Annotated in this window: 31 protein-coding genes and 1 riboswitch (1 of these 32 running past the window's edge); of the genes, 12 read left to right on the top strand and 19 right to left on the bottom strand. The window is 71.3% G+C overall.

Annotated features, from left to right (window positions below):
* Positions 1-296, bottom strand: partial view of a cobalamin-binding protein gene (locus ACFV2S_RS05540; protein WP_385554495.1) — the 5' portion only. Its footprint begins 619 nt before the window's first position; only the first 296 of its 915 coding nucleotides appear in the window; its start codon is at positions 294-296; its stop codon lies beyond the left edge, outside the window.
* Between the two features lie 100 nt (positions 297-396).
* Positions 397-577: riboswitch (cobalamin riboswitch) on the top strand.
* 230 nt (positions 578-807) lie between these two features.
* Here ACFV2S_RS05540 and ACFV2S_RS05545 point away from each other — a divergent pair.
* The 8 genes from ACFV2S_RS05545 (at position 808) to ACFV2S_RS05580 (ending at position 7,984) form a co-directional block, all read left to right on the top strand.
* Positions 808-2,307 (top strand): CoA-acylating methylmalonate-semialdehyde dehydrogenase, encoded by a 1,500-nt coding sequence (locus tag ACFV2S_RS05545; protein ID WP_385554497.1) that lies wholly within the window; start codon positions 808-810, stop codon positions 2,305-2,307.
* A complete protein-coding gene (locus tag ACFV2S_RS05550) occupies positions 2,304-3,455 on the top strand; it encodes an acyl-CoA dehydrogenase family protein (RefSeq protein WP_385554499.1) in 1,152 nt (383 codons plus the stop codon). The genes ACFV2S_RS05545 and ACFV2S_RS05550 overlap by 4 nt, the downstream gene beginning before the upstream one ends.
* The gene (locus tag ACFV2S_RS05555) at positions 3,452-4,519 is read left to right on the top strand and encodes an enoyl-CoA hydratase/isomerase family protein (protein ID WP_385554501.1); all 1,068 of its coding nucleotides are present in this window, start codon (positions 3,452-3,454) and stop codon (positions 4,517-4,519) included. The genes ACFV2S_RS05550 and ACFV2S_RS05555 overlap by 4 nt, the downstream gene beginning before the upstream one ends.
* Complete coding sequence (gene mmsB / locus ACFV2S_RS05560; protein ID WP_385554503.1) at positions 4,516-5,436, top strand: 3-hydroxyisobutyrate dehydrogenase; 921 nt, start codon at positions 4,516-4,518, stop codon at positions 5,434-5,436. Before ACFV2S_RS05555 ends, mmsB begins: the two co-directional genes overlap by 4 nt.
* Positions 5,433-6,218 (top strand): enoyl-CoA hydratase, encoded by a 786-nt coding sequence (locus ACFV2S_RS05565; RefSeq protein ID WP_385554504.1) that lies wholly within the window; start codon positions 5,433-5,435, stop codon positions 6,216-6,218. Before mmsB ends, ACFV2S_RS05565 begins: the two co-directional genes overlap by 4 nt.
* Before the next feature lie 307 nt (positions 6,219-6,525).
* Positions 6,526-6,651, top strand: coding sequence for a hypothetical protein (locus ACFV2S_RS05570; protein ID WP_385554506.1), 126 nt, complete (start codon positions 6,526-6,528; stop codon positions 6,649-6,651).
* 14 nt (positions 6,652-6,665) lie between these two features.
* Entirely contained in the window at positions 6,666-7,367 is a 702-nt protein-coding gene (locus ACFV2S_RS05575) for a helix-turn-helix domain-containing protein (RefSeq protein WP_385554856.1), read from the top strand.
* A 62-nt stretch (positions 7,368-7,429) separates the two neighbouring features.
* The gene (locus ACFV2S_RS05580; RefSeq protein WP_385554508.1) at positions 7,430-7,984 is read left to right on the top strand and encodes a dihydrofolate reductase family protein; all 555 of its coding nucleotides are present in this window, start codon (positions 7,430-7,432) and stop codon (positions 7,982-7,984) included.
* Between the two features lie 461 nt (positions 7,985-8,445).
* Here the strand turns inward: ACFV2S_RS05580 and ACFV2S_RS05585 are convergent, their stop codons facing one another.
* Both ACFV2S_RS05585 and ACFV2S_RS05590 read right to left on the bottom strand, forming a co-directional pair.
* Positions 8,446-9,135, bottom strand: a complete 690-nt coding sequence (locus ACFV2S_RS05585; protein ID WP_385554510.1) for a hypothetical protein — start codon at positions 9,133-9,135, stop codon at positions 8,446-8,448.
* Entirely contained in the window at positions 9,132-10,349 is a 1,218-nt protein-coding gene (locus ACFV2S_RS05590; RefSeq protein ID WP_385554512.1) for a 2-isopropylmalate synthase, read from the bottom strand. Before ACFV2S_RS05590 ends, ACFV2S_RS05585 begins: the two co-directional genes overlap by 4 nt.
* 765 nt (positions 10,350-11,114) lie before the next feature.
* Here ACFV2S_RS05590 and ACFV2S_RS05595 point away from each other — a divergent pair.
* On the top strand, positions 11,115-11,585 hold the full coding sequence (locus tag ACFV2S_RS05595; protein WP_385554514.1) for a hypothetical protein: 471 nt from the start codon (positions 11,115-11,117) through the stop codon (positions 11,583-11,585).
* Here ACFV2S_RS05595 and ACFV2S_RS05600 read toward each other — a convergent pair.
* Positions 11,572-12,762 (bottom strand): FG-GAP-like repeat-containing protein, encoded by a 1,191-nt coding sequence (locus tag ACFV2S_RS05600; RefSeq protein ID WP_385554516.1) that lies wholly within the window; start codon positions 12,760-12,762, stop codon positions 11,572-11,574. The two genes, ACFV2S_RS05595 and ACFV2S_RS05600, sit on opposite strands and share 14 nt — an antisense overlap.
* 792 nt (positions 12,763-13,554) lie before the next feature.
* Here ACFV2S_RS05600 and ACFV2S_RS05605 point away from each other — a divergent pair.
* Complete coding sequence (locus ACFV2S_RS05605; RefSeq protein WP_385554518.1) at positions 13,555-14,244, top strand: DUF6000 family protein; 690 nt, start codon at positions 13,555-13,557, stop codon at positions 14,242-14,244.
* Between the two features lie 192 nt (positions 14,245-14,436).
* Positions 14,437-15,126 (top strand): DUF4328 domain-containing protein, encoded by a 690-nt coding sequence (locus ACFV2S_RS05610; protein ID WP_385554520.1) that lies wholly within the window; start codon positions 14,437-14,439, stop codon positions 15,124-15,126.
* A 627-nt stretch (positions 15,127-15,753) separates the two neighbouring features.
* Here the strand turns inward: ACFV2S_RS05610 and ACFV2S_RS05615 are convergent.
* From ACFV2S_RS05615 to ACFV2S_RS05625, 3 genes are all read right to left on the bottom strand, one after another.
* On the bottom strand, positions 15,754-16,524 hold the full coding sequence (locus tag ACFV2S_RS05615) for a transposase (RefSeq protein WP_385554522.1): 771 nt from the start codon (positions 16,522-16,524) through the stop codon (positions 15,754-15,756).
* A gap of 42 nt (positions 16,525-16,566) precedes the next feature.
* Positions 16,567-17,001, bottom strand: coding sequence for a hypothetical protein (locus ACFV2S_RS05620; RefSeq protein WP_385554524.1), 435 nt, complete (start codon positions 16,999-17,001; stop codon positions 16,567-16,569).
* A 104-nt stretch (positions 17,002-17,105) separates the two neighbouring features.
* The gene (locus tag ACFV2S_RS05625) at positions 17,106-17,531 is read right to left on the bottom strand and encodes a class I SAM-dependent methyltransferase (RefSeq protein ID WP_385554526.1); all 426 of its coding nucleotides are present in this window, start codon (positions 17,529-17,531) and stop codon (positions 17,106-17,108) included.
* A 737-nt stretch (positions 17,532-18,268) separates the two neighbouring features.
* Between ACFV2S_RS05625 and ACFV2S_RS05630 the strand changes: the two genes are divergently transcribed.
* On the top strand, positions 18,269-22,645 hold the full coding sequence (locus tag ACFV2S_RS05630; protein ID WP_385554858.1) for a hypothetical protein: 4,377 nt from the start codon (positions 18,269-18,271) through the stop codon (positions 22,643-22,645).
* A gap of 517 nt (positions 22,646-23,162) precedes the next feature.
* Here ACFV2S_RS05630 and ACFV2S_RS05635 read toward each other — a convergent pair.
* The 12 genes from ACFV2S_RS05635 to ACFV2S_RS05690 all read right to left on the bottom strand — a co-directional run bounded on the left by ACFV2S_RS05635 (position 23,163) and on the right by ACFV2S_RS05690 (position 48,905).
* The gene (locus ACFV2S_RS05635) at positions 23,163-24,251 is read right to left on the bottom strand and encodes an endonuclease/exonuclease/phosphatase family protein (protein ID WP_385554528.1); all 1,089 of its coding nucleotides are present in this window, start codon (positions 24,249-24,251) and stop codon (positions 23,163-23,165) included.
* Positions 24,248-25,201, bottom strand: coding sequence for a D-alanyl-D-alanine carboxypeptidase family protein (locus tag ACFV2S_RS05640; RefSeq protein ID WP_385554530.1), 954 nt, complete (start codon positions 25,199-25,201; stop codon positions 24,248-24,250). The genes ACFV2S_RS05635 and ACFV2S_RS05640 overlap by 4 nt, the downstream gene beginning before the upstream one ends.
* Before the next feature lie 327 nt (positions 25,202-25,528).
* Positions 25,529-26,788, bottom strand: coding sequence for a sensor histidine kinase (locus tag ACFV2S_RS05645; RefSeq protein ID WP_385554532.1), 1,260 nt, complete (start codon positions 26,786-26,788; stop codon positions 25,529-25,531).
* A complete protein-coding gene (gene cseB / locus ACFV2S_RS05650; RefSeq protein WP_385554534.1) occupies positions 26,785-27,501 on the bottom strand; it encodes a two-component system response regulator CseB in 717 nt (238 codons plus the stop codon). The genes ACFV2S_RS05645 and cseB overlap by 4 nt, the downstream gene beginning before the upstream one ends.
* Positions 27,502-27,980: 479 nt before the next feature.
* Positions 27,981-28,529 carry a hypothetical protein gene (locus tag ACFV2S_RS05655; RefSeq protein ID WP_385554535.1) on the bottom strand — a complete coding sequence of 183 codons (549 nt, stop codon included), beginning with the start codon at positions 28,527-28,529 and terminating at the stop codon, positions 27,981-27,983.
* Between the two features lie 60 nt (positions 28,530-28,589).
* Positions 28,590-29,705, bottom strand: a complete 1,116-nt coding sequence (locus tag ACFV2S_RS05660) for a MinD/ParA family protein (protein ID WP_385554537.1) — start codon at positions 29,703-29,705, stop codon at positions 28,590-28,592.
* Between the two features lie 81 nt (positions 29,706-29,786).
* Entirely contained in the window at positions 29,787-30,404 is a 618-nt protein-coding gene (locus tag ACFV2S_RS05665) for a sigma-70 family RNA polymerase sigma factor (RefSeq protein ID WP_385554539.1), read from the bottom strand.
* 304 nt (positions 30,405-30,708) lie between these two features.
* Positions 30,709-31,998, bottom strand: coding sequence for a S8 family serine peptidase (locus ACFV2S_RS05670; RefSeq protein ID WP_385554541.1), 1,290 nt, complete (start codon positions 31,996-31,998; stop codon positions 30,709-30,711).
* A complete protein-coding gene (locus tag ACFV2S_RS05675; protein ID WP_385554543.1) occupies positions 31,995-35,414 on the bottom strand; it encodes a right-handed parallel beta-helix repeat-containing protein in 3,420 nt (1,139 codons plus the stop codon). The genes ACFV2S_RS05670 and ACFV2S_RS05675 overlap by 4 nt, the downstream gene beginning before the upstream one ends.
* A 16-nt stretch (positions 35,415-35,430) precedes the next feature.
* A complete protein-coding gene (locus ACFV2S_RS05680; protein WP_385554545.1) occupies positions 35,431-36,945 on the bottom strand; it encodes a hypothetical protein in 1,515 nt (504 codons plus the stop codon).
* 78 nt (positions 36,946-37,023) lie between these two features.
* Positions 37,024-37,458 carry a hypothetical protein gene (locus ACFV2S_RS05685; protein WP_385554547.1) on the bottom strand — a complete coding sequence of 145 codons (435 nt, stop codon included), beginning with the start codon at positions 37,456-37,458 and terminating at the stop codon, positions 37,024-37,026.
* A gap of 116 nt (positions 37,459-37,574) precedes the next feature.
* Complete coding sequence (locus ACFV2S_RS05690; RefSeq protein WP_385554549.1) at positions 37,575-48,905, bottom strand: hypothetical protein; 11,331 nt, start codon at positions 48,903-48,905, stop codon at positions 37,575-37,577.
* Between the last annotated feature and the right edge of the window lie 221 nt (positions 48,906-49,126).

A 49,126-nucleotide genomic window follows, 5' to 3' on the forward strand; every position in this document is an offset into this window, starting at 1 on the left:
ACCGCGCAGACGTCGCACAGGTCCTGGGTGAGCACGACATCGGGCGCGAGAGCGGAAAGCGCCTCGGCGTCCAGGGTGTAGAGCGAGGAGCCGCCGTGCGCGGCCCCGCCGACCGCGGCCGAGATCTCCCGGCTGCTCAGTGCGTCCGACGAGAACTCGGCGGACGTGACCACCGGGACGCCGGCCACATCCCGCGGCGGCCAGTCGCACTCGTGGGTCCGTCCCACCAGGTCCGCGGCCAGCCCGAGCTGGGCCACGATGTCGGTCGCCGCAGGCAGCAAGGAGACGATGCGCATGACCCGAGCCTAGGCGGTGCACCGGGCTCCGGCCGGCGCCTGTCCGGATGGCGTCGCCGCGCCGTGGGTGGGGGTGGACTTACTAGGACGTCCAACTATATGTTCGTGACGAGCCCGCGGTGCAGGGAAGCCGGTGTGATTCCGGCGCGGTCCCGCCACTGTGACCGGGGAGTGTGCTCTTCCAGCAGGTCAGGCCACTGACGGAAACCATCCGTCGGGAAGGCCGGAGAGCATGCGCTGATCCGGGAGTCAGGATACCGGCCGTGGGGTGTTCCGTGTTGTCCACGAGGATGGAGCAGACACGCATGGCACCGGTACGTGACCACGACCCTGGTGATCCGGCGGAGTACCCGAACCCCGAGGCCCTGTCCCCGCGTTCGTGACTCGACGAAGGCGTCCTCGCCTTCCCCTGTCCCGCGGCAGGACCCGCGTGCGCGCACCCCGATCGGTGCCGTCCTCGCGGTCCTCGCCGCGCCCTCCTCGGATCCGTACCTGACGAGAGCAGGCTTCGATGGTCCGCGAACTCACCCATTTCATCGGCGGCAAGCACACCGCCGGCACGTCCGGCTCCTTCGCCGACGTGTACGACCCCAACACCGGTGCCGTCCAGGCCAGGGTCCCCCTGGCCGGGCGCGCCGACACGGAGGCGGCGATCGCCGCCTCCGAGGAGGCCCAGCGGGAATGGGGCCGGTGGAACCCGCAGCGACGCGCACGCGTCCTGCTGCGCTTCCTCCAACTCGTCGAGGCGGAAAGGGACTCCCTGGCACGGCTGCTTTCCTCCGAGCACGGCAAGACCGTCGCCGACGCGCACGGGGACCTCCAACGCGGCCTGGAGGTCGTCGAGTTCGCCGCGGGCATCCCGCACCTCCTCAAGGGCGAGTTCACCGACAACGCCGGCACCGGCATCGACGTGCACTCGCTCCGCAGCCCGCTGGGTGTCGTCGCCGGGATCACCCCCTTCAACTTCCCCGCGATGATTCCGCTGTGGAAGGCCGCACCGGCCCTGGCCTGTGGAAACGCCTTCATCCTCAAGCCCTCCGAGCGCGACCCCTCCGTACCCCTGCGGCTCGCCGAGCTGTTCCTGGAGGCCGGACTGCCGCCCGGTGTGCTGAACGTGGTCAACGGAGGCAAAGAGGCCGTCGACACCCTCCTCGAAAACCCTCGCGTCCAGGCCCTCGGCTTCGTCGGCTCCACCCCGATCGCCGCGCACCTCTACGCCACCGCCGCCGCGCACGGAAAGCGCGCCCAGTGCTTCGGCGGGGCCAAGAACCACATGATCGTGATGCCGGACGCGGACCTCGACCAGGCTGCTGAAGCGCTGATCGGCGCCGGGTACGGCTCGGCCGGCGAGCGGTGCATGGCGATCTCCGTCGCCGTCCCTGTCGGCGAGGAGACCGCCGACGCGCTGGTGGCGAGGCTGAAGGAGCGCATCGTCTCCCTGCGCATCGGCACCTCCGACGACCCGGACGCCGACTTCGGGCCCCTCGTCAGCAAGGACGCCCTGGACCGGGTCGACCGGTACGTCGGCATCGGCGTCGACGAAGGTGCGGAACTCGTCGTCGACGGAAGGGGTTTCACCCTCCCCGGCCACGAGAACGGCTTCTTCGCGGGAGCCTCCCTCTTCGACCGCGTCACGCCGTCCATGCGGATCTACCAGGAGGAGATCTTCGGCCCGGTGCTGTGCGTGGCACGGGCCGCCGACTACGAGTCCGCGCTCCGGCTCCCGAGCGAGCACCCGTACGGCAACGGCGTGGCCATCTTCACCCGCGACGGCGACACCGCCCGCGACTTCACCCGGCGTGTCAACACCGGCATGGTCGGCGTGAACGTCCCCATCCCGGTCCCGGTGGCGTACCACACCTTCGGCGGCTGGAAGCGGTCCGGATTCGGCGACCTGAACCAGCACGGCCCCGACGCCATCCGCTTCTACACCCGCACCAAGACCGTGACCTCCCGCTGGCCCTCCGGGGTCAAGGAAGGCGCGAGCTTCACCATGCCGACGATGGGATGAGCGCCGTGACCACCCTCACCGAGGACCAACTGGCCCTCGCCGAAGTCACCCTCGACTTCGCCCAGGAACAGCTCGCCCCGTACGCGGTGACCTGGGACCAGGACAAGCAGTTCCCCGTCGACGTCATCCGCCGCGCCGCCGCGCTCGGGCTCGGCGGCGTGTACGTACGGGAGGAGTGCGGCGGCTCCGGCCTGAGCCGGGCCGACGGCGTCCTCGTCTTCGAGACCCTGGCGACCGGCTGCCCCTCGATCGCCGGCTATCTCTCCATCCACAACATGGTCGCCTGGATGATCGACCGGTACGGAGACCCCGCCCAGCGTGCCCGCTGGCTGCCCGGCCTCTGTGCCGCCGAGACCCTGGGCAGCTACTGCCTCACCGAACCCGGCGCGGGATCGGACGCCGCCGCCCTGCGCACCCGGGCCGAGCGGGACGGCGACCACTACGTCCTGAGCGGAGTGAAGCAGTTCATCTCCGGCGCCGGTGCCTCCGACCTGTACGTCGTCCTGGCCCGCACCGGAGGGGCCGGCCCCGGCGGGATCTCCGCCTTCGTCGTGGAGCGCGGCGACCCGGGCGTCTCGTTCGGCGCGAACGAGCGCAAGATGGGCTGGAACGCGCAGCCCACCCGGCAGGTCGTCCTCGACGCGGTGAGGATCCCCGCCGACCGGCGCCTCGGCACCGAGGGCGAAGGCTTCCGCATCGCCATGCACGGGCTCAACGGCGGCCGCCTCGGCATCGCCGCCTGCTCCCTCGGCGGCGCCCAGAGCGCACTCGACCGCAGCCTCACGCATCTCGCCGACCGCGAGGCCTTCGGCGCCCGGCTGCTCGACGCCCAGGCTCTGCAGTTCCGGCTCGCCGACATGGCCACCGAACTGACGGCCGCCCGCGCGCTGGTACGGCAGGCCGCCGAGGCCCTCGACCGCGGCGACCCCCAGGCGGTCCAACTCTGCGCCATGGCGAAGCGGTTCGCCACCGACACGGGCTTCTCGGTCGCCGACCGGGCGCTCCAGCTGCACGGCGGCTACGGCTACCTCAGCGAGTACGGCATCGAGAAGATCGTCCGCGACCTGCGGGTCCACCGGATCCTGGAAGGGACCAACGAGATCATGAACGTCATCGTCGCCCGCGGCCTCACGGAGAGCCTCCGATGACCGAGGACGTACTCGTCACCACAGAGGGCCGGACGGGCCGCCTGATCCTCAACCGCCCGCAGGCGTTGAACGCGCTCACCCATCCCATGGTGCGGCGCATCGAGGAGGCGCTCCTCGCCTGGCGGGACGATCCCGCCGTCCAAGCGGTGGTGATCTCCGGCGCGGGGGAGCGGGGACTGTGCGCGGGCGGCGACATCCGGGCCATCTACGCGGACGCGCGGGCGGGAGGCACGGCCTCGGCGGACTTCTGGCGGGACGAGTACCGGCTCAACGCCCTCATCGCCCGCTACCCCAAGCCGTACGTCGCCCTCATGGACGGCATCGTCATGGGCGGCGGCGTCGGCGTCTCCGCCCACGGCACCGTACGGATCGTCACCGAACGCTCCCGCATCGCCATGCCGGAGACCGGCATCGGCTTCGTACCCGACGTCGGCGGCACCTACCTCCTGGCCCTGGCGCCCGGCGAGCTGGGCACCCACCTCGCCCTGACCGGGGCCCTCGTCGGAGCCGCCGACGCCCTGCTGTGCGGGCTCGCCGACCACTTCGTACCGTCCGAACGACTCGACCGCCTGCTGGAGGACCTCCAGCGGACCTCCGTGCACGACGCCCTGGCCGGGCACGTCGGCCAGGCACCACCCGGTGAACTGGCGGGTCGCCGGGAGTGGATCGACCACTGCTACGCCGCCGACACGGTCGAGGAGATCGTCGACCGCCTCGCCGGAAGCGGTGTGCCGGCCGCCAAGGAGGCCGCCGCCACCCTGATCACCAGGTCGCCGACCGCCCTCAAGGTCACCCTGACCTCGTTGCGCCGCGCCCGGGAGCTCGGACCCCTGGAAAAGGTCCTCGAACAGGAGTACCGCGTCTCGTGCGCGGCGCTGACCTCGCACGACCTGGTCGAGGGGATCCGGGCCCAGGTCATCGACAAGGACCGCGACCCCCGCTGGTCCCCGGCCCGGCTGACGGGCGTCACCGACGAGGACGTGGCCCGCTACTTCACCCCGCTCGGAGTCGACCGCGAGCTGCGGCTCACAGCCCCCGACCCGCTTCAGGAGGTGCCCTGGTGACCACCGTCATCGCCTTCATCGGCCTCGGCCACATGGGCGGCCCCATGGCCGCCCACCTCGCCGCCGCCGGCCACCGCGTGCTCGGGTTCGACCTCGTCCCCGCGGCCCTGGCGACCGCTGCCGCGGCCGGAGTGGAGACCGCCGACTCCGCGGGGGCGGCGGCTGCGGGAGCGGACGTCGTGATCACGATGCTGCCGGCGGGCCGCCACGTCCTCTCCCTCTACCGGGACGAGGGCCTCCTCGCGGCCGCCCGACCTGGAACCCTGTTCATCGACTGCTCCACCATCGACGTCGCCGACGCGCGCGCCGCCCACGACGCGGCCGTGGCCGCCGGGCACCGAGCCCTGGACGCCCCCGTGTCGGGCGGTGTCGTCGGAGCTGAGGCCGCCACCCTCACCTTCATGGCGGGCGGAGGAGAGGCGGAGTTCACCGAGGCAGAACCGCTGCTCGCGACCATGGGGAAGCGGGCCGTGCACTGCGGCGGCGCGGGCGCCGGGCAGGCCGCCAAGATCTGCAACAACATGATCCTCGGCATCTCGATGATCGCCGTCAGCGAGGCCTTCGTCCTCGGCGAGAGCCTCGGCCTCTCCCACCAGGCGCTCTACGACGTCGCCTCCACCGCCTCCGGCCAGTGCTGGGCACTCACCACCAACTGCCCCGTCCCCGGTCCCGTACCGGCCAGCCCGGCCAACCGCGACTACCGGCCCGGTTTCGCGGCCCCGCTGATGGCCAAGGACCTGGGACTCGCCGCCAACGCCCTGCGCGCGGGTGGCATCGATGCGGGGCTCGGCCTGCGGGCCGCCGAGATGTACGCCGCGTTCGCCGAGGGGGCGGGAGCGGCACAGGACTTCTCCGGGATCGTCCACGCCCTGCGCGACACCGCCGCCGAAGCACCGAAAGGAACGACCACCGCATGACCGCGACCGACTACGAGACGATCACCGTGGAGCGTACGGGCGGCCGAACGGCCCTGCTCACCCTCAACAGGCCCAAGGCGCTCAACGCCCTGAACCTCCGGGTCATGGAAGAGGTCGTGGCCGCCACCGAGGCCCTCGACCGGGACCCGGACATCGGCTGCGTCGTCATCACCGGCTCCGAGAAGGCCTTCGCGGCCGGCGCGGACATCAAGGAGATGCAACCCCAGGGGTACACGGACATGTACATCACCGACTGGTTCACCGCCTGGGACCGGCTCGGCGACCTCCGCACTCCCACCGTCGCGGCGGTCTCCGGCTACGCCCTGGGCGGCGGCTGCGAACTCGCGATGCTCTGCGACATCCTGCTGGCCTCCGACACGGCGGTCTTCGGGCAGCCGGAGATCAAGCTGGGCGTGATCCCCGGCATCGGCGGCTCCCAGCGCCTCACCCGCGCCGTCGGCAAGGCCAAGGCGATGGAGCTGTGTCTCACGGGCCGGACGATGGACGCCGCCGAGGCCGAACGGGCGGGACTGGTCTCCCGTATCGTCCCGGCCGACGACCTCCTCCCCGAGGCCCTGGCCGTCGCCGAGACCGTGGCGGGGATGTCGAAGCCGGTCGCGATGATGGCCAAGGAGGCCGTGAACCGCGCCTTCGAGACCACCCTCGCGGAAGGAGTCCGCTTCGAACGACGCCTGTTCCACGCGGTGTTCGCCACGGCGGACCAGAAGGAAGGCATGTCGGCCTTCGTGGAGAAGCGGGCCCCGGCCTTCACCCACCGCTGACCGAGATCCGCCTCTCGGCCGTCCCTCGGCCCACGGCAGAGGGACGGCCTCCTCCCGTCACCGACCGCGGGGCACGGGACGGAGATCCACGGCCGTGGCTTCGGCAAGTCAGGAGGCGGACGCGAGTACGGCTCCAGCCGCCGCCGTCAGAGAAGGAGCCGGGGGGCACGTTCACCACACCCATGACGGCGCACCGATCCCTGCGAGGCAATCCGGCGACGATACCCATGCCCTCGCCGTTAGGCCGTCGTACGCCCGACTGGGCCCGGAGCGGATTCACGCCGAGCCCTCCGTAAGAGAGCGTGCCGTGGCGAGCCGCGCCCGGGGCGCCGGGACCAATGCCCAGCTGCTGGACGCGGTCACCGCCGGCCCGGACCGTCTCTGCCACGTCTCGGACGGCGTGGCAGACTGGCGGCTCACGCAGCAGCGGTGAGCGGGGGGATCCGGTTGGGGCTGGAGATCGAGAGTCGCCCTTCGGAGCTGCCGTACATCGAGCGGGTCTGGCGCAGCCGAAGCGACGACGTGGGGCGGATGACGTCGATCGCGAACGCGCACTGGGAGCTCGTCTTCTGGGAGCACGACGGCCGGGCGCAAGCTGCGGTACTAGGCCCGGAGCCCGAGGCCGGCCCGGCACTCGTCCCGAAGGATGCCACGTTCTTCGGGATCAGCTTCGCCGTCGGTACCTCGATGCCCCACGTACCGATCAGTCGGCTGGTCGGAAGCGGCGCGGAGATTCCCGACGTGACGCGGCGGTCCGTGTGGCTGAAGGGCTCGGCGTGGCACGTGCCCGATTACGACAATGCGGAGGCGTTCGTACGGCGCCTGGTGCGCGAGGGCATCGTGGACCGCGACCCGATCGTGCCCGCGGTCCTCGACGGGGCGGTTCCCGACGTCTCCGCACGCACCCTCCAGCGGCGTTTCGCCGCCGCGACGGGCCTCACCCAGGGCGCCGTACGGCAGATCCACCGTGCCCGCCAGGCGGCGGTACTCATCCAGGAAGGCGTTCCGGCACAGGACGTCGTACACCGGCTGGGGTACTTCGACCAGCCGCACCTGGCACGGTCCCTCACCCGGTACATCGGCCGCACCGCCACACGGCTGAGCGCCCCGGACACGTCCGAGCCGCTGTCGCTTCTGTACAAGCCCTAGCCCTCGGCGCCCGCATAGCCTTCCTGACGCAGCGACAAACCCGTACGCATCATGGAGGAATCATGCGCAAGGTCGTTTCCGGTCTGTTCGTCTCGCTCGACGGTGTCGCCCAGTCGCCGAACGAGTGGCAGTTCGCCTTCGACGAGGAGATGGGCGCCGCGCTGGCCGAGACGCTGGAGACGGCCGACGCGATCCTGCTGGGCCGTGTGACGTTCACCGAGTGGGCCGGGTACTGGCCGACGGTGACCAGCGGGGAGGACGCTGCCTTCGCCAAGTGGATCAACGACTCGCCCAAGTACGTGGTCTCCTCCACGCTGGACAGCGTCGACGACTGGGCGAACAGCACACTCGTCCGTGGCGAGCTGGCGACCGCGATCGAGGAGCTCAAGGCGGGCGAGGGGAAGAACATCACCGTCGCGGGAAGCCCGACGCTGGTGCGCTCGCTGCTGGAGCTGGACCTCCTGGACGAACTCGTCCTGCTGATCCACCCGGTGGTGGCCGGAGAAGGGCGCAAGAAGCTGTTCGCCGACGATGGCGCCCTGAAGAAGCTGAAGCTGGTGAGTGCCCGGCCCACGAGCAGCGGAGTGATCATCGCGACCTACCGACCGGAGCGCTGAGAGGTCCTCCGCGGGGCCTTTGCGGTGTGCAGGCCGCTGGTCTTGAGTGCTTGGCCCGAGGCCATCGGACTGCTCCGTGCCACCGTGCCACCGTGCCGCGCGACGGCCGGCGACCGGCTGCGCGAGGCCCTCGACGCGGTGTTCGGGCCCGGGCGTCCGGAGGTCCCGGTCCGGGGCATCACGGTCCGGGGCGAGCAACCCCCACCGAACGGGTCGGACGGATTCGCGCGGGTCGAGCGGCATGTGCACCCTGGGGGAATCCGGGACTGCTCCGCAGCGGTGAGCGGGAACGACCGCCGTCATACGCGAGACGGCGCAGAGAACCGGTCCATCCTGCGCGACGGCCGGCTCCGCCACACCACGAGCGGGAGGCGCCTGCCCGGCCGGATCGGTGAGTGTGGCTCATTGAAGGAGGGTGGGCCGGTAGGGGTCCGCAGGAGCGGGGACCGGCTTCCGTCGCGTCAGGTGTGACGGGTGCGCAGGTGGCGCAGGTAGGCGTCGGCATCGCCGTGGGCGTGGTCCTGGGCTCCGTGGCGATGGAGACGCAGTTGTCCGTCGGACGTCATGCGGACTGTGGTGGTGGCCCGTCGTACCTGCGTGCTGGTCTGTGGGGCTGAGTGTTCGGCGTCCGTCAGGTGAAGGACGGGCACCGTGGGCGGGAACATGGCGAGCGCCGCGCCGGTGTCGGCGGCTGGTGGGTGGCCGGTGCGGTTCGCGCTGCTGACGTACAGCACCGGGTGGTCGTCCAGCAGGGGGCGCAGCGGTTGCCAGCGAGCGCCGAACAGCAGGATCCATCCGTCCTTCACGGCCGGCTCCAGCCAGGAGGGGAGCGGGACGTGGGGTAGCACCGGCAGGAGGACGGTGAGGTGGTCTTCTGCCAGCAGGCGCACCGCCGTCGTGCGGCGGTCCGGGGGCAGGTCCCACAGGCCGCTCAGGGTGCCGAGGGTGTCCTCGTGGTGGGCCCACAGGGCGACAGACTGGTCAGTGGGCCGGCCTTTGGCCTGGTTGACGGCGATCGCGGTCGTCGCGGTGACGACGTGGGTGAGGGGTGCGGGATTGGGGAGCACCACCGCACTGCCGTCGCGCAGGGCGCGCCGGGCTTGAGCCAGGGACGCCGGCGTGTGGGGAGCGGCTCCGTCGGCGGCTGTCATGCGGTGCTCCCGGTGAGGCCTTCGAGGTAGACGGCGAACGTGGCGTCGTCGGTGACCGCTTCGCCCGTGCGGTATGCGCGGGTCTTCGCCCAGTGCATGGCGGCGCGGGTCTGGTCCGCGTCGAGGCTGTGGCCGAGGCGGGCGGCGACGGCGGTGACGACGCGCGTGCTGGCGAGCTGGGTGAGGACCACGTGCGGTTCGATCCCCAGTACCTCGCGCGGGTCGTACGGCTGGAACAACTCCGGATGGACGAAGGGCGTGCCGGTGGAGATGGTGCCGACGCCCGTACCGACGATCGGAGTGGTGACGCCGAGGGGCACGCCTGTCTCCCGCGCCACCATGCGTGCGATGTGGGGGAGTCGGGCGAGGTCGGGGGCCGTCCACCATGGTTCCGAGTCCGCTCCGAGCCATTCCCCGCCGTGGCGGGCCAGGAGGAAGAGAAGCTGTTCGGTGGCGACCATGCCGGCCCGCTCCGCGATGCCGAGCCAGGATCCGGAGACCACTCGCACCCCTGCTGCCAGTGCTTGGAGGGTGTTGGCCAGGCCGAGCCCGAGGTCGTTGTGCAGATGGGAGGCGAGGACCACGTTTGGGCCGCATCCCGCCCGGACGTGGGTGAACATGTCTCGGCAGTTGTCCGGCAGTTGGGCGCCCACGGTGTCGGCCAGGACGACCAGCCCGGCACCGGCGTCGGTGACGGCCTGGGCGTGGTGGGCCATCAGCGAGGTGTCGGCGCGGGAGGCGTCCGCCAGGCAGATGTCCACCGCGACAGAATCGTCCTGGTCCCGGGCCCGTTTGACCAGGTCGGTAGCGGCTTGGAGGGCCTGGGCAGCGGGTTGGTGGACCATCACCCGCGCCATGGCGTCCGACGCCGGCACCACGACCATCACCCGCGCGTGCCGACTGCCGCGCACCGAGGCGACGGCCTGCTCCACGTCGCGGTCCACGCCCCGGCACACCGCGGCCACGCTCACCGCGCCCTCGGCCTCCACCGCGACCTGGCGTACGGCTTCGAACTCCTCGGCGCACACCGCGGGGAAGCCCGCGGCGAACACGACGTGCCGTGGGCCGTCGGCTCCGAAGATCCGGCCCGTCGCGTGGGCCAGCCGCACTCGAAAATCGGCCCCCATGAGCGTCTTGGCCTGTGCGCCGTCCCGGGCGGACTCCTCCCAGAGCACGACCCGTCCGGCCTGGGCCGACTCCCGTACGACATCCACTCCGTACTCACACCCTCTCAGGACACCTCACCGTCCGACGGGGAAACGTTCTCCTGCCCTCGGGCCCGCGCCTGTCCCCCTCTGCCGGAATCACCCGATCGAGTGATGGTCCTGCCCGTTCACCGGTAGGGCCTGCCCTTTCGGCGCGTCACTCGCGGTCCACGGAGAGCGTCGGTTGTGCGAGCAGTTCCGGAAGGGCGGGAAGAGGTCTGGCGGGTGGGTCGGGCGGAGTTCGGCGGTGGCCCGCTCGACCTCGGCGCCGAGTCGTGCCTGGAAGCGCAGGAGCCGGCCGTCCGCGTCGATCGCCACTCTCTTCCGGTACGGGGGACGGGGCGGTGAGCCGGGGGTGAGGGGCGATCTCGGTGCGTCCGTGGATGGAGGATGTCTTGCCCGATGGTGTGGATCCGCATCCCGATGCGCCGGCCTTCCTCCACCCGCTCGAACTCCGCGAAGGAGGCATCCAGCTCGGCGAGCAGGTCGACCCCTGGAACGGAAGTCAGGTAGTTGCGGCGAAAGGAGCAGACCTGGCCCTCGGCCCCACCCTTCTCAGGGGCCCCGCGAAGTCCAGGCTCACAGTAGAAAGGGGTGAAGCCGCAAGGTCCCGGGCCCGGAGTGCGGTGCCTCTCTCGCAACTCCGGAGACACCCGCTGAGGAGTGTGAGCCGCTCAGAGGACCACCCTGAGAAGACGAGGCCCTGGACGGCGCCACGGACTGGCGAGGGAAGCGGGCCTCGGGGAGGGCGGAGAGGGGTGAAAGGATGTGCCGATGGGGATGAGCGATCGCGGCGACGAGGCCGTCCAGTACGTGCGGTTTGAATCTCTGCACCGGAATGCCCGGGGTCACTTCACCGGTGTTTTCGGGCTCGTCAACAATCTGGCGAGGGAGGGAAGGCTCTCGGACGATCAGGAGTCGTTCCGCCGTCGCAACAACAGCTGGTACAACGGCGCCTACACCGATCCTTCGACGGTTGACCCCCATGTCTATGACGACGGGATCAACCCTGGTGCGGCGGCATGGTTCGAGTCCGCAACGCAGGGTGAGGTCACGGCCAGCAACGGCGTTACCGCCGAGGAGGCCGCGGTCCTGTGCGCTGGATCGCGCTGCATCGAGTTGGCTGGGCCTGGGCAGGCCGTTCCTGCGGTCTGCCCAGGCACCTGTGTGATGCAGGCCGGGCGCCTCCCGAGCGGGGCGCACGGGGGTGGCCAAGCCGTTCGAGGACGGATCAGAAAGCGGTAGCGTCTTCCAGCGCCCACCAGGATCCGTTGTCATGGTCGACCTTACGCAGACCGCCCGTGGCGAGTCCTTGGTACTGGTAGAGCGAGAAGCCGTCGGACGCTTCCAGGTCGGGCCGTCCGTCGCCGGAGGTGTCGCCGACGCCGAGGATGTAGTCCATGGCGTTCCAGCCGCCGGTGCCGATGAGCTTGCGGGCACCGAGGGTCCGGGTCGAGGTGCCGGGGTAGAGCCACAGCTTCCCTGTGGCCTTCTCCCGGGCCACCAGATCGGCCCGGCCGTCGCCGGTCAGGTCACCGGCGCCGACGAGGGCGTTCATGGTGTTCCAGCCGCCGCCGATGATCTTGCGCGCACCCAGGGCCCCGCCGCTGGTGCCGGGGTAGAGCCAGAGCTTGCCGGTGGACTTCTCCACGCCGAGGAGGTCGGAGCGGCCGTCGCCCGACAGGTCGCCGAACGCGGCGAGCAGCCCCATGGTGTTCCAGCCGCCGGAGCCGAAGAGCTTGCGCGCGCCGACACCCCCGTTGCCGGTGCCCGGGTAGAGCCAGAGCTTGCCGGTGGACTTCTCGCGGGCGATGACGTCCTCGCGGCCGTCGCGACTGAAGTCACCGTGCCGCACGAGGGCGTTCATGGCGTTCCAGCCGCCGGAACCGATGAGGCGACCAGTGCCGTTGCCGGGCATGAACCACAGACGCCCGGCCTCGTCACGGAGCAGTGCGTCCGCGCGCCGGTCGCCGTTCATGTCCCCGAACCCGGCGGCCTTCGGCGACGTCGCCGCCTCCCAGTAGGGATACGCCTTCGTCTCACACTCGCGCACCGTGGGGACGAGCTTGATCGAGCTGATGTCAGCGGGGCCGCCGGTGGTCGGATAGTCCTGGGCAGGGGTGTCCCACGAGTACCCGTTGACGTGTCCGTAGTTCGACTGGTCGTACATGCAGGCGTTCAAACCGGTGCGGTTGATGCGCATCCGGATCTTGTTGTCCCAGCTCCCCATCGTGGCGACGCTCGTCCTCGTCTTGAACATCGAGCCCGTGCCGCCGTCGTTCGCCCAGCCACAGAAGTAGCCGCGGGGACAGTCACTGATCGCCGCCTGCGCGGGCGCCGCTCCCGCCCCGAACAGTCCCAGCGATGTGAGCCCCAGCGTCGTGACCACCGCGGCCGCGCGCTGAAGCAGAGTGTTGCGCATAGATTCCCTCCCATACGCGGCACGGAGAAGAGTCTCGACGTGCCGCGCCAGGAAGATATCCCAGAGCATCAGGACGCGAGGCGGTAGGTCCTCACCGGCCACCCGACCGCGTGTCTGCCACCGTGCGCTGATCAGCGCCGGCCCGGGGTCCGGAGCGAGGCGGTTCCCCCGGTGGCCGAGGGAGGCGCTGGCTTCACGCGATGGCGGAGACCCGGAAGCGGGCGAAAGCGGGGGGCGTCGGCCTACGCGGCGGCCGTCGCGGCGCCATCGCGGAGTCCATGGGTTTGATGTGCTTCGATGTACAGCGGAACAGGCTCAGGCCGTGGGAAGGCCGGAGCAGCGGCGGTAGCCGACGGGGCCTTCTGGCTGACCAAGGGTTCCCTGCTGTCCGCCCAGTCGGGCTGGTCGGTCCCGTGCTGGCGAGGCCACCACAGCTTCCGCACCGCGAGCCGAACCCCGCTTCGCGCCCCTCGGTTCGTAGCGGGCAAGCGGCTGGCGCTTTGGGCGTGCCGCCGTCGTTGAACAGCGGCTGAGCCCGCTTCGCCCGCGGCACCGCGTCCAGGTGTTCACTCTGACCAGCGGCTCCTGCACTCCGAGGGTCCTGTCTGCCGGGGAAGTACTTGCCCTCGGGTTGGCTCCTGTCTGTCCGTGGCTGGCAAGTCAAGGACAAGCTGCACCCACTGAAGGTCCCTCCCCCTCACGACATGCCGCACAGCGGGCGTCGGACGGGCCTGGCCCTTTGAACCGGTCCTCCACGATTTGCCGCGCGGTCGGTTCCGGCAGACTGCCCCCATGAACGAACGCCGACAGACAACGGGGCTCGAAGCCCACGCGGCGGGCGGGACAGGCCGCATGACCCTGTGCGACCCGCGCGACATCGGTATGGGCCACGTCGTGAGGCGGTATGTGAAGGCGACGTACTGGGGCAGGCCGCGTTACCTGGAGATCGGCTCCGCCCTTTACGCACGGCCGGAAGGGCCGGGCCGGCGCCGCTTCGTCCGCCGGATCCTCCGGGACGCGCTGGCGATCAGCGACGCCGAGCTGGATGCGCTGCTCGGCTACGAATGGCGGTCACGGCTCACGGCGGCCTGGCTGATCGGAGTGGACCGCCGGGCCTCGTACCGCGAACGGATCGGCGCCCTGCTCCTGGACAGCGAGGTCTGCTTCGCAGGTACGGGGTACTGCTTCGCCCTTGCACGCTTCGGAAGCCACGCGGACGCCGAGATCCTCGTCGACTATCTGGACCGCTACCTGGCCCGGCTCGACCTCGACTACGACCAGGCGGCGGCCCTCGGGGCACTGCTCCGGCTGGACGCGGAACTCGGAACGGCGTACGCCGACCGGATCGTCGCCCCCGACGGCCCCTGGGACACCTGGGTGGGGGAGCGGCGCAGCTCCGACGCCTCCTCGTTCGCGCCGGAGCATCTGCGTGCGTGGACCGACCTCACATGCGACTTCGCGAACGGCTGGACCCGCAGCTGAGTCCGTACCGGCGCCTTTCCACGAGCTACGCGATGTGGATGCCACGCTGTTGCGCGGCTGTCGGGGCGTCCCACGGCTGCTCCCGGTGCGGGGATTGGCCGTGGACGGACAGGTCGTCCGTGGCATAGCTTCCCTCTGCACGCAGGTCCGCGGGCATATTCCCGTTCCTTGCCCGTAGGGGGTCACACCGCCATGTCTTCTTCTCCTCTGGGCGCTCTGCGCCCACGGCCGGCCTTGCCCGACCGGATGCCCGGCCCCGGGCGGGCGTTGCTTGTCGCGGTGTGTGTGCTGCTCGTGGGTGTTGCCGTATGTGATCTGTTCGCCGTGTACGCCGGGTTCCGGACGCACATCGCGGTACGGAAGGACGGTGGCTTTCTGTTCGCACGACAAGATGGGCTGGAAGCGGCGGACGCCTTGTTCAGGAAGGTGGACCGGTTCTACCTTCTGGCGTTGATGGCCTGCGCCGCCGTGTTCGTCACCTGGTTCCATCGAGTGCGGCGCGCCACCGGAGCTCTGGCGCCGGATGGCTTCAGGTGGGGGAGTGGCTGGGCGATCGGAGCCTGGTTCGTGCCCGTGGCATTCCTGTGGATGCCGTACCGCATCGCCGTCGAGATGTGGGCCGCCTGCCTGCGGGGGCCCGGCCGTGGTGCGGGATCCGGTCCCTCCTTCTGGCCCGTGAACCTTTGGTGGGGGACCTTCGCCGGTTCGCTCTTGCTCCGCTGGTATGCGGGGCTGAGCCATCAGCGGGCCGACGGTCTTGCCGCGGTGCTGGACGCCGTGACTCTGGGAATGGTGGGGGACGCGCTGAACGTCGTCGCGGCTGGCGCGGCAGGGTACTTCGTCGTCCGGCTGACGCGCATGCAGGTCGCAGCCGGCCGTTGACGAAGCGGCCCTCGTCCCAGCGCAGGCTGCCCGACCTGAACTGCACGGTCGGCTGCGGGAGGCCGAGACCCACCTCGAACACCTCGCGATCACCCGGAAGACCGTCACCGCCCGCGCCGACCGGATACCTTCCCAGTCCGCCTCACCCGACCTGCCCGAGCACCCGGACCACCCCCGTATCCTTGCCCCACGCTCAGCTGTGCCGAGGCTCATGAGTTGTCACCGTCGGCACCAGATAGCCTGCGAAACGACATCCAGGAAGCCTTCCTGAAGCTGGCCTGCTGTGTCATCACCTATCGGCGCGCGCTGAATGTCGAGCGCGTCGGCCCTCTACCTTGATCATCGGCCGGAACCTCACCCGATCAGGGGGTCGGTGTCGCCGCCCACTTCTCTCGGCTCGCCGTTGTCATTCCAGAGAGCGTCGAGCCCAGAACAGGACGTGGCCTTTGTCGCCTTCGGGCACGAACTCCTCGTGGACCACTTCAAAACCGGCCTGCACGAGCCATGCTCGGTTCGTTTCGGCGTCGGCGTGACTCCACCACATCGCGGCCCCACCGCCTAAGGCTTGTCCCGTAAATGATCTTCGAGTCGGTGCGGATGTGGCCGGCCGCTGTTCGGACTGCTCGGTCAACCAGCGAGGGCGAGGTTGTGCAGCCGGGCAATGCCGCTCATGGCGTGGTGTACGCCGTCGCCCTTGAGGCGGCAGTCGCGGAGGATCTTCCAGGTCTTCATGCGGGCGAAGGCGTGCTCGACGCGGGCACGGACCTTGCGGTGCGAGGTGTTGTGTTCTTCTTTCCAAGCGGGCAGTTCACTCTGCCCGGGGTCGCGGCGGTGCGGGATGATCAGTCCGGTGCCTCGGTAGCCGCCGTCAGCGATCACCGTTGTGTTCCCGACGGCATCCTTCGCGCCGGACAGCGCCCATGCCTTGCAGTCGTTGCGGTTGCCAGGCAAGGGCTGGCCGACCACGACGACGAGCCGGGTGTCGGCGTCGATGACGACCTGGTGGTTGGTGGAGTACCTGTAGTTCTTGGACTGCTCGGCCACCGTGTGGTCGCGGGTGGGGACCAGGGTTCCATCCACGATGAGCACGGTGCCCTTGCGGAAACGCTTGCGGGGCCGGTGTGCGAGCAGGGGGCCAAGGTGGTTGATGATGCGATCGGCCGCGGACTTGGATACGCCGAAAAGCGGGGCGAGCTGGCGCAGTGTCAAGTTGGTACGCCAGTACGCGGCGACCAGCAGCACCCGGTCCTCCAGTGGCAGGCTCCACGGCCGGCCCCTGCGGACCGTGTCCGCGCCTTCACGCCGCAGCATCGTCACCAACTTGCCGAAGCAGCGCGTGCTCAGCCCGGCGAAGGGGGCTATCCAGGACGGCTGCGACGCCGTGATCACACCAGTCACGGCGAGATCCTCACACGGCTCCCGCCGGTACTGGCGGGCTGATCACTTGCTGGACAGACGCAGATCCCCGGACCAGGTCTCGCACCGGACACGGCCGGAGTCGAAGGTGATCTCAAGCGCGAGCCGGCCGGTGTCCGGGGCCGTTTCTTCGCGTACCGCCCGGACCGTCTCGCCGAGATGGTCCACGAACGGGGTCTCGCCGTGAACCGGCGCCACCTCGACGCGGCCGGACTCCGCCATCTCGTATCCCTGAAAGGGGACCGATGTCTCCACGATCAGGCACCAGTCCGACCCGGTCGTCACGTGGGTGGCGGCCTCCTCGCTGTCGATCAGCCACACATCCAGCGGGCCGGACCGGGGCTCCGCACCGTACCGGTGCCACGATGCAAGCACTCGCTCAAGACGCCGCCCGACCAGGTAATCAGGACGCACACCGGCCCCGTGCAACGGGCACTCGTTCAACCGCTTCGACTCCACCCAGCGACCGTACCGTCAGGCAAAGCCCCAGCTCACGCGCTTATACGGGACAAGCCTTAGCCAGTTCTCATCGGTCCCGGTCCAAGCACGATGTCCTGTGGTGCTCAGGAACCAACCTCCGGGCCGCAGCCAGGACGCGATCCGCTCCAGCAGGGCGGCTGTTCCTCCACCGGAACATGGATCAGGGCATACAGACAGACGACGGCGTCGAAGCTCCCTTGGGACAGCTCCAATGCCGTGGCATCAGCCCGGACGAAGTCGGCGCCCGGCACAAGCTCCCGGGCTCTGCGGATCTGGACCTCACTGATGTCGACGCCCGTCACGCGGTGACCCGCCGCCACCAGCGACCGGGCTACGGGAACACCGTTGCCGCACCCGATGTCCAGGACAATGCCTGCCTCAGGGAGCCGGCCGAGCAACTCCTCGATCCACGCGCCGTACTTCGTCTCGCTGCCAAACGCCCGCTCATAGCGCTCCGAGAGCACGTCATACCCGCGCCGGACCAATTCCTTCGGATCTCCCACGTCCACCCGCGCACGCTATGGCCCTCTTGTCAGGAGCGCGACCGCTTTTCGCTCAGGTCCGTGGCCGACCCTCCACCCAGAGGAGGCTGCTTCCGCCTTTGTGTCAGCTTCTCCAAGCACCGGCGCATCATGCAGCGCATTCTGACCAGGCCTCAGCAGAAGCTCGGGGCGGAGACCGCCTGCTCGACCGTGTGGGACTGCGTTCACCCGGATCGCGGCCTCCTGCGGGCGGGCGCGGCCCGAGGGGGCCTTCCGCGTTGATCGTACGGAGCTGTCGATCGGCATGGATCAGAAGAACGGTGGCCTGGCCTTCGGCTCGAACGGTGTCGGCCTGTCCTGTGTGGCCAGCCCGGGGGGAGCGATCTACCGGACGCGGACAGCATTGCCGGACGCACCCGCGCCTGCGGTAGTTTCTCGAACTGCCGGAGCAGTCCCTGACGCGATTCGTCACGGATGGCGAGCCGAGATGCGCAGAGATGGTGGTCCAGCTGTTCATTGCGTTAGCCGCTGTTAGTCGAACGCAACCAGAACGCAAGCGGATCCCGATAGGTTGCGGCTCCCGTGATCATGGCACCACCGGAGCGCCGAGTGTTCAGTCAAGGCAGGCAGAAAGGGTGGAGCCGGATCGGGGGCCAGACAATTCAAAAACCTAGGGTGACATTCGAATGATCCGTCAAAGACCTCCCGCCGTCTCATTTCTGACCCTGTGGCGACTCCTGTCACTGGGTCTCGTCACAGCCTTGATGGGCGGCTTCCTGGTGGGCCTGGCCCAGCCCGCGCACGCGGTTGTTCCCGGAGAGCAGCGGGTGATGTCCTGGAACATGGCCCATACGCCGAAGGCCTGGCAGAACGCCTACAACTACGCCCTCAGGTACGACATCGTTGCGTTGCAGGAAATGCCGATGTCCGCGATCTCGGCCGCAAACGTGGTGAACGACGGAGAAATTCTGGTCCCCGGCACCAGCTACCGGATCGAAAGGAAGATACTGACTTCCCGACTGGGCTACCGTTCGGACATCTACCTCACCTATGTCGAGGACAGCCTCCGGCCGCAGATGTACCGTCTCGGGTTCATGACGCACCGTCGGCCGGAAAGCGTGGAAATCGTCGAGACGCAATTTGGTAATACGCGCCCGGGGCTCGTCATCGTCGACGGCACCGGTGCCGATGCCATTACCTTCGGCTCCATTCACGCGATCTCCCCCGGCGGGGCCAACGGAAGCGAGTTCGTCAACGCGGTGGCAGGGCGGGCGGGAACCCTGAGTGCGGGGCGATGGGCGGTCCTGGGTGACTACAACCGCGAGCCGGGAACCATGGCCGATCTCCCCGCGAACAGCGTGACGCACTCCACGGCCCCCGGTGTCCGCACCTTCCGGACCGGCGGGCGGTACGACTACATGGTCGCCTCACAGCTGTTCAGCGACTGGAACATCGTCGGTCGGTCCGACACCACGCACGATAGCGACCACTATCCGGTGTTCTTCGGCGGCCTCCAGGCCGGAGCCGATCCGGGAGTTCCGTACTGGCTGACGGGTGGGACCTCGGAGAACTCCGCCTCCTGGACGATCGGCGTCGACCAGGCCCGGCTGGAGGACGACAGCATCGGAGAGGACGCCCCGTTCGTCCTGCAGAACATCCGTGCGAGGAACGGGAGCCAGGTCCTGTCACCGTTCGGAGCGGTCGACATCGGCGGGAAGAAGTACTCACTGCTCCTGCTCGAGAGATCCCTGAAGTGTCTCACCATCGCTCCCGACGGCAGCGGAAAGATCGTTCACAAGAATTGCCAGACGGGCCAGAAGGAGAGCCAGCTCTGGCGTTTCGACAGTGATTCCGGTCAGTTGGTCAACCCCCAGGGGTTCACGATCGCCCCGGAGAATCAGAAGGTCGGTTCGGGGCTTCGCGCCGTGTCTCAGGGTGCGACTCCCACGTGGAAGTGGAAGACGAGGTTGTTCAAGGGCTGCCAGCCGTCCTCGGCCGGCAACGTGACGGTGGCCTCGGCGCTGAACGCTTCCGTCCTGTCCGACGGGCAGACGCCCTTCCCCGGCCCGGAGCCCGATCCCTGTACGGCGACACCCACGGTGGTGTCGATGGGCGACAGTTACATCTCGGGCGAGGCCGGCCGGTGGGCCGGTAACGCGGACGCCTCTGCCGACGGCTCGGTATGGGGTACGGACCGCTCCGCCGTGGGCTGCAATGCCGGCGAGACCAGCTGCACCCACGACCTCACGCGGGTGTACGGCGACACTTCCTACGCCGCCAAGCCCGACGCGGCGTGCGACCGGTCGGACTCCGCCGAGATCAACGGTGTGACCGTGCCCGGCGCGGCAACCGTCGACCGGGTCAACCTGGCCTGTTCCGGGGCGACCACGGCCAGCGTCCTGACCAACACATTCAAGGGAGAGCGCCCGCAGATCGAGCAGCTGCGCGACCTCACCGCCACCCGTGACGTCTCCACCGTGGTGCTGTCGATCGGAGGCAACGACCTCCAGTTCTCCGAGATCGTGAAGGAGTGCGTCAAGGCCTACCTCGCCCCGGCCGTGAACAACAACGGCTGCCGGGCCGTCAAGCAGGCCGATTTCGACGCGGCGTTGGGCGTGGTCGAGGAGGACGTGGTCAAGAGCCTGACCGGGATCCGCGATGTCCTGCGCGACTCCGGGCAGTCCGACGACAGCTACCGGATCGTGCTCCAGTCCTACCCGAACCCGCTGCCCAAGAGCTCTGAGTACCGCTACCCGGAGAACTCCTCCAACCCGTTCGAAAAGTACGGGCGCTACACCAAGGGCGGCTGCCCGTTCCTCGACAAGGACAGCGACTGGGCCCGCGACCACGTGATGGCGAACATCACCGCGATGCTGAGCCGGGCCGCCACACGGGCGAACGTCTCGTTCCTGGACGTCCAGGAGGCCTTCGCCGGACACGAGCTGTGCTCCACCTCCACCCAGCAGGCCACCTCTGCCAACAACTCGACCGCGCCCCTGGACGCCGCACAGGCCGAATGGATCCGCTGGGTCCCGTACCTGATCGACACGGACATCCCGTGGACGGCCCAAGGCCACCAGCAGGAGGCGATTCACCCCAACTACTTCGGCCAGCAGGCCCTCTCCGCCTGCCTCACCAAGATCCTCGCCGACCCCGACACCGGACCGGTCACCTCACGCTGCACCGGCAGTGCCGGCTCCGTCCCCGGCGGCCTGGACGACACCAGCCAGGTCCTGGCCAAGGGCAACCGCCGCACCGGTCTGGGCGGTGACCTGCCGGACTGGAGCAAAGCCGGCTACCGGGGCGGACAACGGCTGCCGGGCCCCGCGGAGCGCTCCAACGACCCGCGCTGCAGAATCACTCCCCAGGCCCTGGCCGACCACTACAACGTGAAGGCCGACGACGGCCAGGACGACACCTCCGGCATCCAGAAGGCCATCGACGACATACGCACCACCTGCACCCCCAACGCCTCGCCCACGAAGCTCTCCTCGATCGAACTGCCCAAGGGCACCCTGGAGGTCAGCAAGCAACTGGCCGTCGACGCCTCCTACCTCGTCATCCGAGGCCAGGGCACGAAAGCCGACAGCGGCACCAAGATCACGTTCCGGCCGGACAGCGCGACCAGGTACGACACCCTCTACCAGGGCAGCCGCTGGGACCAGGACACGATGCGCTACGTATGCCAGGGCACGATCGGCTCCATCACTGGCACCGGCGGCTGGATCTGGCCCGGACGCGGCCTGTTCCGCGTGCAGACCCGAGAGGTGTCGGCCAAGCACCAGCGCATGTGCGGCAACCTCTCCGCGATCCCGGAGAACCGCCGGGACCTGTTCGAAGGATCCATCAACCAGCACTGGGAATCGGGCGTCACCCTCGCCGAGAACTCCTCCACCCCCGGATACGCCGCAAGGGAGGGCGACAGCACCATCCAGCTCAACGGCGCTGCCGACATGTCCGTCTTCAAGCCGGGCGGCTACCTGTGGGTCGGGGCGGCCAACAGCATGAAGTTCTACCAGAGCCAGCAGATCGACACCGCCGGTCAACTGGGCAGCCTGGAGGACCTGCACATGCGCCAGCAGGTCTTCACCATCTCCTCCGTCGACGGCACCCGACGCACCGTCACCATCGACAAGCCGCTGGAGTTCGACGTCCCCGTGAACTCCGTCTCCGACGGCTCCGCGCCCATCACCTCGGGGGGTCCCGCCTACCCCAGCAAGGTCACCCCGCTCAAGATGATCACGGACGTCGGGTTCGAGGACTTCACCTTCACCCAGCAGATGGACAGCCTGACCGCCCAGTGCGTCGACCTGACCGCCAACTGCGCCACCCACAACTACGGCAACCTCGCCCCCGACGCCGCCATGCACGGCATCGTCTTCAAATGGGCCGCCAACAGCTGGGTCCGCGGAATCAAGGGCGCGATGACCGGCTCCCACCCCGTCGTCACCGAAGTCGCCAAGAACCTCCAGATCGAGAACAACTACTTCGACGGTTCCTGGAACAAGGGCAAGGGCGGCAACGGATACCTGCGCGGCTCCCGCGTCTGGGACTCCCTCTACGCCTTCAACACCACGCGAAACCTGCGCCACTTCACCTTCCAGTGGTCCTCCTCCGGGAACGTCGCCTTCGCCAACGACTTCGACTCCGACCTCAACCTGCACGGCGGCTGGGAACGCCGCAACCTCTTCGACAACAACACCGTCCACGTCCCCTACAACCACTCCTCCGGCAGCTGCAGCGCCAACTGCGGCGGTGAGGGAGGCGTCGGCGACAAGGGCACCTGGTGGCCGATCTACTGGAGCGCCGGCAACAAGGCCGTCAAGTGGTCCGGCTCCAGCGGCCCCCAGAACGTCTTCTTCAACAACAACCTGACCAAACAGACCACCAAGAACGGCCCCTACGCGCTCTACCAGCCCTACTCCACCCGCGGCCGTGCCTACCAGTTCGGCTCCGCCGAGGACTCCCCGCGCTCCTTCAAACACCTCGACTACGGGACCGGCAGCTTGCCGCCCATCGACACCAACCCCATCCAGGACTGGGCCGGCTACGAGAACAACAGCTTCACCTCAGGACTGGGCGTCAACAACAACTACCAGGACAGCGGGGACTCCCTCTTCCTGAAGTCCTTCCGACGCTGACCGTCGTCGACCCGCAACCGAAGGCCGTGCCGCCGTCCGATCAGGCGGCACGGCCTTCGGCCACCGATGAAGTGCTGGTCAGGCCTGGGACCCGCGCGGGAGGAACTGGGAGGTCCGGCGTAGACGCGTCACCTCCACCTGTGGTGCGAGCGTGAGGCGCCTGACGGGCGGAAGCCCAGGCCAGGCGCCTCGCGCTCGTGCCCTCTGGAAGAACCCGGGCTTCTTCGGTGAGTAGCTCACCAGCAGGTTCTTCGTGTGCTGGTGGTACACGCCTCGTAAAGCCGCTGACTGTTGGAAACGGCCACGATTCGGCCAAGCTGCAGGCGGCTGGTCCGCGTATGGCCCGGATCTTGGTCGGCACGGGGGACCTCTGACCGATGGTGCGAGGCGGCGGCGAGTTGGCACACAGCGAGGGGCGGGCCGACAGGTCGCCACGGCGCATGCCGGGATCCAACGCGCCACGAGGTGGTCGGCCGAGTGAGCCGGGACCCGGATTCGGCCGAGCACTGTTGGATCATCAGGGAGCGAGGTCCGGGGAGAGGTGGATCCGGGCCGCTACCGGAAGGTGGTCGCTGGCCGTCGCGGGGAGGGTCCATGCCGATGCGGCCCGGACGCCCCCGAGAAGGATCTGGTCGATCCGGACGACCGGCAGGCGCGCCGGCCAGGTGAAGCCGAAGCCTGCGCCCGCCTCGGCCTGTGCGGAGACGAGACGGTCGGTGAGGGGCCGCAGTGCGCGGTCGTCCGTGGAGCCGTTGAGGTCGCCCAGGACGACGACGCGCCGGACGGGCTCGTCCCGTACCTCCGCCACCAGCAGGCCCATCGCCTCGTCGCGCGCCCCGGCGGTGAATCCGGCCGGGCCCACGCGGACGGACGGCAGGTGGGCGACGTAGATGGCCAGTGGCCCGCCGGGCGCGTCCACCGTGGCCCGCATCGCCCGCGTCCACGGCATGATCGGCACGGCCCGCGCGTCGCTCAGCGGATGGACGCTCCACAGGCCCACTGTGCCCTGGTAGAAGTGGTAAGGATAGGCCTCCGCCAGGGCCTGCTCGTAGGCGGGCGCCGTGGCCGGGCTCAGCTCCTCCAGCGCCAGTACGTCCGCCCCTGCGGCGAGCAGGCTCCGTACAGTGCCTTCGGGGTCGGGGTTGGCCTGGTTGACGTTGTGGCTGACCAGCGTGAGGTCCCCACCGGGGGACGTCTTATCGGTGAGGGCTCCGCCGAAGGCCGCCAGCCAGGCCACCGCCGGCACCACCACGGCCACCGCCGCTGCCACCGGCGCCCGCCGCAGCAGGGCTGCGGCCACCAGCACGGGCACGGCCAATGCGCTCCAGGGCAGCAGGGTCTCGGCCAGGCTGCTCAGCCGTCCGGGCAGTCCGGGGAGAATCCCGTGGCCCGCGACGCTCACCGCGAGGAGTACGGAGCACCCCGTGATCGCCGCCCCGCGGCGCCGCCACCACCGGCGGCGCGACACGGTGTCCGCCGCGCCGTCCGAGGCTCCTGGAGTGTGGTCCGGGCCGACCGCCGTGCCGTCCCCCGCGGGGGAAGGAAGGGGCCGTGCCGCCGTGCCGTCCGGCGCCGCAGTGGGGTCCGGGCGTGTCGTCGCCGTCATCGTCCCCCGCCCTCCGTTCCGGCGGCGGCCAGCCGGTCGCGGACGGCGGTGAGCAGGCCACGGCTGGCGTCGACGGCGGCCCGGAGCCCCTCGGCGGGCGTCGTGTTCGCCCGCTGGTGCAGGACGGCGCCCACCAGCAGCCGGGGCGCACCGCCGACACGCACCTCGCAGGCCCACAGGAGGTTCCCGCCCGCCGGGGTGCTGGAGCCGGTCTTCACACCGAGGACGCCCGGAGTGTCCAGGAGGGGATTGGTGTTGGTGATCGTCCCGAGGCCGGGGACGGTGGTCTCGCGGGTGGCCACGATCGCCCGGAAGACCGGGTCCTCCATCGCGGCCCGCGTCAGCCGCACCTGGTCGGCCGCGGTGCTCGTGGTCGTCGGCTCGATGCCGCTCGCCCCCGTGTAGACCGTATCTTTCATGCCGAGGCGTCCGGCGGCGCGCCGCATCTTCGCCACGAAGGCCGCCTGGCTGCCGGAGTCCCAGCGGGCCAGCAGGCGGGCGACGTTGTTGCCGGAGGGGATGAGGAGCAGTTCCAGGAGCCGGCGCTGGGAGTAGCGTTCGCCAGGCCGTACGGGGACGGTCGACTCGCCGCCGACCCCCGCCTCGTGCGCGGCCGTCCGATCCACAGTGATCAGGGGGCCCTCCTCGTCAGGCCGCAGCGGGTGCTCCTCGAGGATGACGTAGGCGGTCATCACCTTCGTCAGGCTCGCGATCGGTACGGGCCGTCGCTCGCCCCGCTCGCCCAGCGAACCGGTCCCTTCGAGCTCGACGGCGCTCTGGCCGTCCCGCGGCCACGGGAGCGGGCCGATGTCGGAAACCGGGAGTCGCTCGTCTCCCGTCGTCGGAGGCGCGCCGGAGGGCGAGGCGACGGCGATGCCCAGGGCCGTCAGCAGGGCCAGGGACAGGGCACCGCCGACGAGGCGGTGACGGGGGGTGCGGGGCAGGGACACGGGCCGCCTCCAGGGGCTGCGGTACGGGATCGGTACGGCAGCAAGACTCCGGGGACGAGGTCTCCGCCCCACGGTGGGGAGAGCGCGGCCCGCGCTCGGGAACCCATCGGTCGTGTATCAACGGGGCGGCGGCGAGCGGACGCGCGCTGGCCGGCGAGTTCGACGCATCGGCGGGGCGGGGTCCGGCAGGGCGATGCGGAGGGAGTGCCCGAGGGGCGGGAACGTGCCGACGGGCGACCGTCCCGGGACGGCGAGGGCCGTGCGCCGGCGGGCAGGCCGTTCCGGTGCAGCCGGGCCACCCGCCGGCGGGCCGTCCCGGGGACGGGGTCACACCTCGGACGGTGTCCCGTCCTGGGGCAGGCTCAGGGTCGCGACCGCCCCTCCGTCCCGGGCGTTGGCGAAGTCCAGGGTCGCCCCGATCACCCTCGCCTGGCCGGACGCGATCGTCAGGCCCAGGCCGTGCCCGTGCCCCCGCTCGGCCGAGCCCGTCCGGAACCGCTGGGGGCCGTGGGACAGCAGGTCGGCCGGGAAGCCGGGGCCGTGGTCCCGGACGGTCACCGTCCTGCCGGCGACGGCGACTTCCACCCGGCCCGCGCCGTGCCGGTGGGCGTTGACGACGAGGTTGGAGACGATCCGGTCCAGGCGCCGGGGGTCCGACTCGACCACGGCCGCATCCCGTTCGGTCACCCGCGCCGCGAGGCCCGTCCGCGCCACCGAGTCCCGGACGAGGGCGGCCAGGTCGACCGGTCCCCGCTGGGACGTCTCGGCGCCCGCGTCGAGCCGGGAGACCTCGAGGAGGTCCTCCACCAGGTCGCGCAGCACCCGCACCCGGCTCTGGACCATGTCCGTCACCTCGCCCTCGGGCAGCAGTTCCGCCGACGTGACCAGGCCCATCAGCGGGGTGCGCAGCTCGTGTGCGACGTCGGCGGTGAAGCGCTGCTCGGTGTCGATCCGCTGCTGGAGGCTGTCGGCCATCGAGTCGACCACGGCCGAGATCTCGGCGACCTCGTCGCCCCCGCGGACCGTCCCCGTCCGGGCGTCGAGGTCGCCCGCCGTGATGCGCCGGGCCGTGCGGGCCACCCGGCGCAGCCGCCGGGCGGGGAGCTCCGTCGCCAGGGCCGTGGCGGGGACGACGACGCCCAGCGTGAGCAGCGAGTACTTCCACATGTGACGGTCCAGGGCCTGCCGGGTCAGCAGGTCGGCGGTCATGTCGACCTCGACCGCGTACAGCTTGCCGCCCTCGCGACGGGCCGCCCAGAAGACGGGGGCCGGGGGCCCGTTCTCGTACAGCGTGGCCTCGCCGCCGTGCTCGACCTGCCACAGCAGGGCTTCGGGCAGCTCCCCGGGGGACACCCGGGGCCCTTCCTCACCTGCGGCCGAGGCATCCTCCAAGGCCGTCGTCAGCGCCATGTGGGCCCTGCCCGCGCCCTCGTGCATGGAGCGCCGCAGCACCGAGTCGTGCACCAGCACGCCGACCGTCAGCGCCATCGAGGCACAGGCGAGCGCCACCAGGAGGACGATCTTCCAACGCAGCGAGCGGGAGTGGGGTATCAGACCCTTGACACCTCCCCGGGGGCCGCGGCTCACCGCTTCCACTTGTAGCCGAAGCCCCGGACAGTCTCGACGCGCTCGGCGCCGATCTTCTTGCGCAGTCGCTGCACGCACAGGTCGACGACCCGGGTGTCGCCGTCCCAGCCGTAGTCCCACACTTCGCGCAGCAGGGTCTGACGGTCCAGCACGATCCCGGGGTGCGCGGCGAACTCGAGCAACAGCCGCAGCTCGGTCGGGGCGAGCGCGATCCGCTCGCCGCCCCTGCGGACCTCCAGGGCCGCGGGGTCGAGGGAGAGGTCGCCGAAGAGCAGCGGGCCGGTCGGCCCCGCGGTGCCGGCAGGTTCGGGCACCGGGGAAACGAAGGCGGCCCGGCGCAGCAGCGAACGGATGCGCGCCACCAGGACGGCGGTGTCGACGGGCTTCACCACGTAGTCGTCGGCCCCGGCCTCCAGGCCGGACACGACGTCGAGGGCGTCGCCGCGCGCCGACATCATCAGGATCGGGTCCGTGGCCGTCTCCCGGATGCGCCGGCACAGCCCGATGCCGTCCAGGCCCGGCAGCATCACGTCGAGCAGCACCAGGTCGTGCCGCCCCTCCCGGAAGAGTTCGAGCCCGGTCAGCCCGTCGGCCGCGACGAGCACGCGGTAGCCGTAGCGCTCCAGGGCCATCGCGACGGACCGCCGGATCACCTCGTCGTCCTCGACGAGCAGGACGGTCACGGGCGCGGGCGTCGACACGGAATCAGACATGGACATCTCTCGGGCACGGGGCAGGGCAGGCCCTCCATCATGCCTCACCCTCCAGCGCCCCCGGCGCCGCCGGAGGGCTGTCGGCACGCCTCCGACCTGGGCTGATACGCGCCTGATACACCACCGCGCGGTGGCCGACACACATCCGAGCGGGTACGGACACGGAGGCGGCGCGCCTGACACCGGTGGCGCGGCAGCCGCTCCGGCACGCACCGTCGCCGGACAGGCGACGCTGGTTGCTCTGACGGCGTCGCCGGGGTGAAGCCGATGACGGCCATCAGGTTGCCCGAGGGGCCGTACCCGGCTCCGGTGGGAGGTGGCGATGGCCGACGCCTCCCACAGGGTGAGGGGTCGCGTTTCGCTGGGGTTGGGGTGTGGGTGAGTGGGCCCAGCCTGCGCGGCCGGGGACGCGGACGGCGATGCCGACCCGGTGCCGGAGCTGTGAGGGCTTCCAGGCGGCTGCCCGGGCGGCCCGGGGTCTACCAGGGGCTGCTGCTGCTCGTCGACGTCGCGCCCCCGGAAGCGCCCCCGGACGTCGTGGGTGTGGTGCCGAAGACGGAACCGCCCGAGACGGACCCCCGGGGTACGGAGACGGGGTCGGCCGACGTCCGGCGGAACGGGGTGCTCGCCGTCGACTGAGTCACGGACCGGGCCGGCGCCTCCCTGCCCGCCTCGCGCGGGCACTCGTCCTCCTCGCCGATCCGCTCCAGACGCAGCACCAGGTTGCGCTCCTGCCGGGCGCGCCCCGGCCAGTCCACGTCCTTGCTGGTGATCGTCTGCGTACGGACGCCGTCCACCGTCTCCCAGCGGGTCCTGACCGCGCGGACGTTGGGCCGCCACCGGCCCTCGTACCGGTGCTCCACCTCCAGGTGCCAGCTCGGCGCGTCCACGTGCCGGACCGTTCCCACCTCGCCGGGGATCTCGATCCGTTCTCCGCGCGCGCCGGACACGGTGACCACCGCGCGCTGCGGCCAGTCGGCGTCCAGGCCGATGACGGTGATCCGGCAGGGGCCCTCGTACCAGGCCATGGGTGCTCTCCAGTGTTCTCGGGGACGGGCGTGAAGAAGATGACGGGGCAGGGGGCGGTGTCAGTCGTGGGGGAAGTTCCGGACGACGAGCGTCGCGAGATCGTGGTACGCGTCCCGGGTCCGGCCCCGCAGCGTCTCCGGGTCGACCTCGCCGCCCCGGGCCAGACGGGGGTCGTACGGGACGGTCACCACGGCCCGGCAGCGCTGCCGGAGACGGGCGACGGCCTCGTCCACCAGGGCCGGCCGCCCCGAGGAGGACCGCACGCCGGAGATGACGGTCACCGCCTCCCGTGCCTTCTCCTCGTGGCCGAGGGCGGCCAGTCGGTCGAACACCAGACCGGCGCCGCTCATACCGTCCTCGCCCGGTGTGGCCGCGACGACCAGCTGGTCCGACAGGTCCAGGACGGCGCACAGGACGTCGTGCGGCATGCCGGTCCCGGAATCGGTGATGACCAGCGGGTACTGACCGGCGAGCGCTTCCACGACCTGCCGGTACTCCTGTGCGCCCAAGGCCCGCGGATCCGCCGGGTCAGGGTCGTGCGCCACGACCTCCAGACCGCTGGGCGTCTGCGAGGTGAAGGCCCGGACGTCCATGTAGGTGCGCAGCCGGGGCAGCGCCGCCACCAGGTCGAGCACGGTGGCGCCTGACTGCCGCCGGACGCGGCGGCCCAGGGCTCCCGAGTCCGGGCTCGCGTCCACGGCGACCACCCGGTCGGCCCGCTCCCGGGCCAGGACCGCGCCGAGGGCCAAGGTGGTGGTCGTCTTCCCGGCCCCGCCGTTCAGACCGATCACCGCGATCCGATGGCTGCGCAGCAGCGGGGCCCGGAGGGCCTCGGCGGCATGGCCCGCCCCTCCGCGCCGCCCGATCCGGAAGAGGGAGCGGGACGCCCGCCGCATCGGCCGCGTCTCCGCCGCGGGCTCGACCGGGACCACCGGGGCCGGTGCGGCCGGGGCCACGGGCTCGATCGGGACCGCCGGGGCCGCGGGCTCGATCGGGACCGCCGGGGCCGGGGCCACGGGCTGCTCCGGAGCCTTTGCCGCCGGTTCGGGCTCCGCCCCCGGGTCCGGCTCCGACGGGGCTTCCGGTGGGGCTTCCGGCGGGGCTTCGTTCCGCCTCGCGCGCCAGTGCCCGGGGCTGTAGTCGGGCGCGTCCGTCCAGTGTTCGGGCGCGTCCATGTCGTTTCTGGCTACGACGCTGACCACCTCGGTCCCCTCTCGTCGGTCGCCCGGAGGAACGGCCCGGCGGGCACGACCGGTTCAGACGGCGCGGAGCGGGCGGCCCGTCGGGGCGAGGCCGCGCCGCTCAAGGATGGGACGCAGTGCCCGCACCGCGTAGAAGTTGCGGGACTTGACGGTGCCCGGTGGGATGCCGAGCACGGCGGCCGCGCCCGCGGTGGACCGGTCGTTGAGGTGCAGCTCCACCAGCACCTCCTTCTGGTGCTCGGGCAGTTCGGCGAGCGCGTCGCCGACGGCGTGCGCGGTCACGATCTCCTCGTACGGGTCGTCGGGGCCCGCACGGTCCTCCGGCGTCTCGTCGCCCAGCTCCTTCACCCGGGCGGACTGCGCCCGGAAGTGGTCGATGGCGATCCGGCGGGCGACGGTGAACAGCCAGGGGCGACCGTGCTCCGGACCCCGGACGAGCGCCTGGGGGTTCTGCCAGGCGCGCAGGAAGGTCTCCTGGAGCATGTCCTCGGCCTTGCCCCGGTCCCCGCTGGTGAAACGGAGCAGGGCGCGCAACAGGGCGGAAGCGTGCAGCCGGTGGAGCTCCGCCAGAGTGTCGCGGTCCATGGTGGGGCGCCCCCGCGCCCCCGCGTGCGGCTCCGGTCCCGCTCCCGCGCGGACCGCGCCGTCGGCCCCGTCTTCGTGCGTTGTCACCCCGGTCGTTCCTCCCCGCCGCGCGTCGGCGACTCGGGGGTGGCGGACGGCGGCACCGATCTGCCGACGGCTCCGGGCACGTCGGACTGGTGGGAACGACCTTGGCAATTTCGACTAACGCATGGCTAATGTTCGGGCGTGATCGAGGGCTGTCCGGTAACGCCTCCCTAATCTTCTGATCGGTGTGGAGCGCAGGCGGCATCGGGGTGGGCACCGGCCTGCCCCGTGGGCGCCACGGACCACGCCCGTGCGTCCGAGCGGAATCCCTGGCGTCGCGCGCACGGCCTGATCGACAAGACACGCCCTAGGAAGGCGGCAACGGCTCCGGCCCGCCTCCCCTCACGCCCTCCGGGGCGCGGTAGCCGCCCGGCCGCCACCTGCGCCGGCGGCCCCGTCGCAGTACGGCGGACGCCCCCGCCACACCCGCCAGCACCACCAGAGAACCGGCCGCCACCCATCCGGCGGACCCGGCGGCGGAACGTCCCGGCGCGGTCGGCATCACCACTCCCGGAGCAGCCGCCCGGACCGCCGCGCCGCCGCCCTCCTCGGGGAGTACGGCCGTCACGGCGGCGATCGGGTCGACCGAGCCGTACCCGCGCGTCCGGTCCGGCATCGGCTCGCCCGGTCCCGTCGTGGTGGCGCGGAGCCGGTGGACCAGGGCCTCGGCGCTCAACTCCGGTCGGCGGTCCAGGACGAGGGCCGCCGTTCCGGCCACCAGCGCCGCCGCGTAGCTCGGTCCGGAGGCCGTGAAACTGCCCCGGCCGCCCGGCCCGGGGCCCATCACGGCCTCGCCGGGTGCCGTTAGGTCGACCCGGCCCTCGGGGGCCTGCCCGGACGCCTTCCCGCCGGGGCCGGTCGCCGCCACCGCCACCACCTGCGGATGGGCCGCGGGGTACGCCGGTTCCTTCGCCCCGTCCGGGGCGGCCGGGGCGATCACGACCGCGCCTTCGGCGACCGCGTACCGTACGGCGCTCCCCAGCGCCGGGCTGTCCGTGCCCGCCACCGCGACCACGGCGATCACCCGGGCGCCGCCGTCGACGGCCGTCCGGATGCCCCGGGCGAGGAGTTCGGGAGTGGTGTTCCCCCGCCGGTCGGTGACCGGCACGTCGAGGATCCGAGCCTCGGGCGCGATCCCCGCGAACCCGGCGCCCGGGGTGCGGGCCGCCGCGATCAGACCGGCCGTGAAGGTGCCGTGACCGACGCAGTCCGGGGCCGGGCCGCCGCCGGGGAAGAGGCGCGGGGTCCGCCTCAGCCGGTCGCCCAGCAGCCCGGCCGTGTCGTCCACCCCCGAGCCCACCACGGCCACCGTCACCCCGGCCCCTTCGGACAGCGGCCAGACCGTGTCCGGGCGCAGCAGAGCCTGGGGCCAGGGGAGTCCGGTGACCTTCCGGCCCGATGCCTCGCGGCAGGTGTCGCCGGAGAGCCGCTGGGTGACGGCGGGCAGCGAGGCGGGATCGGGGCCCGCCGGGCCGGCCACCGAATCGGCGCCGTTCCCGCCGTCCGGGCCCGGCGCGGCCCCCGCGCTCCCCGGCAGCAGGACCAGGGCCCCGCACAGCAGAGCCGTCGAGAGGGCCGCCGCCCCGCTCCGCCTCACGCGACACCGTCCGGCACCCGGTCCCAGGGCACGTCCTGAGGCAGCAGCATGCTCAGCTCGGCCACGTCGTCGACATCGAGCCGGCTGAGCCGGCCCGCCTGCCGGGTGATCATGGTCTCCAGGACCTGGCGCGCGAAGCGGCCGTTGCCGAAGTTCCGGTCGCGCGGCACCGCCGCGAACAACTCGCCCAGGCCCGCCAGCGTCTCCGGCGGGCACACGTACCCCGCCTTGTCGGACAACGCCTCCACGATCCGCACCAGTTCCTCGTCGGTGTAGTGCTCGAAGACGACCGAGCGGGAGAAGCGGGACGCCAGGCCCGGGTTGGAGTCGAGGAAGCCCCGCATCTCGTCGGCGTACCCGGCGACGATGACCACGACCTCGTCGCGGTGGTCCTCCATCAGCTTCATGAGGGTGTCGACGGCCTCCTGACCGAAGTCGCTGCCCGTGCCGCCGCGTGGCGTCAGGGTGTACGCCTCGTCGATGAACAGCACGCCGCCGCGTGCCCGGTCGAAGGCGTCCTTCGTCAACTGCGCGGTGTGGCCCACGAACCGACCCACCAGGTCCGCCCGCGCCGTCTCCACCAGCTGGCCGCCCGGCAGCACGCCCAGCTCGGCGAGCAGCTGCCCGTACAGCCGGGCCACCGTCGTCTTGCCGGTGCCGGGCGGGCCCGAGAAGACCACGTGATGACTGATCGTGGCCGTCGGGAGCCCGGCCTCCTTGCGCCGGTTGACCTGCTTGATCAGGTTGACCAGATCCTCGACCTGCTCCTTGGCGGCGGGCAGGCCGATCATCGCCCGCAGCTCGTCGAGGAGTTCCGTCCTGCGCTCCGCCGGTGCGCCGGACGCCGCGACCGCCCTGGCGGCCTCCGCCCCCACGTCCTCCGGCTTGAGCAGCGCCAGATCGGTGTTGTCGATCTCGGGCAGCGCGGCCAGCCGGGACGCCTGCCGGTCCACCATCTCCTCGAACACCTTCCGTGCCGCCCGGCCGTTGCCGAAGTCGGCGCCCTTCGCCATGGTCTCGAAGTGCGACGTCAGCGCCTCGCGGGTGCCGTCGGCGAGCTGGTAGCCGTGCGAGGCGGCGGACAGCGCCACGATCGTGCTCAGCTCGTCGTCCGCGTAGTTCTCGAACTCCACCGTGCGGCTGAACCGGGACGCCAGGCCCGGGTTGGAATCGAGGAAGCCCCGCATCTCGTCCGTGTACCCGGCGACGATGACCACGACCTCGTCGCGGTGGTCCTCCATCAGCTTCACCAGCGTGTCGATGGCCTCCCGTCCGAAGTCAGGGCCGCTGCCGCCGGTCCCTTGCGACAGCGTGTACGCCTCGTCGATGAACAGCACGCCCCCCAGCGCCTGCTGGAAGACCTCCGTCGTCTTGATCGCCGTCCCGCCGATGATCGACGCCACCAGGTCCGCGCGCGCCACCTCCACCAGATGGCCCGAGGGCAGGACGTCCAACTCGGCGAGGATCGAACCGTAGAGCCGGGCCACCGTCGTCTTGCCGGTGCCGGGCGGACCCGCGAAGATCAGGTGGCGGCTCATCGGCAGCGCGGGCATCCCCGCCAACTCCCTGCGCCGGGCCAGCTTGTTGAGGTTGACCAGGGTGGCCACCTGTCCCTTCACCCCGTCCAGGCCCACCAGCGCGTCCAGTGCCTCCAGTGGCCCGTCCGGCCGGCGCGAAGCGGCGGGTGCCGCCGCCACCGCGTCCTCGCGGGCGGAACCGTCGGGAGCGCCCTCGTGGACCTCCGCCCCGCGAGGCCCGTCCGCCGTCGGCCCCGGCCCGCCCGCCTCGGCCGGCGACTCCCCGTACGAGTCCGGCAGCTCGTTCTCCGTGCTGGTCAGGTTCTCCACCGCGAGCCGCGCCGACGGCTTGAGCTGACGCAACCCCGAGCCGCCGTTGCCGGAGACCGTGCAGTCGTGCACGCGTACTGCCTCCGTGGAGTCCACGCGGATGCCGTCGCCGGTGTTGTCCACCGCCTCGCAGCGGTTCAGCGCGGCCCGGCCGCCCACCGCGACCCGGAATCCGTGCCGCCGGCAGGACCGCACCCGGGTCCGGGCCGCGGTCAGCTCCCCGCCGTCCTCGACCAGCACCCCTTCCTGCGGCGCGTCGGCGACCTCACAGTCCCGCAGCGTCGCCACCCCGCCTCCGCCGACCGACACGCCGGCCGCACCGGTCTCCCGGACCGTGGTGGTGCCGACATACGCGTCGCCGCCGTCGGTGATCCGCACCCCCGCCTGCCCGGTGGCCGAGATCTCCGAACCCTCCAGGCGGCCCCGGCCGCCCCGGGCCACCTCCACCCCCGCCCCGGCCACGTCCGACACCTGCAGACGCCGCAGCATCGGGTTCGCGCCCTCCAGCACGCGCACCCCCGCCGCCGCGCCGCCGCGCACCGTGAGCCGGTCGAAGTCCGGGGCGCTGTCGCCGGTCAGCTGGACTCCGGCCTCCTTCGCGTCCCGCACCGAGCACCGCTTGAACGAGGGGCCCGAGGACTCCTCCACCCAGATGCCGGTGCCCTCGGCCGCGGTGACCTCGCACTCCTCGAACGTGCCGCGCGAACGCCCTGTCACATGGACGCCGTTGCCCTTGGTCCGGGAGACCCGACAGCGGCTCAGCACCGGATCGGTGCCCTCGGCGAGCGCTATTCCGTGCACCTTGGTGGCGGACACCGAGCAGTCCTCCAGGACCGCCCGTTCCGTGGAACTGATGTACACGCCGAGCAGGCAGTCCCGCACCGAGGTCCGCACCACCCGGGTGGAGCTGTTCTGCTCCAGGGCGATGGCCGGCTTGTCGGTGGCCGAGATCTCGCAGTCCTCGATCAGCCCCCGGCCCTCGCCGTTCGCGCACACCCCGTTGCCCCGGGCATCGCGCAGCACGCAGTTGCGGAAGGTCGGATTGGCCCGCTCTCCGATGACCACCGCCGAGGTCCCCAGGTGCTCCACCACACAGCCGTCGATCACGCTGGTGCCCGTGGAGGTCTCCACGATCCCCGCCCCGCCCGGGTTGGTCACCCGGCAGCCCCGCATCGCCAGCGAACCCTGCTGCCGGGTCAGCAGGGCCGTCCAGGCGTTCCCCACCACCTCGCAGTCCTGGAGCGCCGCCTGTCCGCGCGGCACGTCCACGACGGGCAGCTCGTCGTCCAGGCCCTGGAGCAACAGCCCCGTCAGCTGCACCGCCTCGGCCACCACCTGCACCACCGTTCCCCGGGGCGGCACGATCCGCACGGTCCCGTTCGGGTCCTCGGCGGTGATCGTCACCATCTTGGTGATGACCAGGTTCTCCTCGTACCGGCCCGGGCGCACCGAGATCACCGCGCCGCTGCGCGCGGCCTCCAGAGCGGCTCCGATCGTGCGGTACGGGCCGCCGGCGGACGGGCGGTCGTGCTGCGCCTCGGCGCTCACGGTCAGCACATGGCGCGACATGCGTGGATGGTCCCTTTCAGGCGGAGGTGCACTGGACACGGGCGGCGTCGCCCGCGTGGTGGGCATAGGTCTGCTGCGAACCGGACCAGTCCAGGCCCCGGTCGTGCAGCTTCACCGTCAGCACGCCGCCGGTGATGCGGACGTCGCCCGCGCTCACCCACTGGCCCCGCCGGGACGGCTGGTCGACGTTGAAGGACCGCAGGATCGGATCGTTGCCCGTGGCTCCCGCGTGCACCGTGTAGTAGGCCGGTCTGCCGCCGACCGCCTTGATGTCGCTGTTGTTCGGGATGTGCACCGAGACCTGGCAGGTACCGGAGGTGACGGCGCCGGTTCGGAAGGTCCAGCGCAGCGCGTTCCCGGCGTCCGAGCCCGTTTTCCCGGACATCGGCAGCGAGAGGAAGCTGCCGTTGCAGCCGTCGCCCGAGTGGCCGCCGGAGCTGTACTTCTGCCAGCCCTTCTTGCCGTCCGTGTACCAGCCGCTGTACGTGAAACTCGCACCGCCGCCGACGCAGTTCGGCCCCGCCAGGGCCGAGTACCGCTCCTTCGCCGGAGGGGGCGGGGGCACCTGGGTGGCCGGCTTCTGCGGAGCGGCTGTGGTCTCCCGGGGCGCGGCGGGGACCGTGGTGGGCGCGGGACCGCCTCCGGCGGCGGAGGTCGGATCCGGGCTCTGTCCGGCACGGGGCGCCCGGGAGGAGGGGGGCGCCTGACCCGCGCCCACTCCGGCACCGATCCCGGCGACACTCGTGGCCAGGGGGCCTTTCCCCGCGACCGGGGACGTCTGCCCCGGGGCGTTCGTCGTCCCCGGTGCGGGGGTGCCGGGCAGCGCGGAGCCCTTCTCCGGTGCGTCGGCCCGCGGCACGAAACCTCCGGAGCCGCCGTCGGCCTGGCTGTACCCGGAGGGGCGCGGCGGCACGGATCCCGGGCCCGAACCGCTGCCCCCGCCGACCTGGGAGAGCAGCAACGGCACGCCCATCAGGACCACCCCCGAGGTGGCCGCCGCCGCGATCATCGGCTTCGACAGGCGCCGGGCGGGTCGAGGCTCGGCCCGCGCCGCCGCCAGGGCAGCTCCGGCGGCCCGCGCGGCGAGGCCGTCCGCGTCGGAGGCGGCCTGCGTGCCCTCCCCGGAAGCGCCCTCGGCGCCGGTCGTTCCCGTGTCGGCCTCGGCATCGCTCCCGGTCTCGCCGTCCCCGGAAGCGCCCTCGGCGCCGGTCGTTCCCGTGCCGGCCTCGGCATCGCTCCCGGGCTCGCCTGCGACGGGGACGGCCGGGGCGGCGCCGGAAGAAGCGGTCGGGGGCGTGGCCGGGGTCTCCGGCTCGGCGACGGCGTCCGGGACCGGTTCCGGTGCCACGGCTCCCGCGACCGGCCCGCTTCCGGCCGCTCCGTCCGGCTCCCCGCCGAGTTCTGCTCCCGGCTTCCGCCCGGGCTCGCCCTCCGGCTCCTCGCCCGTCGGCTGCCAGGCGACCGCGGGCAGGCTGATGGATGCCGCGCCCTGCCCGGCGGCTCTTCCGGTCCGTACCTCGTTGTCGTCCACCGTCATTCCCCTCGGTCGTCGCGAACCCTCCGCGCACGTACGAACGGACCGGCGCCGCTCCGTGGTTCACCACTCCGGTCAGCCCAGCGGATGGACCTCGGTCCCTTCCGGCGCCGGGGTCAGGACGAAGGCGGCGGCGCGCTCGACGACGTCCTGCCCGAGGGCGCCGGGCGCCGTGTAGCCGGGGTCGCCCAGGTGCGCCAGCAGCTCCGGGTCGGGGGCGAGCGCGTAGTGGGCCAGGTAGTACGTGACGGTGTCCGTCCACACCCACTGCCCGTCCGTACGGAAGGTGAGCGGCACCTCCGCGACCCGGGAGGGGTCGAGCACGTCGTCCATCAGGACCGGCGTCGCGAGCACGGGCGTCCCGGCCGCCAGCCGCTCCAGCAGCAGGGCGTGCAGCTCGGGGTTCTCGACCACCGGGTGGTCCGTGGCGAAGCCCGGCCCCGTCACCGGGTCCGCGTGGTCGAAGACGGAGGCGAGCCGGAACTCCGGCCGGGGCGCGAGGTCGGTCATGGCGGGTTCCTGTCCTGGGGTTCTGGGCGGGCCGGGGCGGCCCGGCGTTCCGTGAGCTCCCGGGGGAACGTACGGAACACCGGGACCGGTTCAGATCCACCAGCCTGTCGGCGCGGTCACGTCCACGAGGACAGGACGAAGGAACCGGGGGTGGGAGACGTGGTCGTCTCTGTCGTCGCCTCCGCCTCCGCCTCCGCCTCCGCCTCCGCCTCCGCCTCCGCCTCCGTCTCCGGAGTCGGCTTCGGGCCGACCAGCGGCCGTGCCGCCCCGCCCAGGAGAGTGTCCGCCTGCTCCGGTCTGTGGCCGAACGGTACGACGGGGGAGGAGTCCCCGTCCGGGGAGCCGTCGTCGACGAGATAGCCCTCCGGCGCCGGAGTCGTCACCGGCACGTCGCCGGGGGACAGCAGGCCGTCCGGCGGCATGTGGGCGCCGAGAAGGGCGGTCTCGACCGTGCCGTCCCCGTCCGCCGGCAGGGACAGCCTGACCCAGTGGTCGGGGGTGAGCCGAGGCTTTCCGTCCGGTCCCCAGACGACCTTCTGGGCCACGACCGTGTGTCCGGTGGCCGCCGGGTCCGTGCCGGTCAGCGAGGGGACGAACCACAGCGCGGACCGGGGGGCGTACGCCGTGAGCGGCAGGCCGGGCCGCTGCTTTCGCAGCTCCCGCAGCGTGTCGGCGGCGTACGAGCGCTCCACGTCCCCGCCCAGCCCGCAGGCGGCGAACCGTAGTGGCTTCGCGGTGTCCCACACCCCCTCGTCGGCCAGCCGGGACAGTACGACGGCCAGTTCGCCGGGCGTGACCCGCTGCCCGCGCCAGACGGGCGCCCCGTCGTTCCCCGTGATGTGACTGGCGAGCGTGAAGAACCGGTCGTCCCGGGGGAAGCGTCCGACGGCACCGCGGATGCGGTCCGCCTCGGCGTCGCCGGCGTCGGGGTCGACGAGGTGGCGGGTGCCGTTGTCCTGGTGGGAGAGGGCCAGGGCCTCGACGAGTTCACCGATCCGCTCTTCGGAGGTCCGGACGGTGGCGGGGGCGCCGTCGAGGGCGTCGGCAGGGGTGGGGGCGGAGGGACGCTCGTTCCCGAACTCGATGAAGAGGTCTCCCCCGTCCTCCTGGTCCAGCAGGTTGGTGACCTCCTTCTGCTTCTTCGGGACGTGCGGTTCGGAGTCGCCCTTCATCGCGTTCTTCTCGTCGCCGAGGTACTTCGCCTCCTGTCGCATCCGCTCCCCGCCGACGCGCCGGTAGTGCTCCCTGAAGCTCTCCTCGCTCTCGAACATCGTCGCGAGCTCGTGGTACATGCCCTCGTAGTCCCGGTGGGGGGAGGTGCCCTCCGGCTCGTCGAGCATGGTCGCGATGCCGTAGTGCCTCTCCAGCTCGGCGAAGACGAACCGCAGCGAGGACCTTCCCCGAACCGGGGACGTCTCGGCCGTCCTGGGGCCGGTGCCGTAGGGGTTGTCCGGGTTCAGCACGAGCTTCTCCTTCTCCGGCACGGGGGCGAAGAGCTCGGTGAAGGTCTTCTGACCGGGCTTCACCGCGTCGAGCTCGCGGGACGAGATGCTGAAGGAGGGCGCGGCGGAGGGCTTCGGCAGGGGGGCGAGCCCCCGCTTCTCGCGCTCCGCGTTCTCCTCGGCCCGCTGCCGGGTGATCCTGGCGTTCTCCGCGGCCCGCGCCCTCTCCTCCGGGGTGGACCGCGGCTCCTTGTAGCTGACGTACTTGCTGTAGGTCGTGTAGGAGGAGAAGTCCGCCTGGTAGTACTGGTGGAACTCGTGGAAGAGCCGGCGGATGTCCTCGGTGTCCTCCGTGGTCAGCTCGGCCAGGCGGCGCACGTCGCCGTCGGACGTCACCGGATCCCGCCCCCGCAGCCTCATGTACGACTCCACGATCCAGTGGAAGGTCACGTCGCGGTTGAGCCTGCCGCTTTCGGCCTTGGCTTCGGCGTCGGAGCCCTTCGGCCGGAGGAAGTGGTGCTTGTCCCGGTAGTAGAAGCCGAAGGGGTCCGAGTCGACCATCATGACGGCCGCCCTGTACGCGAACCTGGCGGCCGGGTCCTTGTCGACGTCGCCCCACAGGTAGCGGTACCGGTTCATGACCTCGACGGCCCCCCGGTGCTCGGCCTCGTGGTCGTGGAGTTCCGCCTTCCTGGCTCTGGACCTCCCGTCGCCCCCGTACATCAGCTTCGAGTTGGCCTTCTCGATGTCGTGGAAGAGGATCGCCTTGACGACCGCGTCCACGGGCACCAGCCGCTCCGCGCTGTCCCGGTCGCGGTGGGCGAGCTTGAGGTACTGGCCCAGGACCATCTGCGCGTGCTGGAAGAAGGTGTACCCCTCGCTCGTCGCGCAGATCTCCTTGTAGAGGAGGCCGAGTTCGGGGTAGTCCCGGATCAGGCGGTCGATCACCCGGTGCAGGGACGTGCCCTCCCGCCACAGCTCGGTGAGCTCCTTGCCCACCTGGCGCTGGAGGTGGGCCTCCTCCGGCTGTCGTCGCCGCATGTCGTCGAAGTCGTGGACGAGGGGCGAGTCGGTGATGTTGAGGTCGGCCTTGACCTCCTGGCTCTGGAGGGAGAGGACGAGTCCGATCTCGGCGTGGGACGCCCAGGGCAGGACCGTGTTCTTCATGAACTTCTCCACGACGGCACGGGCGTGGAGGTCGGCGGGCGACTCCAGGTCCGGGTCGGGCGTGCCGAGGAAGTCCAGGGAGATCGGCTCGCCCTGCCGGTCCGGCAGGTGCCGCCCGTGGTCGCCCAGGAACTTCCTGAGATCGTCGAGCCGCTTGCCGAAGGACAGGTTGGGCCGGTTCCCGTAGGGCTCCGGAGGCATGTCGGGTTCAAGGAGGTGTCCCACCCTGCGGTCGGCCGGCCGCTGCCGGGACTGGCTCCACGTCTCGTGGAACTGCCGAAGCTGGCTGGATATCCCCCGGAGGACGTCGGGGGAGTTGACGTGCCCGGCGTTCTGGACCCAGGGGTTGTAGCGGTCCTTCAGCTGCGGCGCGTCGACGGACGGGATGCCGAGGCGATCGCGCAGCACGTCGACGTGGACCGACTCGCCGTCCCGGTAGTCCCCCGTGTACTCGTCGGGGGTCAGGCCGGGCCTCTCCCTGTTGCCGTAGTACGTGATCAGGGAGTTCGGCCGGATGCTCCTGCGCAGCAGGAGGAGGTTCTCGCCCCGCACGCCGAACTGGTTGCGCTCGCCGGACTGGTCGGTGTTGACGGGCCGTCCGGCGAGGGGGCGGTCGACGGTGGGCTCGGGGTCCTCGTCGGCGCCCTTGGACTTGTCGGTCTCTTTGTGGTCGGGGACCGGGACGGGAGCCGAGCCCCGCGCCTGGCTGTTCCACCGGTCCCGGTAGATCCTCTCGACCTCGCTCTCCGGATCCTCCTCGGGATCGCGCAGGCCCTCGGGCGTGAGGGACGCGCTGCCCCGGTACGGGTGCCCGAGCGAACCGGCGTCGTGCTCCGGAACCGAGGCCGACGTGATCTGCTGGTAGACGTGCAGGGGGACGAGGAAGGAACGGATGAGCGGCTGCTTGTCCGGGAACTGCGCCTGGTACTTCATGGCCCAGCCGATGGCCCGCGCGGGGGTGCCCATGCCGACCCACAGGGTTCCGCCCGGCTTGTCCCCCGTGGCCACGACGACCTCGCCGGTGTCCTTGTGCTGCTGTACGTCCTTGTGTTCGGCGGTGAACTCGTGGGCCTTCTCGTGGGCCGTCACCGTGTCCCGGCTGACCACCGCGGTGTAGAAGCGGACGTACGGCTCGCCGTCCTCCATCTCCACGTCCACCTCTCCGCGATGGATGTAGTACGCCTGCTGGAACTCGTAGTGGCCCGAGGTCTGAGGTGCGTCGTCCTGGTTCGCTTCCGGAGCGCGGTTCGGCCGCGCGCTTGCGCTCGCGCTCGATTCGGCTTCCGTCCCGGGCTTCCGGTTCTCCTCGGCCGTCGTCTGCGGGTCCCTCTCCTTGTCCTTCTTCCTTCCCTTGCCCCCGCCGTCCTTCGGCTTCAGGTCCTCCTTGACGTATTTCAGGGTGGAGTCGAAGGGACGGTTCGGGCCGGGGTAGCCGACACCGGGCAGGCCGAGGACCGGCTCGCCCCGCTCCGGTCCCTCGGGCGGCCACGCTGTGTCCGGGCCGACCTCCAGCAAGGTCACCAGGGAGCGCCCGGAGTCCGTCCGCTCGAAGGAGGCCACGTGGACGAGCGTGCCGGGTGTGAAGATCGACATGTTTCCCGTCAGGTGGCGCTGGCCGCCCCCCTGTGCCGTCTGCACCTGGATGACCAGGTTGTGGTTGTCCGGGAGGTCGGACGAGGACTTCCAGAAGATCCGGGGACCGGTCAGGTCGTCGAGGGAGACCGCCGTGCGCTCGGCCACGGGGCGGTCCGCCATCCGCCGGAACAGATCCACCGCCTGGGCGGTCGTCTCCACGGACAGCGTGAGCCTGGGACGGTACGCGCTCTCGTACGTGACCTCCGCGGAAGCGGTGGCCCGGCGGCGCCGGGCCGTCCAGGACCCGTCGCCCGACGTGTCGAGCCCCTTGAGACCGGTCAGGCCTCGGGAGACGAGGGTGAAGCTCGCCAGGCTGGGCGCCGCCTCCGCCTGGGCCCTGCTGATGGCGTTCTCCCGCCACAGGTCCTGCGCCAGCCGGTGGATCTCCTCCTTCAGCAGGAGGGAGACGGCCTGGGCGCGCTGCCAGCCGGTCTTCTCCGCGGCGCCCGGCCGCAGGTTGTTGCCCGCCGCGACGATCTCGACGCGCAGCTCACCCAGGTCGGGGGCGCCGACGCGGCGGACCAGTTCGGGGAAGAGCTCCGCCGCGAGGTTCCGGAGCTCCGTCTCGTCCTGAGGGTTGAGCGTCTTCTCCCCCTTGCCGAAGGAGACGGTCCGCTTCTTGAGGTCGGGCAGGCCGTCCACCAGCATGCTGACCGCGACGGCCTCGTCCTCGCCGTCGGTGTCGTCGCCGAACCGCACCGCGTCCTCGTGCTCCGGGCCGGTCTCGTCGCCGTCCGTGAGGCGCACCGCGTGGGCGGGAGCCCCGTCGTCGCCGACGGGGGTGGTCTCGGCGGTGTGGTCGGGGGCGCCGGTGTCGGCGTAGCGGTGCCAGTCGGCGCCGCCGAGGACGGTCATCCGGCCGTCAGCGGTCACGCCGACGTGGCGGGCGGTGAACACCCGATCGCCGCCGGGCACGTACCAGACCGGCGCGTCGGCGGCGAGAGCGGTGAGCGGGCCTTCCTCGCCGTTCTCGGCGCGGTGCTTCCACAGACCGCTCATCACCGTCCTCACGGTGGACCCGTGGACGGGGGAGGCCAGGTCGCAGCCGGTGAAGTGGATCTCGGTGACGCCGTCGAGCCGGCCCGCGTCGTGGGCGTCGGTGAGCGCCTTGAGGAGGACGGCCGGGTCGTTCGGGGCGTCCGGGTCGGTGTGGGTGCCGACGACGAAGACGCCGGGGCGCGCGGGGAGGGCCCGCAGGGCGGCGGCCCGGGCCGGGGAGAGGGCGCCGACGGCGATCCCGGCCGGAATGTCCCGTACGGGGGAGGGCGACGGCACGGTCCACGACCCCGGACCCTCGTTGTCGTGGAGGACGGAGCCGGACTCCGTGGCGTCCTCGACGGCCCCGAGGTAGCGGCGGGGCAGGGTCCCGTCGGGAAGGATGGACGTCGCCATGACGCCGGACGCGTCGGCCCGGTCGGGCGTGTGCCGGAACAGCGTCTCCGCGTCGTGGTAGCGGTCCGGCAGTCCCGCGTAGTGCAGCAGCTCGTGCAGCAGCATGGCGTCGTCGCGGCCGCGCACGTCCGGATCGGAGTCGTCGGCGTGCAGCCGCAGGTTCAGTTGGTCGGAGCGGGTGTCGGGTCCGCGGTCCCTGGTCACCCGCACCAGGTCCGCGCCTCCCCGGGAGGTCGGGATCAGGTCCACCTCCATGTGGAGTTGGTCGCTGGTGCGCGGCAGCCGGAAGCCCAGGTTGACGTGGCTGTCCAGCAGCCCCTGCATCCGGGCGCGCAGCGCGGCCGCGTCGGCCGCCGAGAAGGAGGCGTCGACGGCCACCGGCAGCGTCACCCGCACCAGCCGGACGGGCCCGCCCGGTGCGCCGTCACCGTCCTCGGGCACGACGAACCGCTCGACGTCCGCGCGGATCAGCGTCCGCCGGCCCGCGAGTGTCCCGTTTCCGTTCCCGTTCCGCCGGTCCGCCGTGCCCGGGAAGGGGCCGGCGGCGTCCGGGTCCGCCGCCGGGTCGAAGCGCTCGGTACGGACCCGTGCGGGCGGAGGTACGTCCTCCCGGCCCGGCGCCCACCGCCACGACGCCCACCGGTCGGCCGTGACCGGCCGTTCGACCGGGACCGCCGCCTCCGGCCGCTGCAGGCCCGGCAGGGTGCGGGGGGAGTTCTCGGGGACGTTCGCGGCCGTGTCGACGTCGTCGTCGCTGTCGTCGCCGCGACGGGGACGCTTGGTGGGGTCCTGCATGACGACGTCGCCGTCCGCGTCCCTCTTCCTGCGGGAAGAACCGGGCTGGGGCTGGGGCTGCGGCTGGGACACGGGCTCGTCGAGGTCCATGTCCACGTCCATGGAGGTGCTCTCTGCGGGCTCGGTCTCCTCCTCCTGCGCCGCGTACCTCCGCCGCAGTTTCGCCATCTTCTCGTCGGCGATCTCGTCGGGGAACCTGCCCTCGTCCGCGACGTGCCTGCGCAGGTCCTTCTCGCGCACGATGCGCATGCTGCGGTAGTAGTCCCGGCCGGGTGCCGAGGGCGGCGCCTGAAGGGCCGCGATGTCGTCCGGCAGCTGCCGGTCGGGGTACTTCGCCCGGTAGTACTCGGCGAAGGCGGCGGAGCCCGCCATGACCTCGGGCAGGGAGTGGTGTCCCTGGTTGAGGAAGGCGGCGATGATGGCGAGCCGCAGTGTCTCGTGGTTGATCCTCGGGTTGGGCCGGTTGTCTGCATCGCGGAACCATCCGCGGTCGGTCATCAGCTGGAGGTACCGGTGGAACATGAAGCCCGAACCCGACGTGCCGGCCGTGACCAGGTGTCCCTGGGTCTGCTTCATGTACAGGAAATCCGTCGTGAGGCGGTAGCGGGCCCCGCCGGGGATCCACCGCACCTTCTTCCCCGCGTTCAGGGCGAGCGGCTTCTCCCGCTCGCTCAGGCGGGGCACGATGTCCGCTTCCTTGAAGCTCTTCAGATCGGCGGCCAGCTGCCTCCACGTACGGTCGAGCCTCTCGAGTTCCTCCCGTTCGTTCTTCTTGGCCTCCTTCTCCGCCTCGGTCCCGTCCGGCATGGCGGAGACCTTCTTCCGCAGGTCGGGCAACGCGTTGGTGAGCTCGCGGTACTCGACGAACCGGGGATTGTCCTTCCGGTACGCGCGCTCGTCGGTGATGGAGGACGGCGGGTGCGGGGTGTATCCGATCCTGGTGCCGAGGGTCTTCGAGGAGATGGCGTTGAAGAACAGGGCCATGCGTTCCCGCAGGTTCCCTTCCTCCACGACCTTCTTCAGGGCCGCCCGGTCGGCTCCCACGGCACCGGACGACTCGTTGCTGTTCGTGCCCAGCAACTTGTGGATGCCCTCCACCTGCCGGAGTTTGTCCCAGAGGACGCCGGACAGCTCCTTGGCGAGGTCCTTGACGTCCTCCCGCCGGGCCAGGTAGGCGGCGAGTCTCTTCTCGTACTGGACCGATGCGTCCGCGTAGTAGATGCGGTCCATGTCGTCGAGCGAGGCGTCGGAGGCCCAGGAGGGCAGGTCCTCCTGGTCGTCGTCGGGGCGCCGGGGCCGGCGGGTGCTGGGCCCCTCGCCGTTGCCGGTCAGCGGGGGATCGTCGTCGTCCTCGGCCCTGCCCTTGCCCTTGTCGACCGGCGGGCGGTCGTCGCCGTCTCCGAACTTGACCGCGTCCGGGTGCACCGGGTCGACCTTGGGGGTGCGGAACAGGAAGGCGACCGCGTCGTCGGGGAGGGCGTCCGGATCGGGGGTCGTACGGACGGGGGTGTGCTCCGGGTCGCCGCTGTCGCCGTACACGTGCCAGGCGCCCCGGTCCACGACGGCGATCTTCCCGTCGGGAGTGAGGCCGATGTGCCGGGCGGCGAGGAGATGGCCGCCGCCCTCCGTGTCGCCGTCGGCGGTGGGCACGTACCAGACGGGTGCGTCGGCGGCGCGTGCGGTGAGCGGGTCGGGGGAGGCGGTGCCGGTCGCGGCGCGGTGCTTCCACAGGCCGCTCATCACGGTCCTGACCGTGCCCTCGTGCACGGGCGCGGCAAGGCTGCAGGCGGTGAACTGGATCTCGGTGACGCCGTCGAGCCGGCCCTCGTCGTGGGCGTCGGTGAGCGCCTTGAGGACGGCGGCCGGGTCGTTCGGGGCGTCCGGGTCGGTGTGCATGCCGACGACGAAGACGCCGGGGCGCTTCGGGAGGGCCTGGAGGGCGGTGGTCTGGGCGGGGCTGAGGACGCCCAGGGCGATGCCGGAGGGGATGTCCCGGACGGGTGGGCCGGACGGGGTGTCGATGTTGTCACGGTTGCTGCCGCTGGTGCCGTCGTCGTGCTCGATGGTGTTCTCGTCCTCGGCGACGTTCTCGTTCCTGTGCGCGCCGCTGCCGTCGTCGTCGGACGTGTCGCCGGCAGGCGTACGGGTGCTGTCGTTGTCGGCGCGGGTGTCCGTGCCGCCCGTGTCCGTGTCCGTGTCCTCGACCTTGGCACCGTCGCCGACGTCGAGGTACATGAGCTCGTCGGCGCCCGGCATTTCGAGGTGATCCCAGTCGTAGGGGGAGGAGACCTCGGGCGTCACCTGTGACTGTGCCTGCCCCGGGACGTCGTTGTCCTGGGACGGGGCGGCGCTGAACCGGTCGCCGCAGCTCAGGGTGACGGGCCTGCTCTCCGGCGCGGGGGCCGGGACCTCCGTGCCGTCGCCGAGCAGAGAGGAGAGGTCCGAGGAGACGGTGGCCCGGGGCAGCGCGGCGACGGCGGTGTCGCCGGCGTCCTCCTCCACGGTCAGGACGTCGTCGCCCTTTCCGTCCGACACCAGGTCGCCGTCCGACTCGGTTCGGAACAGCGGGTCCTTGGCGATCTCGTCGCCGAACGACGGCCCGAGGTCCAGGTCGAGCGGCGTGAAGGCGTCGCCGTCCCCGCCGGCCGTCGCGTCGGGCCGCTGGGGCGGGTCGGAGAAGAAGGGGGTGCCGCTGATGGGGTGGGAGAAGACCCACTTCACCATGTCCTTCATGTCCTGCTTGAAGCTGGTCTCCTCGGTTCCCGCGGTGGGGCGGGGAACCGGCCACGGTGCCGGGTTGCCCGTCATGTTCGACACGAACGAGGCGATGTTGATGGGGTGCAGCAGCCCGAAGTACTTGCTGTCGGTGGGGTTGTCGGCGTGCTGGTGGGTGAGGACCCAGTTCTGGTACTTCACCATGACCGGCTCGAACGCCCGGTGCAGACCGGCGCTCAGCGCGCCCATGGCCACGCCGGAGGCGAACGGACCGCCACTCACCGAGAACGTGCCGTCCCCGAAGATCACGTTGTAGAAGCCCTCGCTGAGCATCTCGTTCGTTCCCTCGTTGAGGAGGGAGGCGACCGCCCCGCCGAGCTGGTACATCGGATTTCCCTGGAGCGGGTTCTCCTGCTTGAAGATGCGGGCGAGGGCGTTGCTGTGCTCGGAGCGGGTGAACAGGGTCGGCAGCGAGTCTGCGAGGTTCTTGAGCGGCGCCAGGTTGCCCAGATCGCCCATGGCCTCCGTGAGCAGCTTGGGCAGGTCGGCGTGGTCGGCCCCGGCCCGCCCCCACTTCTGGGTCAGCATCTTGCCGAAGTCCTGGCCCGCCTGCTCGGCGCCTTCGTGCTTGAGGTGCTTCTTGAACACCTCGCCCATCTTCTCGGCGAACGAGTCCGCGATGCTGCCGGCGCCCTGCCGCATGAACCCGGTCTCCAGGTTGCGGGTGACCCCGCCGAAGAGCTCGCCGATGTCCTTGGCGAAGGCCGAGCGGGCCTCCGGGGTGGACAGGAGGCCGTCCAGCGGGTTCTCCACATCCCCCGCGGTGCGGCCGACGGACCCCGAAGCGTCCGACGCGTCGGGCAGCTTGGAACCTGCGCCCGCCGTGGGCACGTCCCCGGAGCCCGTCCTGCCCGCGCCCGCGCCGGCCGTGTCGCCGCCCTCCGTCCTGTGCGCGTTCGGAACCTCGGGCTTCTCCGCGCCGGGTACGTCGCCCTTGCCTGTGGTGGGGAGGTCGCCCTTGGCGGCGCCGGGTACGTCGCCCTTGCCTGTGGTGGGGAGGTCGCCCTTGGCGGCGCCGGGTACGTCGCCCTTGCCTGTGGTGGGGAGGTCGCCCTTGGCGGCGCCGGGTACGTCGCCCTTGCCCGTGGTCGGGAGGTCCCCCTTGCCCGCGCCGGGCACCTCGCCCTTGCCGGTGGCCGGGGCGCCCGTCTTCCCTGCCGCGGGGGCGGTCGGCTTGTCCTTGGCCCCGGCGCCGACCGGCGTTTCCGTTTTCGGCCGGCCGGTGGCGGGCGGGGACATGAGGTCGCCGCCGGTCTTCGGCGGGACCGGCGGGGCCACGTCGTTCTTGGGCGGGACCGGCGGGGCCGCCTCGGTCTTCTTCGGCGGGACCGGCGGAGGGGTCACGTCCGTCGGCGGCGTGTTGGGCGGGGACGGCGGCAGGTCCTCCTTCGCCTTCGGGACCTCCGGACCGCCCGGCTTGCCCGCCCCGCCCGGCGGCACATCGGGCTTCGGGTTCGGCGTGACGTCGTCGAGCTTGTCGTCGATCTTGTGGAGGACGTCGTCGACGCGCTTGCTGATGATCGAGGCCGGCGGCTTGCCGCCGAGGAGCCGGCCGAGGATCTTGCCACCGTAGTGGGACAGGATCTCCAGCGGACCGGCGACCACGCCGCTCAGCGCGCCCTGCTTGACGGAGTCGAGCAGCGACTCCGTGTTCCAGCCCGAGGTGTGGCCCACGCTGAGCTGGTACAGCTGGATCACCGTGTCCTGGAAGACACCGCCGACGATGCCGATGAAGGTCTGGCTGATGATCGTCTGGAGCAGCCAGCGGAAGAGCTGCTGGAGGCCCTCGCGGGTCGCGGCGAAGAGCGCCGACACAGGGCCCCACACCGAGCCGAACGTGAAGGCGGAGAAGAGGGTGGCGAACAGGATCTCGGCCAGCAGCTGCACCAGCTGGAGGATGGCCATGATCTTCGTGTACTCGACCTGGTTGGCGACCTTCAGCGCCACGTCGGACAGCTGACGCGACAGCTCCGCCGTCTGCTCCAGCTGGTTCGCGCCCGCCGTCTGGCCCGTGAGGTCCCGCATGGTGAGGAGGAACGAGTCGGCGGCCTCGCCCTCGAAGTCGTTCTTGACGATCGGGATGAGCTCGATGACGTACCCGGACAGCGTCTCCAGGTCCTCCGCGACGGAAGCGTAGTGCTCGGCCACCCGCCGCATGTGGTCCTCGTCGGCCTCGGGCCACTCCATGCCCGACACGAAGGCGAGGAAGTCGGCGATCCCTTCCGGCGGGTTGATGGCCATGGCGTGGAGGTCCTCCGGTCGGCGGGCTGCTGTGCCCGGGAGAACGGCGAGGGCCGTCCGCGCGGTTCAGCACCCCGCCCGCGGGGGGCGCGGCCCCGCCGCCGCGGAACACGTACATAAACATAATTGGCCCCCAGCCGGTGTATGTGTATCGCGGCCCCCAAAAAGTGTTATATAAAAAAAATACCCTGACCACGCAAAATTTATTGTATAATAATGTG

The organism is Streptomyces sp. NPDC059695, from assembly GCF_042733785.1.
Taxonomy (GTDB): domain Bacteria; phylum Actinomycetota; class Actinomycetes; order Streptomycetales; family Streptomycetaceae; genus Streptomyces.

Bases quoted from the DNA above. Each gene is read 5' to 3' on its own strand.
- ACFV2S_RS05545 (WP_385554497.1), top strand. From the start codon at position 808: ATGGTCCGCGAACTCACCCATTTCATCGGCGGCAAGCACACCGCCGGC.
- ACFV2S_RS05565 (WP_385554504.1), top strand. From the start codon at position 5,433: ATGACCGCGACCGACTACGAGACGATCACCGTGGAGCGTACGGGCGGC.
- ACFV2S_RS05555 (WP_385554501.1), top strand. From the start codon at position 3,452: ATGACCGAGGACGTACTCGTCACCACAGAGGGCCGGACGGGCCGCCTG.
- ACFV2S_RS05675 (WP_385554543.1), bottom strand. From the start codon at position 35,414: ATGTCGCGCCATGTGCTGACCGTGAGCGCCGAGGCGCAGCACGACCGC.
- ACFV2S_RS05600 (WP_385554516.1), bottom strand. From the start codon at position 12,762: ATGCGCAACACTCTGCTTCAGCGCGCGGCCGCGGTGGTCACGACGCTG.
- ACFV2S_RS05610 (WP_385554520.1), top strand. From the start codon at position 14,437: ATGTCTTCTTCTCCTCTGGGCGCTCTGCGCCCACGGCCGGCCTTGCCC.
- ACFV2S_RS05595 (WP_385554514.1), top strand. From the start codon at position 11,115: ATGGGGATGAGCGATCGCGGCGACGAGGCCGTCCAGTACGTGCGGTTT.
- ACFV2S_RS05550 (WP_385554499.1), top strand. From the start codon at position 2,304: ATGAGCGCCGTGACCACCCTCACCGAGGACCAACTGGCCCTCGCCGAA.
- ACFV2S_RS05685 (WP_385554547.1), bottom strand. From the start codon at position 37,458: ATGACCGACCTCGCGCCCCGGCCGGAGTTCCGGCTCGCCTCCGTCTTC.
- ACFV2S_RS05660 (WP_385554537.1), bottom strand. From the start codon at position 29,705: ATGGACGCGCCCGAACACTGGACGGACGCGCCCGACTACAGCCCCGGG.
- ACFV2S_RS05655 (WP_385554535.1), bottom strand. From the start codon at position 28,529: ATGGCCTGGTACGAGGGCCCCTGCCGGATCACCGTCATCGGCCTGGAC.
- ACFV2S_RS05690 (WP_385554549.1), bottom strand. From the start codon at position 48,905: ATGGCCATCAACCCGCCGGAAGGGATCGCCGACTTCCTCGCCTTCGTG.
- cseB (WP_385554534.1), bottom strand. From the start codon at position 27,501: ATGTCTGATTCCGTGTCGACGCCCGCGCCCGTGACCGTCCTGCTCGTC.
- ACFV2S_RS05580 (WP_385554508.1), top strand. From the start codon at position 7,430: ATGCGCAAGGTCGTTTCCGGTCTGTTCGTCTCGCTCGACGGTGTCGCC.
- ACFV2S_RS05605 (WP_385554518.1), top strand. From the start codon at position 13,555: ATGAACGAACGCCGACAGACAACGGGGCTCGAAGCCCACGCGGCGGGC.
- ACFV2S_RS05635 (WP_385554528.1), bottom strand. From the start codon at position 24,251: ATGACGGCGACGACACGCCCGGACCCCACTGCGGCGCCGGACGGCACG.
- ACFV2S_RS05585 (WP_385554510.1), bottom strand. From the start codon at position 9,135: ATGACAGCCGCCGACGGAGCCGCTCCCCACACGCCGGCGTCCCTGGCT.
- ACFV2S_RS05630 (WP_385554858.1), top strand. From the start codon at position 18,269: ATGGGCGGCTTCCTGGTGGGCCTGGCCCAGCCCGCGCACGCGGTTGTT.